The organism is Dickeya sp. CFBP 2040 (assembly GCF_012273755.1).
Classification (GTDB): Bacteria; Pseudomonadota; Gammaproteobacteria; order Enterobacterales; family Enterobacteriaceae; genus Dickeya; species Dickeya poaceiphila.
The window spans coordinates 1-56783 of sequence record NZ_JAAVXH010000043.1; the positions used below are offsets into that span (position 1 = coordinate 1).

Here is a 56783-nt window from a genome sequence, read left to right on the forward strand (position 1 = left end):
AGGGCTGCGCCTCACCGGCTGTACCGGGCTGACGGCGCTGCCGGATGGCCTGCAGGTTGGCGGAGGGCTGCGCCTCACCGGCTGTACCGGGCTGACGGCGCTGCCGGACAACTTCTCGTGCCAGTCGCTTTATTTGGACCCTGAACATATCAACAACATCGCCTACCGCCAGCGGTGCGGCTACCACGACAGAACAATTTTTGCCGTTTGGACGAAAAACAATTTCCAGATCGCTGCAGGTTGTTTTTTGGGTCCGATCGATGTGTTTGAGAGTCGCGTCGATGCGAAATATTCCTGTGATGCAGCAAAAGCGTATAAGCGCGCAGCGCAGGAATGTATCGCGGAGTTAACGGAAAAACTGAACAAATCGGGGATCTGACAATGGCCTGTAAGTGTTTTCAAGAAACCAAGAAGGCAATGGATAAAAAATTGCGCGATGCGGCAGCAAGCAACTGTGCCGAAGTAGATGAATCTGACTTCGATAACAGGGTAATCGTCCTCGAAAAGGGTGATTACTGCAATGTCATGCTTTCTTACCGCTTCCGCTACCGCAAGCGTAAGAAAAATGGCGATCTCGAACAACGTTGCACTAATGGTGACACAAGAATCGCCATCAATTTTTGCCCATTCTGCGGCACCAAATTCAAGGGTAAAGCAGATGGGTGATGTCGGCGACCATTTTAGGGATCTAAACCCATTTCTAAAAGAAAACCGCCGTAAAGCCCGTGATGGCACATACGAACGCATTAAGGCGTTTTTTATCCGAAACGGCATAGAGCTGGAGGAAGGGAATAACACGTTGATATTCCGCACACCGCAAGGAACAGTTGCGTACTACCCACCCAGCAAGCGTATGCAACACAAAAACGAATGGAAAACATGCAGTCCGACCTACTGCATGAACTATGTACGAAAACTAAGAGGACTCACCAATGACCATTAACATGACCCCCGTTAAATCATCACAGATCCACAGCATCGGCCACGACCCGGTAACCAACACGTTGGCCATTCGTTTTAATGGGCGCAACAACGTGCCAGGCAGCCTGTATCACTACAGCAATGTGAGTGCCGATGACTTCACCGCATTCAAAGATGCGGATTCTGTTGGCTCCCACTTCTTTAAGCACATCAAGCCCCACTCTGATCGCTTCCCCTATCAGCGTATCAATGAAGACAAGAAATAAGCGGCTTTTCCCCCTGCGTCCGCTCCGGCGGGCGCATGAGTAAGGCCACTTACAAGGAGGCACTGATGAACGATTACAACCATCAACGCATGATTGAAGAAATACTGGAGGAATACGAGAGCAGGCTGGAGCAAAGCCCGGAAGAACAGCAAATCCTGACCGAACGCATCACCAATATGCACCGCAACGCACGGCTTATCGGTGACATGAAGGCGTTGCTGAAAAATCGCTGCCACATTGCCGGCACCGATGATCGCCCTATCGGCACGCTAGTCGATCTGCCTCAGACAGAAAACTATCTACTCGATGTACAGGAAGAGATATTCCGCCGCGTAGCCATGATCGAACGGGCAATGGAATTGTCGGGGTTGAGTATTGCCGCCTGAAAAGAGAAAAGCCCCGGCGTCAGCCGGGGCTATCCCGGTTGTGCAGTGACCAAACCGCACAACCTTTGAGGACTGACCAATGACCACAAGGATCATCAGCAGTTGATCGGAGACCAATCCGATCACAAGGAGGATACCATGACCACCCGCTCCGTTAAACACATCCAATATCAGCACGGTATCGGTAGCCACAATATTCACCACCACCCGCAGCAAAAGAACGGTGTGATGTTCCCATTGATCATCGTACTTGCCGCGTTTTCTGCCTTGTCACTGATTCTGTAATTAAGGACTGACCATGACCACCAGCAACACTATCACCACGTCGGCGCTTCCGCTGTCGGTGGTAAATCTTGGTATCGATGAGCCTACCTGGAACGCGTTGAAAAACAGCATTTACCCAGGTGCCAAAGACGATTCCGTGATCATGGCAGTGAATTACTGCCGCGCACGCAATCTCGATCCGCTCATGAAGCCTGTTCACTTGGTTCCCATGAGTGTGAAAGACGCTCAGTCAGGCAGAAACGAATGGCGTGATGTCGTCATGCCAGGGATTGGCCTTTACCGCATCCAGGCTGATCGCTCTGGCAGCTATGCCGGTGCTAAAGAACCAGAGTTTGGACCGGATACCACGCAGACACTGGATAACGTTGAAATCACCTTCCCGGCCTGGTGCAAGTACACCGTTTATAAGCTGATGCCTGACGGGCATATCGTTGAATTCAGCGCACGCGAATACTGGCTGGAAAATTACGCTACCAGCAGTAAGGACACCAAAGCACCGAATGCCATGTGGAAACGCCGACCGTATGCGCAACTGGCCAAGTGCGCAGAAGCGCAGGCACTGCGCAAGGCATGGCCTGAAATCGGGCAGCAGCCCACGGCGGAGGAAATGGAAGGTAAAGACCTGGACTTCAACAATGCCAAGGATGTGACGCCGAAAACAACAGAAGTTGCCGCGCCAATAGCCATTGCTTATTACCCGCAAGAACGCTTCAACGCAAACCTGCCCGCCTGGCAGGAACTGATGGATAGCGGAAAAAAGACGGCACAGCAGATCATTGCCACCGCCAGCAGCAAATACACCCTATCCGAAGAACAAGTTGCCGCAATCATCGACCTGGAGCCTATCAATGCAAATCGTTAACGTCCAACAGGGAACCGACACCTGGCACGCACTGCGTGCCAAACATTTTACCGCCAGCGAGGCCCCCGTCATGATGGCCGCCTCCAGCAAAATGCGCCGCGATGAGTTGCTGAGCATGAAGGCCACCGGCACCGAGCGCGAGGTAAGCGATTGGGTGCAAACCCATCTGTTTGATAAAGGCCATGAATATGAGGCTGCAGCACGCGCTATCGTTGAAAACATGATTGATGATGAACTGTTTCCCGCCACGGCTATTTCTGATGATGGCCGCTTGCTGGCTTCGTTCGACGGCATCACAATGACCGAAGACACACTGTTTGAGCACAAGATGTGGAATGCTTCGCTGGCCGAGCATGTTCGTAATCACGAGCTGCCCCCGGAATATTACTGGCAATTGGAACAGCAGTTGCTGGTCAGCGGCGCCAGCCGCGCTATTTTTGTGGTATCCGACGGCACAGAAGAGAATTTCGCCTGGATGGAGTACAAACCAGTGGAGGGCCGGGCCAGTGCACTGATTGCCGGTTGGGATCAGTTCGAGGCTGACCTAAAAAACTACTCGGCCCCTGTGATTAACGAACTCCCCACAGGGAAAACCATTATGCGCCTCCCGGCGTTGCTGGTTGAGATTGAAGGAACAGTAAAGCAATCGAATCTTGCCGTGTATGAAGGTCAGGCACTGGCCTTTATCCGCTCTATCAACACCAACCTGACCACCGATCAAGACTTCGCCGACGCGGAGGAAACAGTCAAATTCTGCGAAAAAGCGGAAAAGGAACTGGATTTGATCAAGCAGCAGGCGCTATCCCAGACTGAACAGATTGACCGGCTGTTCCGTACCATCGACACGTTGCGCGAAGAAATGCGCGGTAAAAGGCTTGAGCTCACTCGTCTGGTTAAATCGCGCAAAGACGAGATCCGAGCCGATATCATCACAAAGGCGCGAAATAGCTTGGCAGCACACATTGATGAACTGAACGCAACGTTGAGTGTTGTCCGGCTGCCTACTATCCCAGTGGATTTTGTCAGTGCCATTAAAGGCAAAAAGACGCTGACATCGCTGCACAGCGCTGCTAATGATGAGCTGGCACGCGCAAAAATCGAAGCCAACCAGTTGGCGGCTCAGTATCAGCAAAACCTTAAACTGTTCGATACGGTTCCACCGGAATACAAAAATCTGTTTGCGGATCTAAACCAGATTATTGGCAATGACTGGGAGCACCTGCAGTTATTGATCGAGCAGCGTATTGGCAATCAGAAAAAAATAGATGAAAGCCGGTTAGCAGCGCAAGCGCAACATAGCCCAGCATCTGCAGCAACAATGCAGGCGTCATCACAGGCTCTAACTGCTTCTCATCCAGAGCATTTGGCAGAGACAGCACAAATCCCCACCACAGCATCACAACCAGATCTTAGCCGACTCCTGGAACTGCTGCTGGTAGATTTAGCCAGTGCCGAAATTAAGCTAACCAAGCCCACAGCCCAAAAATTACTGAATGCCGTAGCTAATAACCTCGTACGGCCATTCACGCTTCGCTATTAATTCTCTTCAGGAAATCTTTTATGACAACCACAGCAACCGTCGCCGACGTGTTGGAATCATCCCTGCGTCCTGTTCGGGCGCAGCTTGATCTGGCGACATCCCAAACCACCGGCATGGCGCAGCGTTCTGTAGAGAGCGCCACAGTTCTGCTGAATCAAGCACAGGCCCTGTGTATTGAGCAAATCAACCAGGAGACTGACGAATACAACGCCCTGCTTGATCGGCTGGAGACTGCAGACAGTGCTTTGACCACCAAAGAGTTGGCGCTGAAGCAGATTCAGGAACGCATCGAAACCGCCGAACTGAGTGCCGCTGAAGCGACTGCTGAACGTGACAGCATCACGGCCAAGTACAAGCTGGCGCTTACCGATAATGCCATGCTGGCAAACGAGCGGAATCAGTTGAAATCGCTCAATCCAGAACGCATGAAATCGCAACTTGTGCGCCTCAAAGAAGATCTGGCCGACAGCCGGAAAATGCGTGACCAACAACTGACGGAAATCCGCCGACTGAAAAAAGAATTGGCCGACAAGACCAGTAAGCTCTCAGGCATGGTTCAACTCAACGACGAGTTAAACCGGCATCTGGTCGATATTCAGGCGCGGTTACGGCGTACCGACGGCGACGTAGTGCCGCGTTACTGGCAGGCCAGCAATGGCGTGCAGTTTTATTTCTACACCTTCCAATGGGGGCTTGAGCTGTACTCTCCGGAATATGACGTAAAAATTCTGAATGATATCGACTGGCACCTGGAGATCCGAAGCACCATCGGCATTTGCATGATCGTGTCTGTAACGGATTGGGCTGTCCCTATGTATCCCACCATTGAGAGTTTTAAGGATGCCTGGCCGGAAGGGCTAAATGAAGCCGTCACGGCACGCATCCGCGAGCTACTTGAAGAAACCCACCCTCACCTGGTGCGCCGCGCTGAATGGGCCGAATCAGTGCTATCCGGCACGCTGCCGCTGAAAGAGCAGTATCTGGATCTACTCAGCGCCGCTGGCATCTATTCGCTATTCGACATTGTGCGCCGCACACCGGAAATGCTTGCGGATAAGGTGAAAGGGTTCGGGATCGCCACTGCGCGCCAGGTGCACGCCAAATGTATGGGGCTGGTGAAGGATTGGGAACTGGCACAAAAACATAGCGAGGCCGCCTGATATGGAAGAAATAAATTTAGGCGTCCTCTACAAACCAGAAGATGATCGCTGCAACTGGTTGAACGTCATTATCCATCGTATGCGTGCACGATTATCAATTCGACTGGGCGAACCGTATAAACCAGAACCTAAGCCAATCTATACCGGTGATACGTTCACCCGGATGCCTTCACCCATGCCACGCATCGGAGCGCGTCGCTACTACTCATCAACCATCATGCTGGCGGTTTACCAACTGCACCGCCGAGGCATCAATGAAAATTTGATAGCCAAAGACACCAGCATTCCGGTCGGTGATATCCGCAAGTTGCTGGCCCACAAAACCGAAACACAGCGTAAACAGTGGCAACTGGCCTATCAACTGCCGTTGCCATCGAAGGCTGTGATTTTGGGGCGACTGGGAAAGGAGGTTTGAGTGAAAGAAACCGGATTGATTTTTAACAGTGGGATGGTGCGGGCAATTCTCGATGGTCGAAAGACGCAGACTCGGCGGATTATGAAGCCACAGCCTGAACCGTGCCCACTACCCCGAGGCGGCCACTGGTGGCCCAGCAATGTATTCAAAACAATGCTTCATATCGAAGAAGAAATGCAGAACGGTAAAGGCGGCTGGGGTGGGCTAGTTGGCGATGCTTGCCCGTTCGGCGATGTCGGTGACAGGATTTGGGTGCGTGAGACGTGGGGGGTTGTCAGCCATGCGTTTGATGACTATGGCATGATGACCAAGTGGATCCCTGATCGGCCTGCGATAGCAATCAATGAAATGCCGTTCGGCAATGGATACTACTCCGGTCACGTCATTTATGCCGCTGACGGCAGTTTTACATGGGGTGATGATGACGGCCATGAGGATGGCCGGTCGTGCTGGAAACCATCAATTTTCATGCCTCGCGCTGCTAGTCGCATCACGCTTGAGATTACAAAGATACGCGTGGAGAGGTTGAACGATATCACTGAGCGTGACGCTGCGCATGAGGGATTGCATCAGCTTCCAGCGTCGGGCCGCTATTGCCTTACTCCGGGTGCCCAATATTTCGGGATGGCAAGCCATAGCGCAAAAGAAGTTTTCTCTTGGTTGTGGGAATCAATCTACGGCGAAGAGTCATGGCAGAAAAATCCATGGTGCTGGGTTATTGAATTTCAGCGCGTGAGTGCTGACTGATACCGATCAGCGAAATGTGAGGCGGTTATACCTGCCGCCAGTACCAGATTTACTCAGGAGAATGATGGATGAAAATCAGCAACAAAGAACTGGAAGAAGCTAAAGCTAAATTGCACGAGGCTCTTAACGGGCCGATCTACAACCACTGGTGTTACCGTCCTTACGTCCAGCTCATCCTTGCAGCGCTTGATAGCGCAGAAAGCGAGTTGGCAACAGTGCGTCAGGCGCAGCAAGAGCCGGTGGCGTTTAGATGGCGACAGCTGGCGGATGGTGAGTTTCCAGCAAGCAAATGGGAATATCTACCGGCAGACCGCGCCGAATACTTCATTGAGCAGGTGGGCCGCAATGACAGGGGTGTAGAGTATGGATACGTCTACGCCGCCCCTCCAGCACCATTTCCTCCATCTGGATTGAGCGTTATCAACCCGGATGAATGGACTCCATGCTCACCCGAATATCTGAAATCGCGCCGCCATGCCTGCAGTGAGGCGCCTCGCGTGTGGTGCGAAAAAGAGAAAAACCACTACCACCCCAAAAACTGGCCTACGGATAAGCCATCACCAGTGGTGCCTGATGGTTGGCGGTTGGTTCCGATTGAGCCGACAGAGTCCATGCTTATAGCTCTCCATCGAGATGTGATTATCGAAGCAATTCCGAGCAAGAAAGAAACCAACATACTGAATGAAAAGGCTGTATGGGCATCAATGCTTGCTGCCGCTCCGCATCCCGATCATTCTCGTGACACCACGATTTAGACCACAGAATTGCACATGACCAACAACATTTGACCGCTATATGCGGTTTTTTTATTTGAGGACCGACCAATGACTAATATTGCAGAAGCAACATCCACCGTTAACGCAACCAGTCTGGCAACCGCTATCAATGAGCATTGCCGTCAGTTTGAAGCGTCTGAAGAATTCCGTGACATGATCAATAAGCACGTCCGGGCACTTTACGAAAAGACCATTGAAGACACGTTCCGCTGGGGTAAGTTCCCAGATGCGGTGAAGAAGGCACTGGAAGAGGCGTTGCCTGGCAATGTCACCGAAATCGCTGACCTGCCGCGCTATAACCTGCTGCTGGCCCGTGCCCTTGATGAGCAGTGGAAAACTAATGCAGTCAGCGAGCGTGTGGTAACGCGGATGCAGGAGCTGGTGAAGGACTTTATCGAGCAAGACCAGTTGCCGAAGTTCATCAAGGCATCTGACCTGTGGCGGGCTTATGTTGAACAGTATCAGGAAGAAGCTGCACACGAAGGATGGGGACGCCCGCAGGTTGTTGTCAATAATGACGACCGCGACGGCTTTTTCTACATCGGGTTTGAAAAAGAACCCGCTTCCGAAAGCTCCTACAGTTACCTGAAAAAGGAGCAAAAAGAGAAAGCGTATCATTGTGAGGTCTATCTAGGCTTTCATCAGAAGACCGTTCGAGATGGGCGCAACAACAATCCCGTTATGCACGAAGGGAGTCCTGTTTATTCGCTTTTCAACGGTAAGCTCGAACTTAACGATGTGCTGGGTAAGAAGCCGGTTCAGTTCAGGAGCACCTTCGAGAAAATGGTAGGTGCATTGTATTACGGCGATAGCCTGCTGGTGCTCGATGACGAGGCTGACGACATCTACTACCCAAATGACTATTAATCCCAATATCACCGCATCCTCACAGTGATGCGGTGAATCCCCTGACTCAATGAAACCCGAAGGAGGCCGCCTTGTTCGGTCTATTTCTTTTTGTCTGTTACACGTTCCAGCCGTGCCAATACGAGCCGCAAGGCTGGGTATATCCGGATCGGAAAAATTGCGAAGCTGATATCAGGGCGCAGAAATTGCCCACTGAATACCAGTGCCTTCCCGTTGATGCCATCATGCCGGCATGGAGCGAAAACGATGAGTAAATCCCTGATAAAACGTTGCCAGCGGCGCTGGCGCATTCGCCTGAAACCATGGGGTGATTCAAAGGTTTCCCCTTACTGGTCTAAGGCTGACATCAAATCGTTTGCGCGGGAGAGTGGAAAGATCACCGCCGATTGTCTGGTAGCGGAAATGGCAGAAAGCAACGCCAAGGCCGATTTCGCTGGGCAAGGAAATGCATACGGCTGGTCACCGGAGTTTTCTCGTTATTTTGATGAAAACCGTGGGCGCTACACAAATGAAGCGCTCCACTTTCTGACAGGCGAGATCACAATTGAAGAGATTGACGACAGTATTGATACTGAAATTGATTGTTGGGGGGCGTAAATGCCTATGCCCTCCCACTCCCAACGCCCCATTCTTGATATGTGCTGCGGTTCAAGGATGTTTTGGTTTGATCACGACGATGACCGAGTAGTATTCGCAGACATTCGCCGGGAACAGCACACGCTTTGTGATGGCCGCAGCCTGGAGATAAATCCCGATATTGTGGCCGACTTCCGCGCCCTTCCCTTCAACAATGAGCAATTTGCTCTGGTCGTCTTTGATCCGTCCCACCTTCTGCGCGCTGGCGGGAGCAGCTGGCTGCGTAAAAAGTACGGCGCGTTAGACAAAGAGACATGGCAAGACGATTTGCGGGCCGGATTCACTGAAGCGTTCCGAGTGCTGAGGCCGCTCGGCGTGTTGGTGTTTAAGTGGAATGAAACGCAAATCCCCATCCGTGAAGTGCTGGCACTGACTGACCAAAAACCAGCGTTTGGCCACTTATCAGGTAAACGCAGCAATACGCACTGGGTTTGTTTTATCAAAGGAGAAAATGAGTGACCGATTTAACAAAGACAATAATCGTTACCCTGGAATTAGACATTCCAGCTTCAGCAACCGAAGAGGACATCTCTGATTTCGTCGATGTTGAATTTGCTCAGTGTAACAGCATGAAATTGGATAATCCGTGCAGAGATAATTTTGAAATCGTCGGCCATTCATGGATGGCTGAATAACATGATCCAAACAATAAAAATGAGTGGTGATTTATGATGCCAAAAGAAGGGGGGCCAGCGTTTCCTGTTGAAACACAATTTAACCCAATCAGTATGCAAGCAGGCATACGTCAGACTGGAGATAACTACCTTTACCAGTTCCCCGGCATGACGTTACGCGATTACTTTGCAGCAAAGGCGATGCAAGCTTGGCTTTCGCAGATAGCACCAGAAGAGATGGAAGATATGATGAACCGCTGGGCTGACAACAGTTATGAAATGGCTGATGCCATGTTAAATGCTCGGGGAGTTTAACAACATTTTCCATAGGATTAATAACCAAGCCGCCTAACCCGCGGCTTTTTTATATCCTACGGTTAGGAGAGACACATGCATGATGTATGGTTAGTTCCGTTCCCAGAATCGAAAACAGAACATAACGGATATCCTGTCTACTGGCGATATTTTGAAACCGTTCAGGCGGCGGGAATTGAAGTTATCGCCGAGCAGTATATTGCCTTCCACCAGACTAATAGCTATGCCTTTCTATGCCCTGCTCGCTGGGCTAAGGATTATGATATCGATCGGGATAAGGCGCGATGGCTCGACGGATGGAAAAAGAAAGATATGCGATACGCGATCAAGAAAGTCGCAAAATCAGCAGAGCGTTCTTTTGCCTTTCCATCACAACAATTGGCATTAGAAAGCCTGCTACGCCGAAAGAAATACCACCTGATGCGGCTAAAGCAGGACGTTGCCATTATCACCACCGTTGTTGAAGAAATGATAAAGCTGGATTTGTCATCCACACAAATCGAATACAACTTCGGCCATAATGCCGAAACAGAAAACTGGATTTTCTACTAACAACCACAGCCCCTTCCTTATCCAAATAGAACGACCAAAAATAAGGGCGTGTCATCGGCACGCCCATCTTTCGAGGCTTGACCAATGACAAAGCTAATAACATTAGAAGAATGGCGCGCAAGAAATTACTCAGATAAACCGCCAACCATCCAAACATTGCAGCGCTGGGCGCGAGCTGGGAAAATCTACCCCGCTCCAGAAAAGCATGGCCGGGAATATCGAGTTACAGAAGATGCCATTTTTATAAATCCTAAAAGTTTTTCACTGGCTAAAAAGATGGTGCAGGACAGCCCAGCTTTATCACCATTGATGGAGAAAATTATTCATGGCAAAACGTCCCAAAAGGTATGATACCAATTTACCGCGAAATCTCACCTACCGAAAAGCACGTAAGGCGTTTTACTGGAGAAATCCAGTATCCGGAGAAGAAATATCAATGGGTCAGATATCGCGGCGCGATGCAATATCCCAGGCGATAGAAGCCAACCATTATATTGAAAGCAATTTCACACCAGTCGCACTGATGCAACGCTTGATAAAAAATAAGGATGATAGCGAACCTACAATAACATTTTCCGACTGGATGAAAAGCTACGAATCCATATTAAAGCGGAGAGATTTAGCAGATAACACAATCAAAGCCAGAACAAAGCAGATAGGTTATCTATGTAACAGGTTTGGGGAAATGGATATTACGAAAATCACAACAAAGGATATCGCAGAATTTATTAACAGCTATATTGATTCTGGTAAAAATACGACAGCATCAACGATGAGATCGTTACTGGTTGATATATTCCGCGAGGCGATTTCAAATGGCATCACAACAAACAATCCGGCAGAAGTAACAAAAACACCATCCGTGCGTGTCAAACGCGAGCGCCTGAAACTGGATGAATATTGGCTGATTTGCGCCGCAGCTTGTGCAAATCAACCAGAATGGGTTGAGTTGGGCATACTGATGGGGCTGGTTACAGGCCAACGGCGTGAAGACATTTGCGAAATGAAGAAGAGCGATATCCGAGACGATAGGTTGTGGATCGTGCAGGGAAAAACGGGCGCTCAAATCTCGATCCCACTAGATTTAAAACTGAATGCCGCCAGCCTTACGTTAAGGCAAGTTGTAGAACGGTGCATGTCATCAAATAATAGCGAATATTTGATCGGTTCAGATAGTCGCAAAACGGGCCGGGTGCCTGGCGCGCTTCACCCAGATACGCTGACTAAAGCATTCGTTGCTGCAAGAAAAAATTGCGGACTGACATTCACAGATTCGCCACCGACATTTCATGAAATACGAAGTTTGGCAGGCCGGTTATATGAAAAAGAATATGGAAAAGCATTCGCTCAGAAATTACTCGGCCATAAATCAATGAAGATGACAGACAAGTACCTGGATACCAGAAAAAAAGAGTGGACGATGCTGTAAGTAAATAGCTTTGCGAAATGAAGTTAGTAGTTCTTATTTTTTATAATATCTCTATTATTGTATATAATGGATAATGATGATTATCTAATCTGTTACCAATTTACACCGGGTACGTATTTTCGGACGAATTTCGGACATTTTCGGATACGTGAAAATAAATAATTTAAAATCAATGAGATAAAAAAAGACCGAACACGATTCCTGTGCCCGGTCTAGGGAAATGGCTCTTGGGAGAGAGCCGTGCGCTAAAAGTTGGCATTTGTTGCGTGCTGCATCGCAGCCCACACTTTAAGCGTAGCCGACCCACTTTTGTTTTCCAGTCTGGCCCGTTTTTTGACGGTCAATTCCGAAACAATCTGTACACTTTGTGACAACCAACGCAAACCTGTCACCTGTCTATCCGTGCACACAGTTTTCTCTGGCGTGCTACGTGCGCTACTGACAGAGGCTCTGCGCCCGGTCAATAAAAGGCTGCAGACTCATTTTTTGCCCTGGATTCTGCGGATTATCCAGAAGGATGGTTTCCAGCGCACTCGCGTTCACCCTACCCGAACTCACCTGCTCACGTGCTACGTCATTAAGTGGATACTGTACCAATGTGCTGGGGTTAATCACGTACATGGCGTGATCCGGGCAACAAATCAACTGGACTTCCTCGCGGTTGAATGCCCAACGCGAACCGTATTCCAGTTTACTTAAATTAGCTAACTGCGGTGCGGCCAGCACCGGAGCTGACAGCATAAAGATAACAAGTGACGGTACTACTTTCTTCATCGTGATATTCCATGTAGATCACCCTGACAGGAAAGGGTTCCAAGCGTATCGTCTGGCACGGTGATTTGCTATTGCTGAGGTACGCAGGAATTTATCCTCGCCGAAATCCTGATCATAACGACCAGCACTGATGAAGTCGAGCTAACGGTACAGTCGTTGCAATCAGAGAAACATGTTAATGGTTAATATGCCGTTGATGTTGGGTCTGACATGATGTAATGGGAAATATTACAGATAGGATAATCAATAATGAGAAAATTTATTTTTGCCGTTGCTATATCGTTAGTATTGTCAGGGTGTGCGACACAGCAATCCCCAACACCGATACAGGTTGAAACCGCTGATTATGGAACGCTGCCAGCAGATTATAAAAAGCAAATATACGCGTATTGTAGCTTTGCACTTAAAGATCCTTACAGTGCCCGTTATACATTCATGTCGCCTTATAAGGGCTACCTGGAGGAGGGTTCAAAGTTATCATCAAAATACAAAGTCACATTCGGCTGGGTTGTTCCTGTATGGGTGAATGCGAAGAATGGCTATGGTGCCTATATGGGAAAACGCAAGGTGCTGTTTGTGTTCTCTGAGGGAAAAATCCGTAACTCTTCAATTAACAAATCGTTTGGTAAAGTGACACCGGTTATTTGACTCATTAGTCACACCATAGTAAGGTCTTGCTTCTGTGAGACCTTATTATATTTCTCAGTGTGTATGGCATATTTTAATCTGAAAGATATTAATATTCTGATCACCGCTCAGAGTTAAAAATGGCAGGTAAGATAGCGGCTATACTGAGCAATACAGCAATTAGGGAATATATGCCAACGCACCTGCAACTCGAATTATTTAGGGTATAGGCGAAAAAATAATAAACCGGGCAGCAGGATAACCCTGCTACCCAACGAATATCAGGCAGACGGTGAAACAGACGTCGCCATCTTTTTCAGATCCTGATCAATAAAGAACAAGCCACCTTCCTGAGCATTTACCATAGCCAACTTGTCGAGAATAGACTTGAACAACTTCTCCTCTTCATGTTGCTCCGCCACATACCATTGCAGGAAGTTGAAAGTAGAGTAATCCTGCAATGTCATAGCGGCATGAGCCAGCTCATTAATCTTTTGGGTAATCAATTGTTCGTGTTCATAGGTGATTTTAAACACATCCTGAAGCGAATTGAAATCAACAGGCGGCGCAGCAATCGCCCCCAGCACCGGCATACTGCCAGTATCGTCCAGATAATCAAACAGACGTTGCATGTGATCCATCTCTTCGCGGGAATGCGATTTCAGGAAAACAGATGCCCCCTCAAAACCTTTGTCGCCGCACCAGGCGCTCATCTGCAGGTATAAGTTGGCGGAATAAAATTCAAGATTAAGCTGCTCATTCAGTTTTTGAATCATTTCTTTTTTTAACATGGCCGTTCCTTATTTCTACTGGCAGGTGACTGATGGAGTAGCATTATGCCTGCAACTAGCAGATTTTAAAACATACCATTAACGAAATGATGAATTAATTTATTATAAATTCAACGCATTATCATTTGAGTATGATAATTGATTTCATTATTTAGACAATGTTCATATAGTGAATTTGATAATTATTTTCACTAAACAGGTTTTATTAAAAATAGGGGTAATGGTTTTATGTGAATTAAGGCGGCACGATACAATACATTCGCCTGCTCATCTGATTCAGGCCGGTGACAATGTGGCCCAAAAACTGACCAGCACAATCACCACAACCGACAACACCAGTTCAGCTGTAGTCAATCGTAAGAAATAGTGGTACGCAACGGTAGTGGCACCCCGAAAACGCGGCACCACCCAGTAGCGGTTGAATAACGCCAGCAATACCATCACCACGACCAGCAGAATTTTCACTGTCAGCAAGGTGCCATACAGCCCTGTCTGCGACAACGGCCAACCAACAATCAACCCCACATTCACCACCCCAGACAGGATAGTCAACGCAACGGCCAGGTGACCGTAACGGGAAAAACGCATCATCGTCAGGATGGCATCTGCGCGTGTCTGCACCTGTTGGGCATCCCGCAGCACCGGTAACAAAGGCGCAAGTCCGCCGCCCCAAAATGTCACTGCCAGCAAATGTACCGTCTGGTTAATACCATGCAGCACGCCCGGCCATCCCTCCAGCATTGCTGCATGTCCCACCCATGCCATACCACAGAGCTGCAATACACCAAGAGTCAACACCCCCGTATACCAGAAACGATGACGCCAGAACAACATGACACAAACGATCAACGCCAGCACCGGTTGCCAAACCCACAGCATCCCAAAACGGGTGCTCAGCACCGCCAGCCAGGTGTCAGCATCACTGATATTACGCCAGTCGCCACTCATCAACCCAGTCTGCGCCGCCAGTATGGCAATGGCAGTCAATAATGCCATCACGCTACTGATGCCCATCAATCCACGTAACTGCGACACCAGCCGCCCCCGGTATGAACAGGGAGACAAGAACCCGCAATAACATGTTGCGCCAACTAGCAACATGAGGCTGGAAAAATGTCCGATACGCAATAATGCGTATAATCCTTCCAGCATCATCAATTAGTTAACGCCAAAGCGATAGCTTCCTTTGGTTTTATGACCATCGACAGACAACACATGCCAGCTAACCTGATAGTTGCCGCTGGTCAGCGGCTTCTCTAGCGGCACCACCAAAACGTTATGATGAGCATTTTCTACTGTCGCCTTGCCTACAGGCACAGACTGTCCCGCCAGCGTCAGCTCAACGCCACTAAATGCGCCCTCAATATCTTCAGAAAAAAGCAGCGTCAGAGATGACGGTGCCGTTTGTGCCGCAATATTCGTATCTGCCGCCGGTGTCTGACTTTTGAGGTGTGCATGAGCCAGCGCCGCATGAGAGATAACCAGACCACTCACTAACAGCGCCACGTTCAGGGCCGGAAAAATTTTACGCTTCAACATGATATTATCCTTTCTGACGGTTCCCCATCACATTCAGGCAACTAATAAATCAGTGGCAAGGATACGGACCGCTGGATGCCTTGTCGAGAGGAAGGAAGGTAACAGTATTTGCCAATTCAACGCTTCTGATTTACTTTTGTGGCGCAAATAAGAGGAGGCAATTATGGGATACAATCTGGCCGACCTGCCTTATGAAGAAATGGAAAAGGTCAATGTAGATTTGGCAGCATCCGGCGTGGCGTTTCGAGAACGCTATAACATGCCGGTAATTTTGGACGAAATCGAGCAACAGCAGCCTGCACATCTGCGCATCTATTTTCGGGAAAGAGTGGGCTATTATCGGGAAATGTCCCACCAGTTTTCCACCTTGCCTTATGATCCTAACAGTAAATAACAATCACGCTATCCGAACCCCGTCGGGTAGCGCCTGTATTGCTTCCTGATTCCAGTTTTAGACTATTCTGCTACTCCTCCACTACCCCACGTGCAATGCTTCACTTGTCAAAAAAGCGTGTTTCCTCTTGCATCTTTGATCAAACAAGAGGTTAATAAACGGGCATACCAACCTTTTACCAAGCGAGGCACAAGATGAGTAAAGGAATGGACAGCAAGAAAAACGCCAAGAAAAAACCGCTGAAAACCGCTGCACAAAAACGAGCGGAAAAGCGGGCTAAACGGGATCAACCACAACCCGAAACCAACTGAAACCAACTACGTTGCCTGTCTTTTCACTGTTAACTGACATCATCGTCATTCAGGCAACATTCTGCGATCACCCTCTGCCTCCTGACACCCGGTGATCGCAGTTTCAACTCCCCGTTTCGCCTCTCTTTTTCCCCCATAAGCCGGTAAGAAATCGGCGATCATCCTCTTGTCCGCCATCTTGTCTGTCATACCTGAGTCACTGGCTCTATTTTGACAATGCCTGACGCTCCAGCACCATCAGCAAAAAGGTGAATTCCTGTGCGATGTCTTCAAACTGAGCCAGACGGCCAGATTTACCGCCATGTCCTGACTCCATATCGGTGTGCAACAGCAGCAGGTGATCATCGGTTTTCAATTCACGCAATTTTGCTACCCATTTGGCCGGTTCCCAATATTGAACCTGAGAATCGTGCAGACCCGTGGTCACCAGCAGATGGGGATACGCCTGCGCCGATACGCTGTCATAAGGACTATATTGTTTGATGTACTGATAATCCCCCATATTGTTGGGGTTGCCCCACTCATCATATTCACCAGTAGTGAGTGGAATAGACTCGTCCAGCATGGTGGTGAGCACATCGACAAACGGCACCTGTGCTACCACACCATGGAACAGTGACGGCGCCATATTGATGACAGCGCCCATCAGTAATCCGCCGGCACTGCCGCCCATCGCAAAGGTTTTTGCCGAATCGCCATAACCGCGTGCCAGCAGAGTCTGTGTGACATCGATGAAATCCGTAAAGGTGTTCATTTTGTTGAACAACCGCCCTTGATCATGCCATTGCTGCCCTAACTCGCCACCGCCGCGAATATGCGCCAGGGCATACACAAAACCGCGATCAAGCAGGCTAAGGCGGCTGCTGCTGAACTCCGGATCCATGCTACTGCCATAAGCACCATAGCCATAGACCAGCAGCGGACTTTGAGCCAGTTTGCAATCTTTCTGATATACCAACGATACTGGTACTGATTCACCATCACGGGCGGTTACCCACACACGTTCACTTCGGTAATTACCCGCATCAAAATTTTTCACTTCGGATTGTTTGAGCACCACCTGCACGCCGGTTGCCATATCCAACTCATAAATAGTCATTGGTGTGGTCATTGAGGAATAGCCGTAACGCAGTTGCGTACTTTCTGGCGTCGGGTTATAGCTCAGCCAGGTCACATAGGCCGGGTCGTTAAAGGTTATCTGGCGAGATTCCGCCGTCTGCCAGTGAACATAGCGAATATGAGTCAGTCCGCGCTCACGCTCTTCAACGACGTACCAGTCATCAAACAGCGAAAACCCTTCCAGCACACGTTCCGGACGCGGGGCAATCAACGCATCCCACGTTGACTCGCTGGCGTCGCTGGCACGATAAAAGCCGAAGGTTTTGCCATCCTTATTGGAGCGAACATAAAATGCATCGCGGAAATGGTCGATCACATATTCGTGATCCGGTCGGCGCGGCACAAACACACACGGTTTTGCCTGCGGGTCAGCGGCATCCAGCAACAGAATTTCTGTACTGGTAGTGCTGTCGAGATAAATCAGGATATAACGCTCAGATGTGGTTTTATCCAGACTAAGATAGAACGCATCATCCGTTTCTTCATACACCAGTTCATCCAGTTGCGGATCATCCCCTAAACGATGTCGATACACCTGATAAGGCAGCAAGGTCTGCGGATGTTTACGCACGTAATAGAAGGTACGAGAATCTGACGCCCACTCACTACCCGCAGAGACATTCTCCAGTCGATCTGCCAGCCACTCGCCAGTGGTGAGGTCCTGAAACGTCACCACATACTGCCGACGAGAGAGCAAATCTTCCGCCACGCTCATCAGACGGTTATCAGGGCTGACACCCAGCGCACCAAGATTATAGAATTCACTGCCTGCCGCCCGCTGATTACCATCCAGCAATACCTGCCAGGCGTCGTTCTCCGTTTCCTGTTCCTGCTGACGCTGATAGATAGCGTAATCTTTGCCGGATTCATAACGGCTCTGGTAACGATAGCCGCGTTTCACATAGGGCACGGAAACATCTTCACCGGGAATCCGCGCCACCATTTCCTCATACAAGGTCTGACGCAACGCCGCATGAGGTGCCATCGTCTGCTCGCAATAACGATTCTCTTCCTGCAGCCAACCCAGCACCTCTGGGTTATTGCGTTCATCATCTCGCAGCCAGTAGTAATTATCGATGCGGGTATCGCCATGCATCGTCATCACATGTGGGCGTCTTTCGGCTTGCGGCGCTTTCATCCACGTCACTCCTTTCCATCATTCGATCAGGTTCTGCCTTACATCACCTCTCGGTTTATGCTGGCGAACCAGCGGCAATGAGGCAGCAAATGCCCAAAGCCTGTCATGAATCGGCAGGGGAATCCAGCATGTGCCGAGATCTGCATGAATTTTCAATCGCTTTTGCGTACCGGTACGCGAATGATGCCAAACGCAAACGTTTTCGTTTATACTGCAGCCACGTTCGGGCCCCAGTCTGCCCGTTTTTACTACAACCTCTTTCTTACAACACCATCAGGTATCAGGTTATGTTAACAATGGGAACAGCCCTGCGTCCCGGAGCCACTCGCGTCATGCTGTTAGGTTCCGGCGAGTTGGGAAAAGAAGTGGCGATAGAGTGTCAGCGTCTGGGAATTGAAGTCATCGCGGTGGATCGCTACGCCGATGCCCCGGCAATGCAGGTTGCCCATCGTAGCCATGTCATCAATATGTTGGACTGCGACGCATTAAAACAGCTGGTATTGCAGGAACGCCCCGATTATATCGTGCCTGAAATCGAAGCTATCGCCACCGACATGCTGGTTGCTTTGGAACAGCAAGGGCAACGTGTAGTGCCGTGCGCTGAAGCCACCCGTCTTACCATGAACCGTGAAGGTATCCGCCGGCTGGCAGCGGAAACGCTGGGCTTGCCGACGTCCAGTTATCGTTTTGCCGCTGACGAAGTCGCGTTTCGTCAGGCCGCTCAGGAGTTAGGCTTTCCCTGTATCGTCAAACCGGTGATGAGTTCCTCAGGGAAAGGTCAGAGCCTGATCCGTTCTCCCGAACAGTTGGATCACGCCTGGCGCTATGCCCAGGAAGGGGGCCGGGCTGGCGGCGGAAAAGTGATTGTAGAAGGGCTGGTAAAATTCGATTTCGAAATCACACTGTTAACCATCCATGCCGTTGACGGCCTGCACTTCTGCGAACCGATTGGTCACCGTCAGGAAGACGGCGATTACCGCGAATCCTGGCAACCGCAACAGATGAGCGACCTGGCGTTAACGCGGGCTAAAGAGATCGCTGGTAACGTGGTAAAAGCGCTGGGAGGGTTCGGCCTGTTTGGCGTGGAGCTGTTTATCTACGGTGACGATGTCATTTTCAGTGAGGTTTCGCCGCGCCCACACGATACCGGCATGGTGACGCTCATTTCGCAGGATCTGTCCGAGTTTGCCTTACATGTTCGCGCGTTTCTCGGTTTGCCGATCGGTGCAATCCGCCAGTACGGTCCATCCGCTTCTGCGGTTATTCTACCGGAGCTAACCAGCAATAATGCACGTTATCAAGGGCTGGAACACGCGCTGCAACCCCATACACAGATTCGTCTGTTCGGCAAACCGGACATCAGCGGACGCCGTCGGATGGGTGTCGCACTGGCGACCGCCGACAGCACTGATGCGGCAGTACAACTGGCGAAAGCAAGTGCATCTGCCGTTAATGTCATCGGCTAACGTCAGGCACAAAACGCGATTAAACACAAAAAAGCCCGCAATTGCGGGCTTTTTGAATGAAAAAAGGGAAAAAACGATTAGGCTGTCGCACCTGCGACTGCTTCACGCGCCAGCATGGTGATGCGATCATAATCGCCGCTTTCCAATGCATCAGCAGGCACCAGCCAGGAACCACCGACGCACAGCACGCTTTTCAGCGCCAGATAGTCGCAGTAATTCTTCAGCGAAATGCCGCCAGTCGGGCAAAAACGGATCTTGCCGAACGGACCGGCTATCGCCTGAAGTGCCTTTACCCCACCGTTAGCCTCTGCCGGGAAGAATTTAAACTCACGCAAACCGTAATCCATCCCCAGCATCAGTTCGGATACCGTACTAATTCCAGGGATCAGCGGAATAGTGCCTTCTGTTGCGGCTTTCAACAACGGCTCAGTCAGACCGGGGCTGATGGCAAACTGCGCCCCTGCTGCGGTCACTTCCGCCAATTGCTGCGGGTTGATAACCGTGCCCGCACCGACGATGGCGTCCGGTACTTCCTGAGCGATGAGGCGAATTGCCTCTACCGCACAATCGGTACGCAGCGTCAGTTCCAGCACACGTACGCCACCCGCCACCAGTGCTTTCGCCATCGGCACCGCGTGTTCCAGTTTATTAATCACAATTACAGGAACAACCGGACCGGCTGTCAGAATGTGTTCCGCACTGGTTTTCCAGTTTTTCATCGAGGGTAATCTCCAGTCATGCCCAACGGGCATCGATTAATTATCTGGCGCGCCCCTGCCACAGGGATCTGCAGTGACCCACAGATGTCCGACCGCACCGTCAGCCAAAAAACGCTAACGGCTTCGCCCTGCTACAGACAGGGCAAAACCGCTTATTCCACCTCGTTCCAGGAACGCCCATCGCGGGTAATCATGGCGACAGAGGCTACCGGTCCCCAGGTCCCAGCCTGATAAGGCTTGGGAGAATCATTGTCCATTGCCCAGGCATCCATAATCGAATCCACCCATTTCCAGGCTTCTTCCACCTCGTCACGACGCACAAACAGCGCCTGAATACCGCGCATACTTTCCAGCAACAACCGTTCATAGGCGTCAGCCAGATGTTGCTGGTTAAAGGTTTCCGAGAAGCTCAGGTCAAGCTTGGTCGTCTGCAAGCGATGTTTATGGTCAAGCCCAGGGATCTTGTTGAGAATCTGGATTTCCACCCCTTCGTCTGGTTGCAGACGGATGATCAGCTTGTTTTGCGGCAACTGCTGATAGGAATCGTGGAATAAATTGAGCGCCGGGTTTTTAAAGTAGACCACCACTTCCGAGCATTTTGACGGCAAGCGCTTGCCGGTGCGCAGATAAAACGGTACACCGGACCAACGCCAGTCATCGATATCGACGCGAATCGCCACGAAGGTTTCGGTATTACTGGTTTTGTTGGCCCCTTCTTCTTCCAGATAACCCGGCACTTTCTTGCCCTGGACAAACCCGCTGGTGTACTGACCGCGCACCGTTACGTCATGCACGTTGGATCGATCAATACGGCGCAGTGACCGCAGGACTTTCACCTTCTCATCACGAATGCGATCAGTGCTTAGATCCGCCGGCGGCGACATGGCAATCATGGTCAAAATTTGCAACAGATGGTTCTGAATCATGTCGCGCATCTGGCCAGCTTTATCGAAATACCCCCAACGTCCTTCAATGCCGACCTCTTCCGCCACGGTAATCTGCACGTGGTCGATAGTGCGGTTATCCCAATTGTTGGCAAACAAGGAATTGGCGAAACGTAGCGCCAGCAAATTCAGCACGGTTTCTTTGCCGAGATAGTGGTCGATACGGTAGACCTGGCTTTCGTTGAAAAACTCCGCCACCTGATTATTGATCACCCGTGACGACGCCAGATCCGTGCCCAGCGGTTTTTCCATCACCACGCGCGCCGGTTCTTTATTCAGACCAGCCTGCCCCAGGCCGCGGCAGATCGCACCGAAAGTGCTCGGCGGCATGGCGAAATAATTGATAGTAGTGCGATTAGGCTGATCGAGCATCAATCCTAAGCGCTTAAAACCTTCAGTGTCTTCCACATCCAGATTACAGAAGTCAAGCCGATTGCTCAGTGTTGTCCATAATGCCGGGTCAAGCGGCTCCTTGAGAAAGGTTTCCAGCGCTTCATGCACCACGTTGGTATAGGCGTCGCGGTCCCATGCCGCCCTTCCTACACCGATAATGCGGGTTTCTGGATGAATATGGCCTGCTTTTTCCAGTTGATACAGTGAAGGCAGCAATTTACGGCGCGCAAGGTCGCCCTTCGCACCGAAAATAACCAGGTCACACGCCTGGGCTGTTGACGTTACCGCCATTTTCAATCTCCTCATTGCAGGACGCTGTAATTTTATTACATTAATAATGTACTATTTTTGACACAAACCAGTAAACCCGTGAGAAAACCACATTATCAACTGATTACTGTATCACAAGACCTCAGAACCTATTGTGCTGGTGAAAAAAATGAGTCTGGCATCTACTTAAAAGAGAAACTTTCCATCATTTTTGACAACCAATTACCATTCTGAAAGTTAGACACACATCATATTCTGACAAAAAAAGCTGATGCCTTGCTGTGTCGCCCTCTGCCAACCGTTACTGGCTCGTAGTATATTTCATAAAATCCGCATCGGTTTCACCTTTGGGTGAAATCCAAAATACCATAGATGGTCGTTGTCATATGAATATGCTGGAAAAAATCCAGGGTCATCTGGAGTTGTTAAGCAAATCGGAACGAAAGGTGGCGGAAGTTATTCTCGCCTCGCCTCAGACAGCCATCCACTCCAGTATCGCCACTCTCGCCGGCATGGCCGAGGTCAGTGAACCCACAGTCAATCGCTTCTGTCGCCGTCTGGATACCAAAGGCTTTCCCGATTTTAAACTGCATCTGGCGCAGAGCCTGGCCAACGGAACACCTTACGTGAACCGCAATGTGGAGGAAGACGACTCGGTTGAGTCTTACACCAGCAAGATTTTTGAATCAACCATGGCTGGGCTGGAACATGTGAAGTCCTGTCTGGATATACAGGCCATCAACCGCGCGGTGGATTTGCTCACTCAGGCGCGCAAGATTTCTTTCTTCGGGTTTGGCGCCTCGGCAGCGGTCGCCCACGATGCGATGAATAAGTTTTTTCGTTTCAATATTCCAGTGGTTTACTTTGACGACCTGGTCATGCAGCGCATGAGTTGTATGAACTCCAGCGAGGGCGACGTGGTAGTGCTGATTTCACATACTGGACGCACTAAAAGTCTGGTAGATATGGCGCGGCTGGCACGGGAAAACGACGCTACCGTCATCGCCATCACGTCGGACAGTTCCCCTCTTTCGCGGGAAGCTTCACTCACGTTGCAGGTTGAGGTGCCGGAAGATACTGATGTTTATATGCCGATGGTGTCACGCATCGCCCAGTTGACGCTGATAGATGTATTGGCTACGGGTTTTACTCTGCGACGCGGCGCAAAATTCCGCGATAACTTGAAGCGTGTCAAGGAAGCATTACGAGAATCACGATTTGATAAGGAAGAACGATTCAGCAATCCGTTTAATTAGTATGCTATAACATCGGGTGGCAAGGCGGGGAAGCCTCTCAGGAAGACATCCTGCCACCGAATCATAATTATAGGCGCGGCATCCGGACAGCGCAGAGCGGCGGCAGTGTCCCCTCTCCTGACGGCATTACCACATTACAGCAGCTTCACCAGTCAACGGAGTTATACATGTCCAGACGGCTCAGAAGAACCAAAATCGTTACCACGTTAGGACCGGCTACAGACCGCGACAATAATCTGGAAAAGATCATTGCTGCCGGCGCAAACGTAGTTCGCCTGAACTTTTCTCACGGTACGCTGGAAGACCATCTTCTGCGCGCCAACAAAGTTCGCGAAATTGCGGCTAAACTTGGCCGCCATGTTGCGATTCTGGGCGACCTTCAGGGACCTAAAATTCGTGTATCGACCTTTAAAGAAGGAAAAATCTTCCTCAACGTGGGCGATAAATTCCTGCTGGATGCCAACCTTGGCAAAGGCGAAGGCGATAAAGAAAAAGTGGGTATCGACTACAAAGGATTACCCGGTGACGTAGTTCCCGGCGATATTCTGCTGCTGGACGATGGGCGTGTGCAGTTAAAAGTTCTGACGGTAGATGACATGAAAGTGTACACCGAAGTCACCGTTGGCGGTCCGCTGTCTAACAATAAGGGCATCAACAAACTGGGTGGAGGCTTGTCCGCAGAAGCATTAACTGAAAAAGACAAAGCCGATATCATCACCGCCGCCAAAATCGACGTAGACTTCCTGGCGGTATCATTCCCACGTACTGGTGAAGATCTGCATTATGCTCGCCGTCTGGCACGCGAGGCCGGCAGTAACGCCAAAATCGTCTCCAAGGTAGAACGCGCAGAAGCCGTATCAACCGATGAGGCCATGGACGACATTATTCTTGCCTCTGACGTAGTAATGGTTGCTCGTGGCGATCTGGGCGTAGAAATTGGTGACCCGGAACTGGTTGGCATCCAGAAAAAACTGATTCGACGCGCTCGTCAGCTGAACCGTGCCGTCATTACGGCGACCCAAATGATGGAGTCGATGATCACCAATCCAATGCCGACCCGCGCTGAAGTGATGGACGTTGCCAACGCTGTACTGGACGGGACCGACGCGGTGATGCTCTCTGCAGAAACGGCTGCCGGCCAATACCCGGCGGAAACGGTCGCCGCCATGGCTAAGGTCTGTCTGGGTGCAGAAAAAATCCCCAGCATCAACGTATCCAAACACCGCCTTGATGTGCAGTTCGACAATGTGGAAGAGTCTATCGCCATGTCCGCGATGTACGCGGCCAACCACCTTAACGGCGTCACTGCGATTATCGCCATGACCGAATCTGGTCGTACCGCGCTGATGATGTCCCGCATCAGTTCGGGTCTGCCGATTTTCGCTATGTCTTGTCACGAGCACACACTGAATTTAACCGCCCTTTATCGTGGCGTCACCCCGGTAAAGTTCACCAGCTATACCGATGGTGTGGCGGCGGCTAACGACGCCGTACTGCTGCTGCGCGACAAAGGCTTCCTGATGTCGGGTGATCTGGTTATCGTCACCCAGGGTGATGTGATGGGTACGGTCGGCACCACCAATACGGTGCGAGTACTACGGGTGGAATAACCGCTTAGCAAAACTGAAGCCTTTTATTTATGACAAAAGCGGGGCGCTGTTATCGCCCCGCTTTATTTTTTAATATCGTCTGTCTTCGGGATGTTACCTGCTGGTTTACCTTACAGCATAACGAACTGACGCATGAGGTGGCAGCATGACTATGTTGTTGAAACGTGCTGGTGTTCAGTATGTTGCTCCAGCCCACCAAAGAGATTGGCACGGCTGATACTAAAGCGCCCGTCACTGTAGTAAACGTCATAGCCGCCGAATAGATTGGCACAGCTGGTACTATCTGAACCATCACTGTAGTGGGTATCCAACCCGCCTGAGCGATTCATACGGCTGATGCTACTGGTGCCGTCACTAAAATAAGTATCATATCCACCAGACAGGTTAACCAGGCTGATACTGGTTCGCCCATCACTGTAGCAGGTATCAAACCCGCCAGACTGATTGGCTCGGCTGGTAGATGTCGAACCGTCAGTATAACGGCAGTCCTGACCGCCGGAGAGATTGACACGGCAGCTCTCAGCCGAAGAAACAGGAGTCTGTGCGGTGAGTAAAGCGAGACATAAAAGCGGTTTATTCATAATAAAATAACCCAATCTTTCTCCAAAGAAATACGTCATATCTCCCCACTCAGGAATAACGCATTGGCTATTTCTCAATAACACCGAATATGATTATCTCCTGACCGGGGAATTTATTGCCATTCATAGGAACATTACGGTTTCTTTTATTGTCGCGCGATATTTACCGTGCCGTCCGTTAACTAACGGACAATTTTACCTGGCGTCATTATTATTGCTTTTCATCTCATCCATTTTCTCTGCACTGCTGGTTTTAGTTTTCTTTATGACATTGGTGCTATCGACATGTTACTTTTTCCTAAACCCATTACTGTGGTTTAAACAAGCCCTGACGACCAGAATCAGAGAATCAGGAACATATGCAACAAGGGAGAAACCGCTGGTCTCTCCCTTGTTGCATAGCATACCTGCTCGTATGTTCTTTATTTTTTGCGTGGATACAGATCATGACGCAGATAAGGTTCCGTTTCTCCTGGTTTACGGGTTTTCAGCAACTTCAAAATCCAGGTGTACTGCTCCGGATTCGGTGCCACTAAATGCTCAACCTCTTCATTCATACGACGGGCAATCGTATGATCATCAGCGCCATTAATATCGCTCATCGGCGGGCGAATATAGATATCCAGCTGTGAGGTTTTACCGTCATACACGGGAAATAAAGGTACGATTTCGGCACGGCAGACTTTCATCAACCGGCCAATAGCTGGCAATGTCGCTTTATAAGTCGCAAAAAAATCGACAAATTCGCTGTGTTCAGCGCCATGATCCTGATCCGGCAGATAATAGCCCCAATATCCTTCACGCACAGAGCTAATAAACGGTTTAATGCCGTCGTTGCGAGTATGAAGGCGGCCACCAAAATGACGCCGCAGCGTGTTCCACAAATAATCCTGCAATGGATTTTTCTGATTATGCATCATGGCAGCCATTTTCTGACCTTTCCAGCTCATCAGCATAGCGGGAATATCAACTCCCCAGCCATGCGGTACCATGAAAATAATATTACGCTGCTGTTCCTGCAACGCCTCGACAATTTCCATGCCATGCCAGCGAACACGGCGATCAGACCGGCTGGCAGGCAAAATCGCCAATTCCACCATCATCAGCATCGCTTGCGGTGCTGTCGCAAACATCTGATCGATAATGTGCTCGCGTTCAGCTTCCGACAGTTGCGGCATACATAGCAGCAAATTAATGCGGGCGCGCCGCCTTGCGCCTGTGGAAAATCGGCCCACCAACCGGCCTAATACTCCTAACACCGGATCACGTAGCCTGGCTGGAATACAGGCCAGCAACGCCGTTACTCCCACAATGAGCCAGATCCCCCAATAACGTGGGTGTAAGAAAGCCAGCGTAAACTGAGGGATGAATTCTGCGTTGGTTCTCTTCTCTTTTTTCTCTTGTTCCATGCAAGCACTCTTCATTACAAAATCGGATTTAATGATAATAGCTACCCGACGTTTTGCAATTGAACACACACTGGCCCGACATGAGCCCGTGCGATAAAAAAACAGCCGGTAGCGTTGCTACCGGCTGTCGCTTATCTGTGTCCTACAAATTAGTCCAGCTGCAACTGAGGCAGCACTTCACGCACATGCGCCAGATAATCGCGGCGCTCTTTGCCCATTAGACCTTCAGAACGCGGTAGCTTCGCGGTTAGTGGGTTGACTGCCTGCTGATTGACCCACAGTTCATAATGTAAATGTGGTCCGGTCGAACGCCCGGTATTACCAGACAAGCCGATACGATCGCCGCGCTTAACCTTCTGACCAGGTTTAACCAGTAACCGAGTCATATGCATATAGCGGGTGGTGTACTGACGCCCATGTCGCACCGCCACAAAATTGCCAGCTTCACTATCTCGTTCCGCAACCACTACTTCACCATCGCCAACAGCCAGAACCGGCGTTCCTACCGGCATTGAAAAATCAACGCCTCGGTGCGGTGCGATACGCCCAGTGACCGGATTCAGACGACGCGGATTGAAGTTGGAAGATACCTTGAACTGCTTCATGGTCGGAAAGCGCAGAAAGCCTCGCATCAGGCCAGAGCCTTCACGATCATAGAATTTGCCGTCTTCAGCGCGGAACGCATAGTAATTCTTGCCACCAGTACGCAACCTGACACCCTGAAGTTCACTTTGCTCGCTACGTCCATCCAGCATTTCGCGGGAAATCAGCACCACAAAACTGTCGTCTTTACGCAGCTTATGGAAATCCAATTGCCATTGAAGCGCACGGATCACTTCCCGCACTTCGCTGCTGGTTAACCCAGCAGCCTGCGCGCTGCTGGCGAAACTGCCATTCAAATGGCCGACCAACACTTTGTTCTGCCAGTCCCCTTCTACGTTTTCAATTTCTTCACGAAACGTATCACCGCTACGGGTGTAGGTACGAGTCTCGCGCCGGGAGACTTGCCAGGTCAGGGTTTGCAGTGTGCCATCGCTATCCAGCGTCCAGGTCAGTTGCTGACCGATCTTCAGATTCCGCAATGCCGCATTGCGATCCGCCAGAGCCGCAATATCCGACATATCAATACCGTATTGAGTCAGAATACTACTCAGCGTATCGCCAGTAGAGACGACATATTCATGCGTATCGTCAGACTCTTTATCGTCCAGTTCATCTTTGGCAATACCACTCGTGGTTGACGGTTGATCCAAAGGCTCGCTGTTCGCTTCGCTAATATCTGCCGACGGCGTCGAACCAGCCGCTTGCGTAGCGGCTAAAGGCGGCAATAGATTACTGTCCAGAGGTTCGCTGGCTGGAGGATTCAGAGCCTGGCTCTGAACCTGAGGTTGAGATCTTTCGCTTTCCGCATCTTTTACGATAACAGGTGCATCATTGACTGGTGGATATGTCATTGGCCGCCAGACGGCGGCGGCTAGAGTAACGACAGTCAGTGACCCCAGCATCACACGGTGAGGCCGGGGCAGGCTGTTATACGCCAGAGCGATAGTTCGGGCTATCTGCTGCACGTGTTCCTATCCTCATGATTTTTCCTTCAGGCAGCGTAAATACTGTTCCGACAGTTGCATCAGGAAACGCGCATAACTGTCTTGATCCAATGCGATGTCACTCCCCAACGGGTCCAGCACGCCAATGCGCACGTCAGTTCCCTTGGCGACAGCATGAATGACCGCTGGCCTGAATTGTGGTTCAGCAAAAACGCAAACCGCTTTATGCTCAACCAACTGTGTTCGTATTTGATTTAAACGCTGTGCGCCGGGCGCGATAGCGGGGTTGATGGTAAAGTGCCCCAGCGGGGTCAACCCGTAGTGCTGTTCGAAGTAGCCATAGGCATCGTGGAACACGAAATACCCTTTGCCTCGCACAGGCGTCAGCATATTAACAACATTTTTATCTGTCTGCGCAAGTTTCTCAGTGAATTTACGCAGGTTTGCATCCAGTTTGTCTTTATTCTGCGGCATAAGTTCCACTAAACTTGCATGAATCGCAACGGCAGACACCTGCGCCATTTCCGGCGACAGCCAGATATGCATATTGAACTCACCATGATGATGCCCGTCATCATCGTTATCCTGATGATTTTCAGGCTCATTGCGGTGATCATGCTCGCTATCGGTCTGGCTATCATGATCAGCGTCATGATACGCACCATTTTCTGCCACTGCCTGTGTAGGATGTGATTCCCGTAACAATAGCGTTTTGACGGCTGGTTGCTGGCTTAATGCAATTTGCCGCGCCGCTGACAGCGGCTGCAGGGCCTTGGGCAGAAACGCTTCCATTTCCGGCCCGACCCAAATAACCAGTTCCGCTGAGTTAAGCCGCTGTACATCAGACGGACGCAGGGCATAATCATGTGGCGACGCACCGTCCGGCAGCAACACCTCGGTGGGCGTCACGCCATCCGTGATCGCCGCAGCGATAAATGCCAACGGGCGAATGGATGTGACTACCGCGGCAAAGGCAACCGGCGTGGCAAACAATGTGGCCAGCAATGTACCGCCAGCAAGTACAGTATTTAGCCATTTATAATGAGTCACTCGCAACATCCCCAATCATCCGTCGATTTATCAATAAAAACGCGTTATATTATAACGTCACACACCCTCTGCAAACAGAATTCTATGTCAACGCTGGTTTCACTGGAAAATATTGGCGTGCAGTTTGGCAACAAAGCTGTACTCAGTGATATTTCGCTTACATTACGGACTGGACGCATTCTGACGCTGCTTGGGCCAAATGGCGCTGGGAAATCCACGCTGGTCCGGGTTGTGTTAGGGTTACAGCCCCCTACCTGCGGTACGCTGACGCGATCAACGGATCTCCGCATCGGCTACGTACCGCAGAAACTGCATCTGGACCCAACCCTGCCATTGACCGTCAAACGCTTTATGCAGTTGCGCCCTGGGGTGAATAAGCAGGACATCATGCCAGCGTTAAAGCGTGTGCAGGCAGGCCATTTGCTTGAGCAACCGATGCAAAAACTCTCCGGTGGTGAAACCCAGCGTGTTCTGCTGGCACGCGCTATTCTTGCCCGCCCACAATTGCTGGTACTGGACGAGCCGACTCAGGGGGTAGACGTCAACGGTCAACTGGCGCTGTATGAATTGATTAATCAGTTGCGACAGGAATATCAATGCGGCGTGCTGATGGTATCCCACGATCTCCATCTGGTGATGGCGAAAACCGATGAGGTATTGTGCCTCAATCAACATATCTGTTGCTCTGGTACGCCAGAAGTGGTGTCGCTACACCCGGAATTTTTAGCCATGTTCGGCCATCGCGGTGCCGGGCAGTTGGCAATTTACCGCCACCATCACAATCACCGTCACGATCTGAACGGAAAAATCATTTTAAAACGACAGGATGGTAATCACGCATGATTGAGTTGTTGTTGCCCGGCTGGCTGGCAGGGGTGTGTCTGGCAGTAGCGGCAGGGCCGCTCGGTTCCTTCGTGGTTTGGCGCCGTATGTCTTATTTTGGCGATACCCTTGCCCACGCTTCATTACTGGGTGTAGCACTGGGTTTGCTGTTGGACATCAACCTGTTTTATGCGGTGATCACCATTACCCTGCTGCTGGCCGTAGGATTGGTTTGGCTGGAGCGTCGTCCTGGGCTGGCTATCGATACGTTACTAGGCATCATGGCGCACAGCTCGCTGTCGCTGGGCCTGGTGGTAGTTAGCCTGATGAACAATGTCCGCGTCGATTTGATGGCTTACCTGTTTGGCGACCTGCTCGCCGTCACCAGTGAAGATTTGTGGCTGATCGGCCCCGGCGCACTAGTGGTACTTGGGGTACTGTGGTGGCAATGGCGCGCCCTGCTTTCCATGACCGTTAGCCCGGAACTGGCCGCAGTCGACGGTGTTCCGATTGCCCGCACCAAACTGGTATTGATGCTGATCACCGCCTTGACTATCGGCCTGGCAATGAAATTTGTCGGTGCACTGATCATCACTTCATTACTGATTATTCCTGCCGCCACCGCACGCCGATTTGCCCGCACACCAGAACAGATGGCCGTCTGTGCGATAGGAGTTGGTATTCTGGCCGTCACTGGCGGTCTGGCATTTTCAGCACAAGCCAACACACCTGCCGGTCCTTCGGTTGTACTGTCCGCGTCGCTATTGTTCATGCTCAGTCTGCTGAAAAGGCAAACTGCCTGATACCACGATAGGTTGGCAACAGAGAAAAGCCAGGCAGTCTACCGCTATTCTCTGTTTTCCTACTCTTCGCGTTCGCGGGTCAGGCCGAAATGGCGATAGGCGTGCTGCGTCGCAATGCGACCACGTGGTGTGCGTTGCAGGAAACCCTGCTGAATCAGATAGGGTTCCAGCACATCTTCAATGGTTTCACGTTCTTCACCAATCGCCGCCGCCAGATTATCCAACCCAACCGGGCCACCCATAAATTTATCGATAACCGCCAGCAGCAGCTTGCGGTCCATATAATCGAACCCTTCGGAATCAACCGCCAGCATATCCAACGCCTGAACAGCCACGTCTGCAGAGATCGCACCATCTGATTTCACTTCAGAGAAATCCCGCACCCGGCGCAACAACCGGTTGGCGATACGCGGCGTACCGCGCGACCGACGTGCTACTTCCAGTGCACCGTCAGCCGTCATATCCAGTCCCAGGCATTGGGCACTGCGTTGCACGATATATTGCAGATCAGCAACCTGATAGAATTCGAGCCGCTGCACGATGCCAAAACGGTCACGTAGCGGTGAAGTCAACGAACCGGCGCGGGTTGTGGCACCAACCAGCGTGAAAGGCGGCAAATCCAGCTTGATGGAGCGCGCTGCCGGCCCTTCGCCGATCATGATATCCAACTGATAATCTTCCATCGCCGGATAGAGCACTTCCTCCACTACTGGCGACAATCGATGAATTTCGTCGATGAACAGCACATCGTGCGGTTCAAGGTTGGTAAGCAGCGCCGCCAAATCTCCTGCTTTTTCCAGCACCGGCCCGGAGGTTGTACGCAGATTCACCCCCATTTCGTTAGCGACGATATTGGCCAGCGTAGTCTTACCCAACCCCGGAGGGCCGAAAATCAATAGATGATCAAGCGCATCGCCACGCTTGCGGGCCGCCTCGATAAAAATCTCCATCTGTTCGCGTACCACCGGCTGCCCAACATACTCCGACAACAGCTTAGGCCGAATGGCACGATCCAGTATTTCTTCATCGGACACTGCGCCGGGAGAAATCAGACGATCAGCTTCAATCATACATACCTCACAGCGCAGCGCGCAGCGCATCCCTGATCAGGGTTTCGCAGTCAGCGCCCGGTCGAGACACTTTATTCACCATCCGGCTGGCCTCCTGCGGTTTATAGCCAAGAGCAACCAGCGCCGCTTCAGCCTCAGCCTGTGGTTCCGCTTCCGGCTCCACATTGCCAGCCGTGGCGGGTAAGGTAATATCACTGGCAGCGTTGAACAAATCGCCATTCAGGCCTTTAAAGCGGTCTTTCATTTCAACGACCAGCCGTTCTGCGGTTTTCTTGCCCACCCCCGGCAATTTTACCAGCGCGTTAATTTCCTGACGCTCCACCGCGCTGACGAACTGCTGGGCCGACATGCCGGACAAAATCGCCAGTGCCAGTTTCGGCCCCACGCCATTCACTTTGATCAGTTCACGAAACAGAGAACGCTCTTGTTTATTATTAAAGCCAAACAGTAGCTGTGCGTCTTCACGCACCACAAAATGAGTAAAAATCACCGCTTCCTGGCCAAGGTCCGGCAACTCGTAAAAGCAGGTCATCGGCATATGCACTTCATATCCGACGCCGCTGGCTTCAATCAGTACCAGTGGCGGTTGTTTTTCCAATACGATGCCTCTGAGACGACCTATCACGTGGTGTTTTCCTTAATCTGGCTGACGTAAACGTGGCGTATAGCTTATAACACAAAAAAAGAGGCGGATACAGAAAAGCTGGATGCATATCCAGATATAGAGCAGAACGGAGGATGATCTCCGGCAGCGGTATGAACACCATAAAATGCCGGAGAATCTTGTGGAGTGACGCGATTACGCGACCGGGCTATTCATCGCATCGTAATTTCGCCAGCGATAATTACATAACGAGACCACCCAACAGGTGATAAACAGTGCCACAACATAGAACCCCGCATCGCCAAGTTGCTCATTGAATGCATCAACGACGCGCCATAATCCGGTATGCAGATCCAGTTTATCGGCCAGTAATCCGAGCGCTTCCATCCCACCGATAAACATTGCCACCACTACCGATGTCGCCGTAATCGTCAGGTTATAGTAGAGCTTGCGCTGCGGTTTGCTGAATGCCCAACCGTATGCGCCCACCATCAGCACATTATCCAGTGTGTCCACCAACGCCATGCCACAGGTAAACAACGCCGGGAAAATCATGATCGACCAGATAGACATCCCCTGTGAAGCACCCGCAGCCGAAATACCTAATACGCCGATCTCAGTGGCAGTATCAAACCCCAGCCCAAACAGCAGGCCGACCAGATACATATGCCAGCTTTTGTTCACCAGCCGAAATGTAGAGCGAAATAACCACCCCATTACACCGGTCGTCGGCACACTGTCAACCTGACTAGCCGCACTCCAGCCACCCTGCTTAAACTGCTGAAAACGTTTCCAGACACCGCGCAAAATCACCAGATTCACCAGAGCCATCAACAGTAAAAATCCCGCAGAAACGGATGTACCGATAACACCGCCAACCTCATGAAACCAGACCATGTCTTCCTGTAACGCGGCGGCTGTCGCCGCCAACCCCAGCGATGCCAGAATCACAATAGAAGAATGACCCAACGAAAACCAGGCGCCAACGCCTAACGGCATCTTTCCTTCCTGCATCATTTTTCGGGTGACGTTATCGATAGCGGCGATATGGTCTGCATCCACTGCATGACGCAAGCCGTAACACCACGCCAACAGGCTGGTGGCCATCAGGGCCGTATTATTGTGAAACATGCTCCACGCCAACAGCCACACCAGCATATTAACCACCACCAAACAACTCAGTATTGCCACTGCACGCGGATTATTCTTGAGAATCGAAGACAGCATACAAATATCTCTGTATCAATCCGGCGGGTCATCACCGTCGGGAAAATTGTGGGTATGAGATTTTATAAATTGTTCATACGCCATCGTGTTATCACAGATCAAAACAGGGAGTGTTTATGGCAACAGAAAAAATTTACGCTCAGAGGCATAACGGCAAACGCAATACATCGGGGACAGGAAGAAAGAGAAGATAAATCAGGCTGCTATCTGGCGAACATCGTGATTCGGTCAGACCGCAGCCAGGATTAAAATACGACGCTTATCACAGCACCACGAGATCTAAAACACGATGCTCGTCAGCGAATGCGCCCACGCGCCAGCGTCAGTTTGTCATGACTAATGCGTGAGAGATTCTGACTGAAATGACAATGTGTAATCGCAATCGCCAGTGCGTCGGCAGCATCAGCCTGTGGGCTGGCAGGCAGTTTGAGCAGTGTTTTCACCATGTGTTGCACCTGGCTTTTTTCTGCCGCACCGGTACCCACCACCGTTTGTTTTACCTGACGCGCCGCATATTCAAACACCGGCAGTGACTGGTTTACCGCTGCAACAATCGCCGCGCCGCGGGCCTGCCCCAGCTTCAGTGCAGAGTCAGCATTGCGAGCCATAAACACCTGCTCGATAGCGAAATAATCGGGCTGGAATTGGGTGATGATTTCACTGACGCCAGCATAAATCAGCTTAAGACGCGTTGGCAGATCGTCCACCGTAGTGCGAATGCATCCACTGCCCAGATAGCTGATCTGCCGCCCCTGCTGACGGACAATACCGTAGCCGGTAACGCGGGAACCGGGGTCGATGCCAAGAATAATGCTCACCGATGCCCCCCGGTTACCAGTTGAAAAGGAAGGTCTGCCATTACAGCAGTGCCGCTACCTCGTCGGAGATCTCACCATTGTGATAAACCTCCTGCACGTCATCGCAGTCTTCCAACATATCGATCAAACGCATCAGCTTCGGTGCAGTTTCAGCGTCCATGTCTGCTTTAGTGGACGGAATCATCGACACTTCGGCAGACTCAGACACCAGACCGGCGGCATCCAGCGCGTCTTTTACCTGACCGAAGATTTCCCACGGCGTGAACACGTCGATGGCACCATCATCATAGGACACCACGTCATCAGCGCCAGCTTCCAGCGCTGCATCCATCACCGTATCTTCATCCAGACCCGGTGCATAAGAAATCACACCTTTTTTGGCGAACAGATAGGACACGGAACCGTCAGTTCCCAGGTTACCGCCGCATTTGGTGAAAGCGTGACGGACTTCGGACACAGTACGGTTACGGTTGTCACTCAAACACTCCACCATTACAGCGGTACCGCCGGGGCCGTAGCCTTCATAAATGATGGTTTCCATGTTGGTGTCTTCATCGCCGCCCACACCACGCGCAATCGCCCGGTTCAGGGTATCGCGCGTCATGTTGTTGGACAGCGCCTTATCGATGGCAGCACGCAGGCGGGGGTTGGAGCCGGGATCGCCGCCGCCCAAACGGGCTGCGGTAACCAGTTCGCGGATGATTTTGGTAAAAATCTTGCCGCGTTTAGCGTCCTGTGCTGCTTTGCGATGCTTAGTGTTGGCCCACTTACTATGACCTGCCATAAAAATCTCCGAAAAAAGCCTGTTATCCCATTAAAATTCCGAGTCGCCGCGTTGCGGCAATATGAAACCTATCAGGGCCTGGCTGGACAAATAACAAATTCTTCAATCGCCTGCCGGTTGCTCCAGGATTTGGTCAACCGCGCCGCATCGGGCGCATCCAGCCATTGGTAAGCCAGATGTTCACTGATTTCCACCGGGCGTTCATCAGGCAACGCCAGACAGAACCAGTGCTCCAGATTATGCGTCACGCCTGGGGCATAGCGACGTCTCAAATGAGCAAAAAGCTCAAACTCCACACTGCGTTGACAGTCAACCAGCGTCAACGCCTCAGCGGCGATGTCGATGTTGACTTCTTCTTTCACTTCACGCAGTGCGGCACATCGCGCGCTTTCATCCGCTTCCAGACTGCCGGTAACCGACTGCCAGAAATCCGGATCATCGCGTCGCTGAAGCATCAGCACCCGTCCGGTATTCCGGGCGTAAATCACCACCAGTACCGAAACGGGTCGCTTATAGTTCATCTTACTGATTCTCTGCATCCTGCGCGGCTTTGCCCTTACCCACCACCGCAATGGATAACTCTTCCAGCGCAGCCGGGTTGGCGAAGCTCGGCGCTTCGGTCATCAGGCAGGCGGCAGCGGTGGTTTTCGGGAAGGCAATCACATCGCGGATATTATCGGTGCCAGTCAGCAACATCACCAGACGATCAAGGCCAAACGCCAGACCGGCGTGCGGCGGAGTGCCAAATTTCAATGCGTCCAGCAGGAAGCCGAACTTCTCGCGTTGTTGCTGCTCATCAATGCCGAGAATACGGAACACTGTCTGCTGCATCTCACTATTGTGGATACGCACCGAACCGCCGCCGACTTCGTAACCGTTCAGCACCATGTCGTAAGCGTTGGCGATAGCGGCTGTCGGGTTGGCTTCCAGCTCAGTCGGAGACAGATCGCGCGGTGCAGTGAACGGATGGTGCATCGCCGCCAGACCGCCTTCGCCGTCGTCTTCAAACATCGGGAAGTCAACGACCCACAGCGGCTGCCAGCTGTTTTCATTGGTGATTTTCAGATCACGGCCCAGCTTCAGGCGCAGCGCACCCAATGCGTCAGTGACCACTTTCGCGCTATCGGCACCAAAGAACAGAATATCGCCGTCATCAGCAGCAGTAAGCTCCAGCAAGGCGGCCAGAATACCGTCGTTCAGGAACTTGGCGACCGGGCTCTGGATACCGTCCAGTCCTTTAGCCTTCTCGTTAACTTTGATGTAAGCCAACCCTTTAGCGCCGTAGATTTCAATAAATTTGGCGTATTCATCTATTTGCTTACGGCTCAGCTGTGCGCCGCCCGGTACGCGAATAGCAGCAACGCGACCTTTCGGATCGTTGGCCGGGGCGGAAAACACCTTGAAGTCCACATCTTTAAGCAGGTCGGCTACGTCCACCAGTTCAAGCGGGTTACGCAAGTCTGGTTTGTCGGAACCGAAACGCCGCATGGCTTCAGCGAAGGTCATGATCGGGAAATCGCCCAGATCCACGCCTTTTACTTCCAGCCACAACTCACGCACCATTTTTTCCATGACTTCACGCACTTGCGGCGCAGTCATGAACGATGTCTCCACATCGATCTGGGTAAATTCCGGCTGACGGTCGGCACGCAGGTCTTCGTCACGGAAGCATTTGACTATCTGATAGTAGCGATCAAACCCGGACATCATCAGCAGCTGTTTAAACAACTGCGGCGACTGCGGCAACGCGTAAAATTTGCCTTTGTGCACGCGGCTCGGCACCAGATAATCACGAGCGCCTTCCGGTGTCGCTTTGGTCAGCATCGGCGTTTCGATATCGAGGAACCCGTGGCTGTCCATAAAGCGGCGTACAAAGCTGGTAATGCGGGCGCGGGTTTTCAGGCGCTGAGCCATCTCAGGGCGGCGCAGGTCAAGGTAGCGGTATTTCAGGCGCGCTTCTTCGGTATTGTTCTGATTAGAGTCAAGCGGCAGCGGTTCAGCACGGTTGATGATGGTCAGCGCCGTCGCCAGCACTTCGACTTCGCCAGTCGCCATGTCTTTGTTGATTTGATTGTCTGGGCGAGCGCGCACCACACCGGTCAGTTGAATGCAAAATTCGTTGCGCAGTTCGGAAGCCAGTTTGAAAGCATCCTGACGGTCCGGGTCGAAGAACACCTGAACCAGACCTTCGCGGTCACGCATATCAATAAAAATCAGCCCACCCAGATCGCGGCGGCGATTGACCCAGCCACACAACGTCACTTCCTGACCCACATGGGACGAATTCAACAGCCCGCAATATTCAGTACGCATTACGATGTCCTTTTACACCGCCGCCGGTACGCTGTGCCGCTCGCCAGTTGGCGACGATACAGAATCGGTAAACCGGTCGGCATGGTTTTTCTGGATTACAGTCCAATGAAAAAAGGGGAGCATTATAAAGGAATTTCCCCATAACGATAAGTACGATGGTAGCGGTCTGCGGGCCGCCCCGCATACTCTTTTTTGCTTTTTGCCATGCTTTTGCCTGTCGGTTACACAATTGCAGCGTGTTATGCTAAAAACCTGTTACATCAGCTATTATCAAGACCGGCTGTTGCAGGACATTTACTCGCAGAGAAACCTATCGGGACAAGGGCTTATGTATATTGGTTTACCGCAGTGGCAGCACCCAGGCTGGACTCGGCTGGGCCTGCGCGATCTGGCAGACTATGCCCGCTGCTTCAACTGTGTGGAGGGAAACACGACTTTTTATGCGCTTCCGTCGGCAGAATCGGTATTACGCTGGCGTGATATGACGCATGACGATTTCCGTTTCTGTTTCAAATTCCCTTCCGCCATCAGCCATCAGGCCGGTTTACGCCATTGCCAGCAACAGGTAGCAGAGTTTTTCCGCTGTCTTGAGCCGCTCCACCCTCGCCTGGGGCAACTGTGGCTACAGTTACCGTCTGCTTTTGGTCCAGAGCAGAGCGATACTCTGTGGCAATTTCTGGATACGTTGCCGACAGGATTCTGTTATGGCGTAGAGGTGCGTCATCCACTGTTTTTCGCCAAGGGCGATGATGAGCGCCACCTTAACCAAGGCTTGCATCAACGCGGACTGAACCGGGTCATCATGGATAGTCGGCCTGTGCATCACGCCGCGCCTACCAGTGAAGCGGTGCGAGATGCCCAGCGGAAAAAACCCAAAGTGCCGCTGCATGTCGTGCGTACCGCCGGCGAACCGTTGGTCCGCTTTATTGGTAATGAAGATTCCGACGATAACCTGCGCTGGTTTATGCCCTGGGTCGCCAAACTGGCAGAGTGGCAAGCACATTCGCCTTATCTATTTATTCACACGGCAGGTACTGCCAGTGCGCCGGAACTGGCACAGCGGCTGTGGCCGCATCTGAGCACAGTGATTTCCAACCTGCCGCCCAGCCCCGACTGGCCACAGCAGAGCTCACTGTTTTAATGCCCGCTCCTGATTAATCAGACAACATAATAACGCTCGTCGCTATTATCACAATTTCTTACTAACGGCATTGGATATCCAACAGTTTCACCTACAATATCTTGGTGTTATGCCGGTGACAGACAAGCTATGATAGTCGCTGTCGCTGCGGATCAGGCAATTGGAGTGAAAAATGGTAAGCGCGCTTTATGTAGTGCTCAGCGCATTGTTGTTAGTCAAATTGTCGATTGATGTGGTGAAACTGCGAATGCAGTACCAGGTAGCTTATGGCGACGGCGGTTTTTACGAGTTGCAGACCGCCATTCGCGTTCATGGCAACGCAGTCGAGTACATTCCTATCGGCGGCCTGCTGCTGGTGCTGATGGAGATGAATGGTGCCATGAATGCGATGATACATTTATGTGGCATCATGTTGTTGCTCGGTCGCTTGTGCCATTACTATGGCCTGCGGCACCGCGAGTTGAACTGGCGACGCTCCGGCATGGCAGCGACTTATGTGTCACTGTTGCTGATGATCCTGTTCAATCTCTACTACCTGCCTTGGGAATTGATATTAACCCTGCGTTAATCACATCCGGCACTCACGGTAAGGCATAACTGCGCCTTACCGCCTTTCTCTCATACATCTTTGTGTCATCTTTCTGTTAGAATGCGCCCCTGTTCTTCCCTGTATGTATTTTTCCTGCTATGACAAACCGCGATATGCTTTTTTCCGCGCCCATCGCCAATCTGGGTGACTGGACGTTTGATGAACGCGTCGCTGAAGTGTTTCCGGACATGATTCAGCGCTCCGTTCCTGGTTACTCGAATATTATTTCCATGATCGGCATGTTGGCGGAGCGCTTTGTTCAGGCGGACACTCACGTCTACGACCTTGGCTGTTCTTTGGGGGCAGCCACCTTGTCGATGCGTCGTAACATCCGTGTACCCGGCTGTCGTATCATCGCTGTTGACAACTCGTCAGCGATGGTGGCCCGCTGTCGCCGCCATATTGAAGCTTTTCGCGCCGAGACGCCTGTTGAGGTTCGTGAGGCGGACATTATGGACACCGAGATTGAAAACGCCTCGTTGGTGGTACTCAATTTTACGTTGCAGTTTGTTCCGCCAGAATATCGTCTGACGCTGCTGAAACGAATCTGGCAAGGGTTGCGTCCCGGCGGCGCGCTGGTGCTATCGGAAAAATTCAGCTTTGAGGATGCTTCGATAGGCGAACTGCTGTTTAACATGCACCTGGACTTTAAACGCGCCAATGGCTATAGCGAACTGGAAATCAGCCAGAAGCGCAGCATGTTGGAAAACGTTATGCTCACAGACTCGGTCGAAACGCACAAAGCCCGGCTGCACGAAGCGGGCTTTAGTCACTGTGAAATGTGGTTCCAGTGCTTTAACTTCGGTTCTCTGCTGGCTCTCAAGCCGGAGCATCACCAATGATCGATTTCAGCAATTTCTATCAGTTGATTGCTAAAGGGCCGCTTAGCCACTGGCTCAATACGTTACCAGCCCAGCTCAGTCAATGGCAGCAGGAATCGTTGCATGGTGAATTCAAACTCTGGTTTAATTCCGTAGCGCATTTGCCGGTATTGACACCCGATCAACTTGATCTCACCCATAGCGTTACAGCCAACCTGAATACGCCGTTGTCAGCCCGACATCAGGCAGGAATTGAACGCCTGCTGCGCAACCTGATGCCCTGGCGTAAAGGCCCGTTTTCGCTCTATGGCGTCAATATTGATACTGAATGGCGTTCCGACTGGAAATGGGACCGGGTCTTGCCGCACATCAGCCCGCTACAGGACAGATTAATTCTGGATGTAGGGTGCGGCAGCGGTTACCACCTGTGGCGGATGATCGGTGCCGGTGCTCGTCTGGCTGTCGGTATCGATCCCATGCAATTGTTCCTGTGCCAGTTTGAGGCGGTGCGCAAGTTGCTGAGCGATGACCAGCGAGCTCACCTGTTACCGCTTGGCATTGAACAACTGCCGGCACTAGCCGCATTTGATACCGTGTTTTCGATGGGCGTACTGTATCACCGACGTTCTCCACTCGACCATCTGTGGCAACTCCGCAATCAGTTGGTTGCTGGCGGGGAACTGGTGCTGGAAACGCTGGTAGTTGAAGGTGATGAGCACAACGTGCTGTTACCGGGCGAACGTTATGCCCAGATGCGCAACGTCTATTTCTTGCCGTCAGCCGCCGCCCTGGCACGCTGGTTGGAAAAATGTGGTTTTGTTGATATTCGTATTGTCGATCAATGCACTACGACACTGGAAGAGCAACGCCGTACCGACTGGATGACTACCGGTTCGCTGGCGGATTTCCTTGACCCGAATGATCGCAGCAAAACCATTGAAGGCTACCCAGCTCCTTTGCGGGCGGTACTGGTCGCACGAAAACCCTAACCCCCAAAGCCCTGCAGACAGCATCAGGGCGGCGCTATGTGTTGGTCACACTCGACCGACAGACGCCGCCCCGTAATACACGCGATTTAGTGACGATTGTTGACGATCAGTTCAATGGCCGCATCTTCAGTCATGTCGGTACTTTGAATCTCGACCTGAATGTCCTGATTGCTGGTTTCATTAAAAAGCGTTGTCTTGCCGACGGTATGAAAATCACCGGTTATCGCGTCCCCCCTTTCCACCTCATAAATATCCAACAACTTGGCAACGATGAACCTTTCTTCAGGATCGCGAATAACGATGAAACCAATGCGGTGCTCATGATGCACAACGATTCCACGCATAACAGAGGATTCCTTTTTAACGGTTGGGATGACAAGAAGCATATCACCAGCTTAGGACGATAAAAGATAAGCGCATAACAGTTCAGTGAATTTTTCAGGGCTAATCACGTTCAATCCATCAATTTTTTGCGCTGTTGCTTATACGTTGACGATTGCAGGACCACTCCATAAAAAAAGCCCCGACAAAGCCGTCGGGGCCTGGTACTCGCAAGCAGACCGATAATAGGGAATGCTGCGCGGCAAAGGGCATTGAAGGATAGCTAAGATTATGCCTGGCAGCACGGTCCAGGATCTAGAAAGCTGAAGTCGTAGAGGAAGCCGCCTCAGGGCTTAAGGCGCTTTTCATGGCCGCCACGACATCACCATCAACGCAGTAGTGCTGAAACTCATCCATTTCAATTTCGGAACAGAGCGTCACGCCTAATTTGCGATAACGCATCGGTGAAGGCCGCCACTGACCTGCCGATGTATGCAACTCCTGAATGCCACAAGCGCGAAACTTGTGCAAATTAGTCAATCGCACACCCGCTCCAGCCATGATAATTGGACCACAACTGGTTTCATTAAGTTCCCGCAACAATGTTAACCCATTTTCGGCACTTTGCTGCTGACCAGAAGTCAGAACACGGGCGACGCCCAAATCTGCCAATTGATTCAACGCCAGACGCGGGTTCAGGCACATATCAAACGCACGATGAAACGTTACTGCTACCCCCTCGCATCGGGCCATAATCTGCCGCATTCGCGTGATGTCGATATGCCCTTCCTCATTCAAAACGCCGACTACCAGCCCAGGAAACCCCATCGATTTGATCTGATCGATGTCATACAACATCGAAATAAATTCCTGACTGCTGTAACAAAAATCACCTCCACGCGGTCGCACCATCGGGTGCACCGGAATGGTCAGCGTTTCCCGCGCCTGTCGCAATACACCGTATCCAGGCGTCAGGCCGCCTTCACGTTGCGAAGCACAAAGCTCAATCCGATCCGCACCCGCTTGCTGTGCCGTCAATGCGCAATCCAGGCTGTAGCAACAGACTTCCAACATCGGCATACCCCCTCCTTCGAAAAAGACCGAAACCGGCAAAGCAACCCATTTTCCCAATAATTATCCAATCATGTCGGGATAACAGTGTGATAACGGCCTAATACTGGCATCCTGCCACCCGCAGCGAAGAGAAGCCTGTCACACTGGCCGCAGGATTTGCACGTGGAATATGACATGTCACACAATTTACATAACGAGGCATTACCCTATGCGTGTTCAGGTTGATTGCTCGCTGGCAATAATGTCCTGAATACGATGGGGATGAAATTTTAGCGTGACGCGACCATTAGTTACCGCCAGCGTCGGATTGGGCAGGCGCTCATGCTCACCCTGAGGATGGCTGAATTTCAGTTTAATGCCGGGAGTAGTCAGAGCCGTATCCGACAAGCAGGATAACGCGCGGGAGTGCAATGTCGTCGGGTCGCCGGGCAGCAGCAGTTCCACGTGCTCCCACCCTTCATGTGGATAATGCCGGTTGCCAGGCCATGGCAACTCCACACAGTCAATCTGCCATGGACCGACAGTTAACGGTTGATGCAAGGTAAACAGACAAATTATCCGGCCATTGATCAGGTTTTCCGACAACAACGAGCCGCAAGCCAACAATGCTGTGCGCCATTGTTCCGCCGTGCTGTTTTGGTGACAACGCAGGGATATATGGTCTGCATCAAAAACGGCAAGGTTTAACTCAAGCTGCAATGCGAGTTGCTGAAGCTCAGTTACAAACCGGGAAAGATCATCTATTAGCGAAGGGGGAAGCGTTGCTGATAACGGAGTAGTCATTATTTCCTCATTAACCGGAACAAATAGTTTATACGACCTAATTTAACACAGACAAAAACAACCTCCATTTTTTTACATATTCATCATCATATGATGCCAGATTTGACCAAATTCTCTTATTTTTTATGCCAACTCCTGAATGATAGGCGCACACCAATTCAATCCAAAAAAAATAATACTGATAAACGATATTAACAAAATGAAAAAAATATAATGAGAATTACAATTCATTGATTTTAAATAAATTCAAAAACCAGGTGAGAGTATTCTTAAATCTTCTCTGTAACATTGAGAAATAAACCAAAAGCAGATAACTTCAAATCTTCCCAACCTCCACCAAATGGCTAAAGGGCATTTACCATGTTGCTAATAACGTTCTCTATGCTTGTTGTTATTGCTGGCTATTCAATGTTCCGTCATGTCAAAACGATACAGAGCACACGCTTAAGTACGGATCGCCGGAACAGACGACGCTAAGTTTTTTTCATTAATATTTTCCCTCTGGTATTCAGGCTTATCGCTAAGCCGTATCTTTAATATTGTATTTATTATCGATAATCGCAGCAGCTATCTTGCCGCATTATCCGCCGCATTATTTTATTTTTCTTGTCGCCCCGTTATGGGGCGCTTGTTACGGTGTTCTGCTGACTGTGCCCCCCAAATATGGTATAAAGGAAGGCTTGATTCGTCATTTAGGGCAAACCGGTGAATATTCAGGCTCTTCTTTCAGAAAAAATCCATCAGGCAATGATTACGGCGGGCGCGCCCGCTGACAGCGAAGCAATGGTTCGCCAGTCAGCAAAAGCGCAATTTGGTGATTATCAGGCAAATGGCATCATGGCAGTTGCCAAGAAACTGGGCGTGCCGCCACGCCAGTTGGCCGAAAAAGTGGTACAAACGCTGGAATTGAATGACATTGCAGCCAAGACAGAAATTGCCGGCCCCGGTTTCATCAATATATTCCTCGATCCCCAATGGCTGTCATCCCAGTTGGAACAAGCACTGGCTGCACCCAAACTGGGTGTTTCCCCCGTTGAGCCGCAAACTATCGTTATTGATTATTCCGCCCCTAACGTCGCCAAGGAGATGCATGTCGGTAACCTGCGATCGACCATCATTGGCGATGCTGCGGTACGTACGCTGGAATTTCTCGGTCATAAGGTTATTCGCGCCAACCATGTCGGTGACTGGGGTACCCAATTCGGTATGCTGATTGCCCATCTGGAAGATGTGCAAAATGCTAATACTCACGATCTGGAACTGGCCGATCTGGAAGCTTTCTACCGCGAAGCGAAAAAGCATTACGACGATGATGCCGTCTTCGCTGAACGCGCCCGTGGTTATGTAGTGAAACTACAAAGCGGCGATGAATATTGTCGCTCCATGTGGCGTAAGCTGGTGGATATCACCATGGTGCAGAACCAGCACAGCTATGACCGCCTGAATGTATCGCTGAGCGCAAATGACGTAATGGGTGAAAGCCTCTACAACGCCATGCTGCCGGAAATCGTAGCAGACCTAAAGGCCAAAGGGCTGGCGGTAGAAAGCGAAGGCGCTATTGTGGTCTATCTGGATGAGTATAAAAACAAAGAAGGCGAAGCGATGGGCGTCATCATCCAGAAAAAGGATGGCGGCTATCTTTACACTACAACCGATATCGCCTGCGCTAAATACCGCTATGAAAAACTGGGGGCCAACCGAGTTCTGTACTATATCGACTCCCGTCAGCATCAACATCTGATGCAAGCCTGGAGCATCGTGCGTAAAGCCGGTTATGTTCCAGAATCCGTCAGTCTGGAACACCACATGTTCGGTATGATGTTGGGTAAAGATGGTAAACCGTTTAAAACCCGCGCCGGTGGCACGATCAAGTTATCCGAACTGCTGGATGAAGCGTACGAACGCGCACTGGCGCTGATTGCAGGCAAAAATCCGGAGATGGAGCGCGCAGAGTTGGAACAACTGGCGCAAGTCGTCTCAGTGGGTGCAGTCAAATATGCCGACCTGTCGAAAAACCGTACCACTGACTATATATTCGATTGGGATAACATGCTGGCGTTCGAAGGCAACACAGCACCCTACATGCAATACGCTTACACTCGCGTCTCGTCGATTTTTAAGCGTGCTGGCGTGGAAGAAAGCAGCCTGATCCAACCGATAACCCTGAGTGCCGAGCATGAACAGGCGCTGGCTACTCGCCTGCTGCAATTCGAAGAGACCGTTACCACAGTCGCCCGTGACGGCACACCACATGTCATGTGCGCTTACCTGTACGATCTGGCTGGGTTGTTCTCCGGCTTTTACGAAAACTGCCCCATTCTCAACGCCGATAATGACAGCACGCGTCAAAGCCGCCTCAAACTGGCACTACTGACTGCCAGAACGCTGAAAACCGGCCTGGAGACGCTGGGCATCCAAACGGTCGAAAAAATGTAAACCGCATTCGGGCCGATAATCTGAAAACAGATGTCGGTCCGCTATTCTTCCTGCTAGTCTCATCCCCGAACCATTACTTACCCGCGTGATGTCTTATTTACGTGGTTTCTTATCGATGAGGGCTCCCCCCCTCAGCGAAATTCTGGTTCTGACTCAGGTCAGCGAGACAGCGGCTACCCCATTGATATGTAGCAGCCGCTGGCGATTACTTATTACTTCACCCCTAAAGACAGGGTATGTCTCGGTGCATCATCAAGATGTTGGTAACCTCCCGCCTTCAGACGGAAAATCTCTACCAGTTGACGCAGTTTTGCAGCCTGATCATTGAGTGACTCTGCAGCCGATGAGGCCTGCTCCACCATAGCCGCGTTCTGCTGAGTGACAGACTCCATCTGGTTGATCGCTATATTGATCTGGCTAATACCGCGGTTCTGCTCTTCCGACGCCAGAGACATTTCACCCACCAGCGATGACGCATTGGTTATCAACGTCTTGACGTTGCTGATAGCATCACGCACATCATCAGCCTGTTGCGAACCGTTTCTCACTGCGGCAATCGCATTGTCTATCAGAGTTTTAATTTCTCTGGCTGCGGAAGAAGAACGCTGCGACAGCGTGCGCACTTCGCCTGCCACCACGGCAAAACCGCGACCATGCTCGCCAGCGCGCGCCGCTTCCACGGCGGCGTTAAGCGCCAGAATATTGGTCTGAAAAGCAATGCCCTCGATCAGGTTGGTGATCTCCGCGACTTTTTCTGAACCAGAGGCAATCGCCTTCATCGCCTGCATCATGCGCTCAACGGACTCATCCCCATGGCTTACCGCATCTGCCGCCTGCTGTCCCAGGCTATTAGCCTGTCGGGCATTATCGACGTTACTTTCTACGGTGGAGGAAATTTCATGCATACTGGCGGCGGTTTGCGCCAGAGACGACGCCTGCTCTTCGGTACGCGCCGAGAGATCAATATTCGCCGCAGCGATTTCACTGGATGCGGTAGACACACTCTCGCTGGCCATACGCACATCCGCCAATACGGTGGCGAAACGCTCAGTCAGGCTATTCAGTGCCTGAGCAGTTTTACCCACTTCATCATTACGGCTATCATCCGCACGCAAGGTCAGGTCCAGATTATCACTGATACTCAACAGAGTATGCTGCAAGTGATTCAGGCTGCGACGGACATAGCGTAGGATCACCATTGCCAGCGTACCGGCAACAGCAACGGATGCAATGATAAGACTGATAAACGTATACAACGCCGTGTTATAGCTGTCGGTATTGGCTTTTTCCTGATTGCTGGCCAGTACCAGATTGTATTCACGCTGCTCCTGCAAGGCTTTAATCAATGCCTGCTCAGTCTGCTTTTTCGTGTTTTCCGCATCCGCATTCTTCTGAGCAGCACCACTGTTATGGATGCTATCGATGGACTGACGGTAAGACGCCAATAGCTGAATGATATTATTGGTCATCTGCGCGTCACGATCATCAGAGACATATTTCTGCTTATAATCAGCCATAAACTTATCCACAGTATTCAACCTGTCCTGAATGGATTTTAACTGCGTAGCGCGTTGCGTCTGATCATCAACTCCCGCCAGAGTAACAAGCGAGACTCTTACTTCACGTATATTAATGTTTGCGTTAGACAACAACGTGAGGCTGGGTAACGTATTGCCAGTAAATGACTCAACCCGATCTTTCGAATCTCCTAGTGCTTTAATGCCAAACCCGCCTACTCCGACGAGCGCCAGTACAAAAATCATTATAACTATTGTTAACTTTTGGAGGATTGTCATTTTATTTCTCTTTATTTACAAAAGGTTATTGCATTTTCTTTAAAAGAACCCGTAACGTATTTTCTGATAACTTCGTATCTTTAAAATTGATATCCCATCAATTAAATTGGTCCATGATACAGTAATATACATTTTTTTATTCATTTAAAGAGGTTCGAGTTTTGGTCTACATTGAGCGATTGATTCTCACTCTCTGGTGTACGACTGATCAGAAATATTAAACAAATTAATATCAATTAGGGATTATATCGTTTTTTGAAAAAATATGAGCATAAAAACGAAATTCAGTAACTGCAAAAAAAATCAGCCCCCGCAGACAGCTGGTAGGCCGACTGCAGGACAGAAGGAAGAAAAAATAAAAGGTAAGCAACAAGGATCAGATGCTACGGCGAGAGAAATCCTTCGGTCGGAAACCCAGCAAAGCCAGCATGGCGAAATAACTGCCGGCACCAGCGATCACCACCACCGACAAGCGCAGCAAACGCAGCGTCATGCTGCCCTGCTCCCAGGCAGGCATCCACATGCATAACGCGATCAATACCAACGACATGATCACTACCGCCATTACCAGTTTAACCAGAAACGCCGTCCAACCCGGTTGAGGTTGAAAGATGCGCTGGCACCGCAACTGCCAGAACAATAGGCCAGCGTTAATGCAAGATGCCAGGCCAATCGATAGCGACAATCCGGCATGTTGCAGCGGGCCGATAAATATCAGGTTCATCAGTTGGGTCATCACCAGGGTTGCCACACCAATTTTTACTGGCGTTTTAATATCCTGCCGTGCGTAAAACCCCGGCACCAGCACTTTTACCAGGATTAGCCCCATCAGCCCGATGGAGTAAGCCACTAACGCACGCTGAGTCATCATGGCATCAAACGCACTAAATTTACCGTATTGAAACAACACCACGGTCAATGGCTTAGCCAGCAGCCCCAGCGCGACTGTCGCCGGCAACGCCAGCAAAAAGCAGAGTCGCAACCCCCAGTCCAGCAACCGGGAATACTCCTGCTGATTACCGCTGGCAACACTTTTCGACAGCGACGGCAGCAGAATGGTCCCCAACGCCACGCCCAACACGCCGGACGGAAACTCCATCAACCGATCAGCATAATACATCCAGGACACGGCACCCTGGCTGAGAAACGATGCAAAGATGGTGTTGATGATCAAGGAAATCTGGCTAACCGACACGCCAAGAATCGCAGGTGCCATCAGCTTCATCACCCGGCTAACACTGGAGTCACGAAATTTGATGCGCGGCAGCACCAACATGCCGATTTTTTTCAGATGCGGCAGTTGGTAGCCCAGTTGCAGTATCCCGCCAGCCACTACAGCCCACCCCAGCGCCATCACCGGCGGGTCAAACCAACGAACACCCAGCAACGCAAAACCAATCATGCTGATGTTCAATAACGTAGGGGCAAACGCGGGTACCGAAAAACGGTTCCAAGTGTTGAGAACCGATCCTACCATCGACGTCAGCGAAATCAGCAAAATATAAGGAAAGGTCACTCGCAACAGCGCCGATGTCAGTTCAAAGCGCTCTGGCGTCGAGGCAAACCCTGGCGCAGTCACCATGATCACCCACGGAGCCGCGACCATGCCGGCAGCCGTCACCAGCGCCAGTATCAACGTCAGCATCCCGGCGACATACGCCAGAAAGGTCCGTGTCGCCTCCTCGCCTTGTTGACTTTTATACTCTGCGAGAATCGGCACAAACGCCTGAGAAAATGCGCCTTCGGCAAAAATACGCCGCAACAGATTCGGTAATTTGAACGCCACAAAAAACGCATCAGTCGCCATGCCTGCGCCAAATACACGAGCGACGATAGCATCGCGCGCAAAACCCAGCACACGAGAAAGCAAGGTCATGGAACTGACCGCAGCCAGTGATTTCAGTAAATTCATTCAGTTATTCTGACTATGGAATAGAGAGAGGCATGGCGGGGAAAATAGGCTCAGCCGCCATTCTGGCTATCGCGGCACACAGCCTAGTCGATTGCACCGCCAATAGCCACTATGGATATCTGATGCATCTGATGGTCGCTGTTTTTTTCAGCATTCTCTTAATAACATCTCAATCAGACGTTGCGCGTACAGTGCCTGATCACCGGAAGTCAACGGCGGCGAGTGCGAGACTACCGCATCAATGAAATGCCGAACAGCCCCCACAAAACCACGCTGTTCCAGCGTGCTCTGCCAGGATGGCATCGGATGCAACAGCACCATGCCGTTGCGCTCCTCACGCCATTCCCGCAAATTGTCCACCTGATACCAACCGCCATCATTAACCAGTTGTACACTTTCACGCTGACTACCTGCCTGGCGATGCATACTGGTTGTAATCACCCCATGCGAAGTCCGGAACTGGTGTTCGGCATAAACCAGTTGCCCTTGAAGATTACAACGTATCCGTCCACCACATAGCGCAGTTGGCAAATCCGGCGTTTGCGCCAGCCACAACGCGGTGTCCACCACATGCAGATAGTCATCCAGCAAGGTAAACGCCAGCGGCTGAGGCCCGATGTTATCGACACGATGCTTTTCCATGCGCAGGCTATCCGCAGAGGGCTGCACTTGCCGGAGTCGCTGATAAAGCGGCGCAAAGCGACGGTTGAAGCCCACCATCAGCAGTAAATCATGACGAGCCGCCAGCGCCACCAGTTCTTCCGCCTGCGTCAACGTTTCCGCCAGCGGCTTATCCACATAGACGTGTTTACCGGCCAACAACAGCGTTTTGACCACTTCATAATGGCTGGCGGTACTGCTGTGCACAAACACAGCATCACACTGGCTGCTCAACGTCTCCAGAGAGGAAAAACAAGTCATACGATACTGCTGACACAGTTGCCGGGCACGCTCTTGCCCCGGCGACCAGGCACCTGCCAGTTGCCAATATTCCGCCTGTGATAAAATCGGCAAATAGGCCTTACGGGCAATATCCCCCAGACCCACCACACCAATGCGCACGAGTTTCATGCTGTTGCTCCTGAACGATGCTATGCGGACAGCCGTCAAGCAAGACGCGCCTGTAATGCGGCAAGTTGCGCTCGCAATTCGGCCACGTCACTTTCCAGTACGGAAACCCGTGCGGCCAGTTCACCATCAACCGATTCATCGCTCAGCGCCGGCGGCACAATATCCGCCACCTCGCCGCTAAACAAATGCATAAAACGGCTCTCGCGCTTGCCTGGCTCCCGTGCCAACCGCACCACAAACGGCCCATCTTCACGCTGTTGCAAGCACTGCAACACGTTCTCAACCTCTTCCATATCGGCAAATTCGTACAAGCGAGCTGCTCTGGTGCGAAGCTCGCCCGGCGTCTGTGCGCCACGCAGCAACAAGATGGTCACCAGCGCCACTTCAGCTGGAGAAAACTTCAGGTCGCCAAATTCGGAATTGCAGAAGCGGTGTTCATATTTCATCACCCGGTTGCCAAAGCCGCTAACAGTACGTAGAAAATGCCGCCTGACCAGCAGGTCCAGCGTTTGTTGTACCTCGCTTTCGGTCAATTCCATGACCGGCTCGCGGTTGGTTTTCTGATTACAGGCCGCGGTCAGCCCATTCAACGACATCGGGTATTGCTCCGGCGTGGTAACCTGCTTTTCCAGCAAGCATCCGATTATCCGCGCCTCACGTGGCGTCAATTGGTATTTCATGGCACGTCCTCATTCAGCCGCGCTCAACGCATCGGCGTCCATTCATTATTAGTCAGGGCGGTCAGCACGTGATCCTGCCATTTGCCGTCAATCAGCAAGTAATTTTTGGCGTAACCTTCTTTTTCGAACCCAAGCCTGGCCAGCAGGTCACCGCTGCGCTGATTGTGCGGCATATAGTTAGCCATAATGCGATGCATATGCTGCTGACGTTGCATGTAACGCAGCGCCGACTGCAACGCCTCGTACATCATCCCTTGCCCCTGCCATTTTTCACCCAGTGAATAACCAAGGTAACAGGCATGAAAGGAGCCGCGCAGCACATTGCTGAAATTGGCTACGCCGCGTACCTCGGTTTCATCCGGGTCCAGCAGCAAAAAATAGTAGGCGCTACCCTGTTTGTGCATATCGCAGATCACGCTCAGCCGCGCCTGCCAACCAGAAGGATAACAGTGGCTGGCATCGCGCACCGGTTCCCAGGGTTTCAAAAAATCACGGTTTTCCGCGTAATACTCAGCCAGACGCCAGGCATCGCGTTCGTGCGCCAGCCGGACCACCAGTCGATCCGTGGTCAGACGGACCCTGGGTGTCGTTGAGCGATAGCCAAACATGCCTTCCCCCTCAGGTGACGAATTATCGATGAATAAATTTTATTAATGCGCTCAACACCAACACGGCGAGCGCCATAACAGGGTAAATAACCAATAGCACTTACTATAACCACATAAATTCCATAGCGTAAAATCATGACCGCTGAGTTATTGCACAATCGACACGCTACACTGACTTTTTTTCGTAAATTGTTCGTCAGATAACAGTTGAACGATAAAAAAATTTATTAGCAGGATCCTCTATCGTAATAATCCAATCGACGAGAGAATAGACAAGCTATATCGCTTTCTTTAATTTCCTCTTTCCTCGTGGTGAAACATGTCATTAATGACGCAGGCTCGTAGCCTGGGCAAATATTTTCTGCTACTGGATAACATGCTGGTAATCCTGGGTTTCTTTGTGGTATTCCCGCTGATTTCTATCCGTTTTATCGATCAAATGGGCTGGGCGGCGCTCACGGTCGGGTTCGCGCTCGGTCTGCGTCAACTCACCCAGCAGGGACTCGGCATTTTCGGTGGCGCCATTGCCGACCAGTTTGGCGCCAAACCGATGATCGTTACCGGTATGTTGCTGCGCGCCTCCGGTTTCGTATTTATGGCGCTGGCTACTACGCCACTGATGCTGATGCTCTCCTGCGTGCTGTCGGCGTTGGGCGGTACGCTGTTCGAACCGCCGCGCACAGCCATGGTCATCAAACTCACGCGTCCGCACGAGCGCAGTCGTTTTTTCTCACTATTAATGATGCAGGACAACGCCGGTGCGGTGCTCGGCGCACTGATCGGCAGTTGGCTGATGCAATATAATTTTTCGGTGGTGTGCTGGGCAGGTGCGGCCGTTTTCGTACTGGCCGCCGTACTGAACGCTCTGCTGCTGCCCGCCTATCGCATTTCTACCATTCGCACCCCCATTCTCGAAGGCATGATGCGGGTAATGCGTGACAGACGTTTTGTCGTCTATGTACTGACGCTGACCGGTTATTTCATGCTGGGCGTACAGGTACTGTTGATGATGCCTATCATGGTTAACGAGCTGGCGGGCACGCCATCTGCCGTCAAGTGGATGTACGCCATTGAAGCAGCGCTATCGTTAACGTTGCTTTACCCTATCGCCCGCTGGAGCGAAAAACGCTTTCGTCTGGAACAACGGCTCTTATTCGGGCTGTTCATTATGACCCTGAGCCTGATTCCGATGGGCATGGTCACCAGCCTGCCGTGGTTGCTGGGTTTGATCGGCTTGTTTTATATCGGTTCCATCATCGCCGAACCGGCACGGGAAACGTTAGGTGCGTCACTGTCGGATGCACGCGCCCGCGGCAGCTATATGGGGTTTAGCCGAATGGGGCTGGCACTGGGCGGTGCATTCGGTTACAGCGGGGGCGGCTGGTTGTTTGATACCGGAAAAGCGCTCGGTCAACCCGCCTTACCCTGGTGTATGCTGGGTATCATCGGCATGTTGACCATGGCCGCCCTATACTGGCAATTCCACATGAAGCGTATCGAACCGGCCATGCTGCGCGAGCATTGATCAAATACGATTAGCCTGCATATCGTCTGGGGGCATCATGTCCCCCCTTTTACCTTCACTTTCCAGATGTTACGGCACAGATTGTTCATGGACGAACCCGTGCTGACGGTGGATAATCCCGCTCGACATCATCATCACGGCAGCGCCTGATCAGGCGCAGTTCAACCTAAGGAGTTCCAGTATGAAACTGTTTGTCTATGAACATTGTCCTTTCTGCGTAAAAGCACGCATGATTTTCGGCCTGAAACAGTTGCCGGTGGAGCTGCATGTGTTGTCCAACGATGACGAAACCACGCCCATCTCGATGGTCGGTCAGAAAATGGTGCCGATTCTGCAAAAAGAGGATGGCAGCTACATGCCGGAAAGTCTGGATATCGTGAAATACGTTGACGAACTGGACGGAAAACCGGTACTGACCGGCGCAACCAACCCAGCTATCGAGACCTGGATTCGTCGCGTATATGAATATGCACCGCGACTGCTGATTCCCCGTTTCTCTCGTGCCGACTTCAAAGAGTTCGCCACCGAAGCGGGTCGTAATTACTTTATCCACAAAAAAGAAGGGCAAATCGGTAGCTTCGACACTCACTTCAGCCAGACGGCAGAGTTGATAAGTCAGTTAGAAAGTGACTTGCAAGCGCTGGCGCCGCTGATTGTCTCGCCGCAGGCGTGCAACGGTGCGTTGTCACTCGATGACATTAACCTGTTCGCCCTGCTGCGCTCACTGACTATCGTGGCTGATGTCAATGTCCCGTCGGCTATCGCGGCCTACTGCAACACCCTGTCTCAGAACGCCAACGTTGATCTGCTGATCGAACAGGCGCAATAACCGCTTGTTGCCGCCGCCCGACGGCGGCGTTTAGGTCTATTCTGATTGGCGATATCAGCGGAATAGCGCACCCTGCCGGCATTCCTCGCCCGGCGAGGTAATCACATAAAACAAGAGGTTATAATAATGAGAAAATCGGGACTGGCCGTTCTGGCGCTACTGGGCACATTACTGGTGAGCGGTTGCAATCAACTGGCGCAATACAGCCTGAGTGAGCAACAAATCAATCAGTATTTGCAACAGCATAATGACTACCAGAAGCAGTTAGGCGTTCCCGGCGTGGTGGATGCGCAGATTACACTGACCGAACTGAGCAGCCAGATTGGTCGCGCAGAACCCGGCAAAGTGACGCTGAGTGGTAACGCCAAAGTCGATATCAGCTCACTGCTAGGTAAACAGCAGGCAGACATGAAGTTGACGCTCAAAGCGCAGCCGATATTCAGCAAAGACGAGGGTGCCATCTACCTGAAAGACATGGAACTGGTGAATTACAGCGTTCAGCCGGAGAAACTACAAACGGTGCTGCAAACGCTGGCACCCTACCTTAATCAGTCGTTGAAAAGCTACTTCGATCAGAAACCCGCCTACGTGCTAAATCCGGAGCACAGCAGCAAAGAAGCTCTGGCGAAAAAACTGGCCAAGGGGATTGAAGTGAAACCCGGTCAACTGGTTATTATGCTGACCGATTAAAAAGAAACGGGTGGCGTTCGCCTAATGCCAGTCACTTAAGGTGACTGGCATTGTTTTTAAAAGGGTATTTGGGCTTTTTTTGCCTCACTTCTCTTTCATACTCCCGCTCCCGTCTCGGCGGCAGTTTCAGCATCGCGGCATTGCTGTAGAAGTGCTTCAGGTGTCCCGGCACTGCTCCCGGTGAGGACCATGGCAGCCCGATTAACAGCCGCATGATTTCTGCCACCGAACCGCTGAAGCTCAGCTGATACGGCAGATAATCTCCTTTCAGGCTGAACGCCATTTTCACCATCTGATACCGCACCAGGTTGTATGTCAGCAGTATCCCCCACAGCTCCTGTCTCACCATCTCCGGTAATTTACTTCTCAGCGTCCAGCGGTTGCCGCACAGCAACTGCTTCGCCTCACGATACCCCAGTTCGATTTCCCACCGGTGTTTGTAGAGTTCTGCTATGTCTGCCGCCGGGTAACGCATCGCGTCCGTCATCGATGTGACAACCTGACGTTCCACACCGTTAACCTTCCTGCTGATTAACCGGACAGTGAGCTCATCCGGCAGACCTTCCCACTGTTTTCTTGCCTGTGGCGAGGTCTTCAGCGTTATCAGTTCATCCTGCCTGCCCAGTCTGCGTATCACCTCATACTGCGTGCCCTTTTTCAGCGGCAACAACCAGTGGCGGTTCTCACCTGCCCTGTGCCAGTCATGCAGCAGGCCTGTTGACCAGAAGCCCCTGTCGAACAACGTCACGCTATTATCCGGTGCCTGCTTTGCCAGTCCTGCCGCCAGCCGCATCTCATTAACGTCATACCGGCCCATCACGCTGGCGCGCAGCAGGTGACTGCTCAGTTCCATCAGACACACCATGCGGATCTGCGGGAAGCCTTTTTCACCGTACTGATTTTCCGCTTTCGCGAAGGCAGCGGCATTTTCCGGTGTGTCGGGCGTTCGCCAGACCACGCCATCAACGGCGTTCAGCGTCAGCCCGTTCCAGAGCGGATGCCGGGATTCTTCATGCCAGTGCTGTTGTGTCAGTTCGAACAGCACTCTAATGGCATCCTCACCCAGCGTTTTGCGGCGGGCAATGACGGAGCTGGGTGCGGTAAAAGGTCTGCCAGTCCGGTCAGCGATGTCCATCAGATTGACGATATGGGACACAGGCTTGTTGTTGAAAATAGCCATACCTATAACCAGCCAGACCATGGATTCGAGGGGAAGCTTACGCTTACGTAGCGTCACGGTATCCGTGAGGGTAAAGGCCTGCTGAATAAGGTCGGGGGAAAGGAGGTCGGCAAGACTCTGAACTTCATCGGGAGCGGTAAGATTGATAATGCCGAGGGCCTGTGAAAGTTCCATTAAAAAGGGTCCAT

At 51.2% G+C, this 56783-nt stretch carries 61 protein-coding genes; 34 read left to right on the top strand and 27 right to left on the bottom strand.

Annotation, left to right across the window (positions count from 1 at the left end; translation table 11 throughout):
- The 19 genes from Dpoa2040_RS06240 to Dpoa2040_RS06330 form a co-directional block, all read left to right on the top strand.
- The coding region (locus Dpoa2040_RS06240) for a hypothetical protein (RefSeq protein ID WP_168640666.1) at positions 1–379 on the top strand (379 nt) is incomplete at its 5' end.
- 38 nt (positions 380–417) lie between these two features.
- Positions 418–666, top strand: a complete 249-nt coding sequence (locus Dpoa2040_RS06245; RefSeq protein WP_168640667.1) for a hypothetical protein — start codon at positions 418–420, stop codon at positions 664–666.
- Positions 667–932: 266 nt separating this feature from the next.
- Complete coding sequence (locus Dpoa2040_RS06250) at positions 933–1187, top strand: KTSC domain-containing protein (RefSeq protein ID WP_168640668.1); 255 nt, start codon at positions 933–935, stop codon at positions 1185–1187.
- A 35-nt stretch (positions 1188–1222) separates the two neighbouring features.
- A complete protein-coding gene (locus tag Dpoa2040_RS06255) occupies positions 1223–1573 on the top strand; it encodes a hypothetical protein (protein ID WP_168640669.1) in 351 nt (116 codons plus the stop codon).
- A gap of 138 nt (positions 1574–1711) precedes the next feature.
- Entirely contained in the window at positions 1712–1858 is a 147-nt protein-coding gene (locus Dpoa2040_RS06260) for a hypothetical protein (RefSeq protein WP_168640670.1), read from the top strand.
- Positions 1859–1871: 13 nt separating this feature from the next.
- On the top strand, positions 1872–2720 hold the full coding sequence (bet, locus tag Dpoa2040_RS06265; RefSeq protein WP_168640671.1) for a phage recombination protein Bet: 849 nt from the start codon (positions 1872–1874) through the stop codon (positions 2718–2720).
- Complete coding sequence (locus Dpoa2040_RS06270) at positions 2707–4260, top strand: YqaJ viral recombinase family protein (protein ID WP_168640672.1); 1554 nt, start codon at positions 2707–2709, stop codon at positions 4258–4260. The genes bet and Dpoa2040_RS06270 overlap by 14 nt, the downstream gene beginning before the upstream one ends.
- A 20-nt stretch (positions 4261–4280) precedes the next feature.
- The gene (locus tag Dpoa2040_RS06275; RefSeq protein WP_168640673.1) at positions 4281–5420 is read left to right on the top strand and encodes a hypothetical protein; all 1140 of its coding nucleotides are present in this window, start codon (positions 4281–4283) and stop codon (positions 5418–5420) included.
- 1 nt (position 5421) lies between these two features.
- Positions 5422–5835, top strand: a complete 414-nt coding sequence (locus tag Dpoa2040_RS06280) for a hypothetical protein (protein WP_168640674.1) — start codon at positions 5422–5424, stop codon at positions 5833–5835.
- A 33-nt stretch (positions 5836–5868) separates the two neighbouring features.
- Complete coding sequence (locus tag Dpoa2040_RS06285; RefSeq protein WP_210423847.1) at positions 5869–6582, top strand: hypothetical protein; 714 nt, start codon at positions 5869–5871, stop codon at positions 6580–6582.
- 68 nt (positions 6583–6650) lie between these two features.
- Positions 6651–7337 carry a hypothetical protein gene (locus Dpoa2040_RS06290; protein ID WP_168640676.1) on the top strand — a complete coding sequence of 229 codons (687 nt, stop codon included), beginning with the start codon at positions 6651–6653 and terminating at the stop codon, positions 7335–7337.
- Between the two features lie 69 nt (positions 7338–7406).
- Positions 7407–8225, top strand: a complete 819-nt coding sequence (locus tag Dpoa2040_RS06295) for a hypothetical protein (protein ID WP_168640677.1) — start codon at positions 7407–7409, stop codon at positions 8223–8225.
- Positions 8226–8471: 246 nt separating this feature from the next.
- Positions 8472–8822: a hypothetical protein gene (locus Dpoa2040_RS06300; RefSeq protein WP_168640678.1), complete on the top strand. Its 351-nt coding sequence runs from the start codon at positions 8472–8474 to the stop codon at positions 8820–8822.
- 57 nt (positions 8823–8879) lie between these two features.
- Positions 8880–9320, top strand: a complete 441-nt coding sequence (locus Dpoa2040_RS06305) for a class I SAM-dependent methyltransferase (protein ID WP_246867258.1) — start codon at positions 8880–8882, stop codon at positions 9318–9320.
- Positions 9317–9496 carry a hypothetical protein gene (locus Dpoa2040_RS06310; protein WP_168640679.1) on the top strand — a complete coding sequence of 60 codons (180 nt, stop codon included), beginning with the start codon at positions 9317–9319 and terminating at the stop codon, positions 9494–9496. The genes Dpoa2040_RS06305 and Dpoa2040_RS06310 overlap by 4 nt, the downstream gene beginning before the upstream one ends.
- A gap of 33 nt (positions 9497–9529) precedes the next feature.
- Positions 9530–9790 (top strand): hypothetical protein, encoded by a 261-nt coding sequence (locus tag Dpoa2040_RS06315; protein ID WP_210423851.1) that lies wholly within the window; start codon positions 9530–9532, stop codon positions 9788–9790.
- A gap of 75 nt (positions 9791–9865) precedes the next feature.
- Positions 9866–10342, top strand: coding sequence for a hypothetical protein (locus Dpoa2040_RS06320; RefSeq protein WP_168640680.1), 477 nt, complete (start codon positions 9866–9868; stop codon positions 10340–10342).
- An 84-nt stretch (positions 10343–10426) separates the two neighbouring features.
- Positions 10427–10693, top strand: a complete 267-nt coding sequence (locus tag Dpoa2040_RS06325; protein ID WP_168640681.1) for an excisionase — start codon at positions 10427–10429, stop codon at positions 10691–10693.
- On the top strand, positions 10668–11771 hold the full coding sequence (locus Dpoa2040_RS06330; protein ID WP_168640682.1) for a site-specific integrase: 1104 nt from the start codon (positions 10668–10670) through the stop codon (positions 11769–11771). The genes Dpoa2040_RS06325 and Dpoa2040_RS06330 overlap by 26 nt, the downstream gene beginning before the upstream one ends.
- 435 nt (positions 11772–12206) lie before the next feature.
- On the opposite strand, the gene Dpoa2040_RS06335 is transcribed toward Dpoa2040_RS06330, so the two are convergent.
- Positions 12207–12545 carry a YebY family protein gene (locus Dpoa2040_RS06335; RefSeq protein ID WP_168640683.1) on the bottom strand — a complete coding sequence of 113 codons (339 nt, stop codon included), beginning with the start codon at positions 12543–12545 and terminating at the stop codon, positions 12207–12209.
- A gap of 249 nt (positions 12546–12794) precedes the next feature.
- On the opposite strand from Dpoa2040_RS06335, the gene Dpoa2040_RS06340 reads away from it, so the two are divergent.
- Positions 12795–13193, top strand: a complete 399-nt coding sequence (locus Dpoa2040_RS06340) for a hypothetical protein (protein WP_168640684.1) — start codon at positions 12795–12797, stop codon at positions 13191–13193.
- Between the two features lie 260 nt (positions 13194–13453).
- On the opposite strand, the gene ftnA is transcribed toward Dpoa2040_RS06340, so the two are convergent.
- The 3 genes from ftnA to copC all read right to left on the bottom strand — a co-directional run bounded on the left by ftnA (position 13454) and on the right by copC (position 15502).
- The gene (ftnA, locus tag Dpoa2040_RS06345; RefSeq protein ID WP_042870399.1) at positions 13454–13963 is read right to left on the bottom strand and encodes a non-heme ferritin; all 510 of its coding nucleotides are present in this window, start codon (positions 13961–13963) and stop codon (positions 13454–13456) included.
- A gap of 276 nt (positions 13964–14239) precedes the next feature.
- Positions 14240–15118, bottom strand: coding sequence for a copper homeostasis membrane protein CopD (gene copD / locus Dpoa2040_RS06350; protein WP_168640685.1), 879 nt, complete (start codon positions 15116–15118; stop codon positions 14240–14242).
- A gap of 3 nt (positions 15119–15121) precedes the next feature.
- Positions 15122–15502: a copper homeostasis periplasmic binding protein CopC gene (gene copC, locus Dpoa2040_RS06355; RefSeq protein ID WP_168640686.1), complete on the bottom strand. Its 381-nt coding sequence runs from the start codon at positions 15500–15502 to the stop codon at positions 15122–15124.
- 163 nt (positions 15503–15665) lie between these two features.
- On the opposite strand from copC, the gene Dpoa2040_RS06360 reads away from it, so the two are divergent.
- Entirely contained in the window at positions 15666–15896 is a 231-nt protein-coding gene (locus Dpoa2040_RS06360; RefSeq protein ID WP_042870395.1) for a DNA polymerase III subunit theta, read from the top strand.
- A 516-nt stretch (positions 15897–16412) separates the two neighbouring features.
- Here the strand turns inward: Dpoa2040_RS06360 and Dpoa2040_RS06365 are convergent.
- On the bottom strand, positions 16413–18464 hold the full coding sequence (locus Dpoa2040_RS06365; protein ID WP_168640687.1) for a S9 family peptidase: 2052 nt from the start codon (positions 18462–18464) through the stop codon (positions 16413–16415).
- Between the two features lie 287 nt (positions 18465–18751).
- Between Dpoa2040_RS06365 and purT the strand changes: the two genes are divergently transcribed.
- A complete protein-coding gene (gene purT, locus Dpoa2040_RS06370) occupies positions 18752–19930 on the top strand; it encodes a formate-dependent phosphoribosylglycinamide formyltransferase (RefSeq protein ID WP_168640688.1) in 1179 nt (392 codons plus the stop codon).
- Between the two features lie 77 nt (positions 19931–20007).
- Here the strand turns inward: purT and Dpoa2040_RS06375 are convergent, their stop codons facing one another.
- Together Dpoa2040_RS06375 and zwf are read right to left on the bottom strand one after the other, a co-directional pair.
- Positions 20008–20649, bottom strand: coding sequence for a bifunctional 4-hydroxy-2-oxoglutarate aldolase/2-dehydro-3-deoxy-phosphogluconate aldolase (locus tag Dpoa2040_RS06375; RefSeq protein WP_168640690.1), 642 nt, complete (start codon positions 20647–20649; stop codon positions 20008–20010).
- 152 nt (positions 20650–20801) lie between these two features.
- Positions 20802–22277, bottom strand: a complete 1476-nt coding sequence (gene zwf / locus Dpoa2040_RS06380) for a glucose-6-phosphate dehydrogenase (protein ID WP_042870388.1) — start codon at positions 22275–22277, stop codon at positions 20802–20804.
- A 365-nt stretch (positions 22278–22642) separates the two neighbouring features.
- Here zwf and Dpoa2040_RS06385 point away from each other — a divergent pair, with 365 nt between their 5' ends.
- Both Dpoa2040_RS06385 and pyk read left to right on the top strand, forming a co-directional pair.
- The gene (locus Dpoa2040_RS06385) at positions 22643–23512 is read left to right on the top strand and encodes a MurR/RpiR family transcriptional regulator (RefSeq protein WP_042870385.1); all 870 of its coding nucleotides are present in this window, start codon (positions 22643–22645) and stop codon (positions 23510–23512) included.
- A gap of 167 nt (positions 23513–23679) precedes the next feature.
- A complete protein-coding gene (gene pyk, locus Dpoa2040_RS06390) occupies positions 23680–25122 on the top strand; it encodes a pyruvate kinase (RefSeq protein ID WP_168640692.1) in 1443 nt (480 codons plus the stop codon).
- A 149-nt stretch (positions 25123–25271) separates the two neighbouring features.
- Here pyk and Dpoa2040_RS06395 read toward each other — a convergent pair whose 3' ends face one another.
- The 4 genes from Dpoa2040_RS06395 to znuA all read right to left on the bottom strand — a co-directional run bounded on the left by Dpoa2040_RS06395 (position 25272) and on the right by znuA (position 29718).
- Positions 25272–25703, bottom strand: a complete 432-nt coding sequence (locus Dpoa2040_RS06395) for a hypothetical protein (RefSeq protein ID WP_042873897.1) — start codon at positions 25701–25703, stop codon at positions 25272–25274.
- A 422-nt stretch (positions 25704–26125) separates the two neighbouring features.
- The gene (gene lpxM / locus Dpoa2040_RS06400; protein WP_168640693.1) at positions 26126–27112 is read right to left on the bottom strand and encodes a lauroyl-Kdo(2)-lipid IV(A) myristoyltransferase; all 987 of its coding nucleotides are present in this window, start codon (positions 27110–27112) and stop codon (positions 26126–26128) included.
- Between the two features lie 149 nt (positions 27113–27261).
- Positions 27262–28680 carry a murein DD-endopeptidase MepM gene (gene mepM, locus Dpoa2040_RS06405; protein WP_168640694.1) on the bottom strand — a complete coding sequence of 473 codons (1419 nt, stop codon included), beginning with the start codon at positions 28678–28680 and terminating at the stop codon, positions 27262–27264.
- A 12-nt stretch (positions 28681–28692) separates the two neighbouring features.
- Positions 28693–29718, bottom strand: coding sequence for a zinc ABC transporter substrate-binding protein ZnuA (gene znuA, locus Dpoa2040_RS06410; protein ID WP_168640696.1), 1026 nt, complete (start codon positions 29716–29718; stop codon positions 28693–28695).
- 75 nt (positions 29719–29793) lie between these two features.
- Here znuA and znuC point away from each other — a divergent pair, with 75 nt between their 5' ends.
- The gene (gene znuC, locus Dpoa2040_RS06415) at positions 29794–30552 is read left to right on the top strand and encodes a zinc ABC transporter ATP-binding protein ZnuC (protein WP_168640697.1); all 759 of its coding nucleotides are present in this window, start codon (positions 29794–29796) and stop codon (positions 30550–30552) included.
- Complete coding sequence (znuB, locus tag Dpoa2040_RS06420) at positions 30549–31334, top strand: zinc ABC transporter permease subunit ZnuB (RefSeq protein ID WP_168640698.1); 786 nt, start codon at positions 30549–30551, stop codon at positions 31332–31334. Before znuC ends, znuB begins: the two co-directional genes overlap by 4 nt.
- A 59-nt stretch (positions 31335–31393) precedes the next feature.
- Here the strand turns inward: znuB and ruvB are convergent, their stop codons facing one another.
- From ruvB to aspS, 7 genes are all read right to left on the bottom strand, one after another.
- The gene (ruvB, locus tag Dpoa2040_RS06425; RefSeq protein ID WP_042873896.1) at positions 31394–32404 is read right to left on the bottom strand and encodes a Holliday junction branch migration DNA helicase RuvB; all 1011 of its coding nucleotides are present in this window, start codon (positions 32402–32404) and stop codon (positions 31394–31396) included.
- A 7-nt stretch (positions 32405–32411) separates the two neighbouring features.
- Positions 32412–33029 carry a Holliday junction branch migration protein RuvA gene (gene ruvA / locus Dpoa2040_RS06430; protein WP_168640700.1) on the bottom strand — a complete coding sequence of 206 codons (618 nt, stop codon included), beginning with the start codon at positions 33027–33029 and terminating at the stop codon, positions 32412–32414.
- 174 nt (positions 33030–33203) lie between these two features.
- A complete protein-coding gene (locus Dpoa2040_RS06435) occupies positions 33204–34235 on the bottom strand; it encodes a HoxN/HupN/NixA family nickel/cobalt transporter (RefSeq protein ID WP_168640702.1) in 1032 nt (343 codons plus the stop codon).
- Positions 34236–34531: 296 nt separating this feature from the next.
- Positions 34532–35053, bottom strand: a complete 522-nt coding sequence (ruvC, locus tag Dpoa2040_RS06440; RefSeq protein ID WP_168640703.1) for a crossover junction endodeoxyribonuclease RuvC — start codon at positions 35051–35053, stop codon at positions 34532–34534.
- Between the two features lie 40 nt (positions 35054–35093).
- Positions 35094–35837, bottom strand: a complete 744-nt coding sequence (locus tag Dpoa2040_RS06445) for a YebC/PmpR family DNA-binding transcriptional regulator (RefSeq protein ID WP_042870361.1) — start codon at positions 35835–35837, stop codon at positions 35094–35096.
- Positions 35838–35908: 71 nt separating this feature from the next.
- A complete protein-coding gene (gene nudB / locus Dpoa2040_RS06450) occupies positions 35909–36358 on the bottom strand; it encodes a dihydroneopterin triphosphate diphosphatase (RefSeq protein ID WP_042870359.1) in 450 nt (149 codons plus the stop codon).
- 1 nt (position 36359) lies between these two features.
- Entirely contained in the window at positions 36360–38150 is a 1791-nt protein-coding gene (aspS, locus tag Dpoa2040_RS06455; protein WP_168640705.1) for an aspartate--tRNA ligase, read from the bottom strand.
- 328 nt (positions 38151–38478) lie between these two features.
- Between aspS and Dpoa2040_RS06460 the strand changes: the two genes are divergently transcribed.
- From Dpoa2040_RS06460 to cmoB, 4 genes are all read left to right on the top strand, one after another.
- Complete coding sequence (locus Dpoa2040_RS06460; RefSeq protein ID WP_168640707.1) at positions 38479–39291, top strand: DUF72 domain-containing protein; 813 nt, start codon at positions 38479–38481, stop codon at positions 39289–39291.
- A 172-nt stretch (positions 39292–39463) separates the two neighbouring features.
- A complete protein-coding gene (locus tag Dpoa2040_RS06465) occupies positions 39464–39859 on the top strand; it encodes an MAPEG family protein (RefSeq protein ID WP_168640708.1) in 396 nt (131 codons plus the stop codon).
- 119 nt (positions 39860–39978) lie between these two features.
- Positions 39979–40722: a carboxy-S-adenosyl-L-methionine synthase CmoA gene (gene cmoA / locus Dpoa2040_RS06470; RefSeq protein ID WP_168640710.1), complete on the top strand. Its 744-nt coding sequence runs from the start codon at positions 39979–39981 to the stop codon at positions 40720–40722.
- Complete coding sequence (gene cmoB, locus Dpoa2040_RS06475; protein WP_168640711.1) at positions 40719–41690, top strand: tRNA 5-methoxyuridine(34)/uridine 5-oxyacetic acid(34) synthase CmoB; 972 nt, start codon at positions 40719–40721, stop codon at positions 41688–41690. Before cmoA ends, cmoB begins: the two co-directional genes overlap by 4 nt.
- Positions 41691–41776: 86 nt before the next feature.
- Here cmoB and Dpoa2040_RS06480 read toward each other — a convergent pair whose 3' ends face one another.
- The 3 genes from Dpoa2040_RS06480 to Dpoa2040_RS06490 form a co-directional block, all read right to left on the bottom strand.
- Positions 41777–42076, bottom strand: a complete 300-nt coding sequence (locus tag Dpoa2040_RS06480) for a hypothetical protein (protein ID WP_042870350.1) — start codon at positions 42074–42076, stop codon at positions 41777–41779.
- 250 nt (positions 42077–42326) lie between these two features.
- Positions 42327–43091 (bottom strand): copper homeostasis protein CutC, encoded by a 765-nt coding sequence (gene cutC / locus Dpoa2040_RS06485; protein ID WP_042870348.1) that lies wholly within the window; start codon positions 43089–43091, stop codon positions 42327–42329.
- A 210-nt stretch (positions 43092–43301) separates the two neighbouring features.
- Entirely contained in the window at positions 43302–43868 is a 567-nt protein-coding gene (locus Dpoa2040_RS06490; protein WP_168640713.1) for a VOC family protein, read from the bottom strand.
- Between the two features lie 705 nt (positions 43869–44573).
- On the opposite strand from Dpoa2040_RS06490, the gene argS reads away from it, so the two are divergent.
- Positions 44574–46304, top strand: a complete 1731-nt coding sequence (gene argS, locus Dpoa2040_RS06495; RefSeq protein WP_168640714.1) for an arginine--tRNA ligase — start codon at positions 44574–44576, stop codon at positions 46302–46304.
- 212 nt (positions 46305–46516) lie between these two features.
- Here the strand turns inward: argS and Dpoa2040_RS06500 are convergent, their stop codons facing one another.
- The 5 genes from Dpoa2040_RS06500 to rimJ form a co-directional block, all read right to left on the bottom strand.
- Positions 46517–48100: a methyl-accepting chemotaxis protein gene (locus Dpoa2040_RS06500; protein WP_168640716.1), complete on the bottom strand. Its 1584-nt coding sequence runs from the start codon at positions 48098–48100 to the stop codon at positions 46517–46519.
- Between the two features lie 376 nt (positions 48101–48476).
- Complete coding sequence (murJ, locus tag Dpoa2040_RS06505; protein ID WP_168640717.1) at positions 48477–50012, bottom strand: murein biosynthesis integral membrane protein MurJ; 1536 nt, start codon at positions 50010–50012, stop codon at positions 48477–48479.
- 147 nt (positions 50013–50159) lie between these two features.
- Positions 50160–51083 (bottom strand): Gfo/Idh/MocA family protein, encoded by a 924-nt coding sequence (locus Dpoa2040_RS06510; RefSeq protein WP_168640719.1) that lies wholly within the window; start codon positions 51081–51083, stop codon positions 50160–50162.
- 35 nt (positions 51084–51118) lie between these two features.
- A complete protein-coding gene (locus Dpoa2040_RS06515; protein WP_168640721.1) occupies positions 51119–51763 on the bottom strand; it encodes a YceH family protein in 645 nt (214 codons plus the stop codon).
- 23 nt (positions 51764–51786) lie between these two features.
- Positions 51787–52371, bottom strand: coding sequence for a ribosomal protein S5-alanine N-acetyltransferase (gene rimJ / locus Dpoa2040_RS06520; protein ID WP_042870332.1), 585 nt, complete (start codon positions 52369–52371; stop codon positions 51787–51789).
- 319 nt (positions 52372–52690) lie between these two features.
- On the opposite strand from rimJ, the gene mdtH reads away from it, so the two are divergent.
- The 3 genes from mdtH to Dpoa2040_RS06535 all read left to right on the top strand — a co-directional run bounded on the left by mdtH (position 52691) and on the right by Dpoa2040_RS06535 (position 55415).
- On the top strand, positions 52691–53896 hold the full coding sequence (mdtH, locus tag Dpoa2040_RS06525; protein WP_168640723.1) for a multidrug efflux MFS transporter MdtH: 1206 nt from the start codon (positions 52691–52693) through the stop codon (positions 53894–53896).
- 181 nt (positions 53897–54077) lie between these two features.
- A complete protein-coding gene (grxB, locus tag Dpoa2040_RS06530; protein WP_042870328.1) occupies positions 54078–54725 on the top strand; it encodes a glutaredoxin 2 in 648 nt (215 codons plus the stop codon).
- 126 nt (positions 54726–54851) lie between these two features.
- Positions 54852–55415, top strand: a complete 564-nt coding sequence (locus Dpoa2040_RS06535) for a lipoprotein (RefSeq protein WP_042870326.1) — start codon at positions 54852–54854, stop codon at positions 55413–55415.
- Between the two features lie 31 nt (positions 55416–55446).
- On the opposite strand, the gene Dpoa2040_RS06540 is transcribed toward Dpoa2040_RS06535, so the two are convergent.
- Positions 55447–56769 carry an IS4 family transposase gene (locus Dpoa2040_RS06540; RefSeq protein ID WP_168640725.1) on the bottom strand — a complete coding sequence of 441 codons (1323 nt, stop codon included), beginning with the start codon at positions 56767–56769 and terminating at the stop codon, positions 55447–55449.
- Positions 56770–56783 lie beyond the last annotated feature (14 nt).

What these genes read in the sequence shown, in the direction of transcription:
- Dpoa2040_RS06465 (WP_168640708.1), top strand. Translation starts at nt 39,464, where the DNA reads ATGGTAAGCGCGCTTTATGTAGTGCTCAGCGCATTGTTGTTAGTCAAA.
- cutC (WP_042870348.1), bottom strand. Translation starts at nt 43,091, where the DNA reads ATGCCGATGTTGGAAGTCTGTTGCTACAGCCTGGATTGCGCATTGACG.
- Dpoa2040_RS06340 (WP_168640684.1), top strand. Translation starts at nt 12,795, where the DNA reads ATGAGAAAATTTATTTTTGCCGTTGCTATATCGTTAGTATTGTCAGGG.
- Dpoa2040_RS06385 (WP_042870385.1), top strand. Translation starts at nt 22,643, where the DNA reads ATGAATATGCTGGAAAAAATCCAGGGTCATCTGGAGTTGTTAAGCAAA.
- Dpoa2040_RS06330 (WP_168640682.1), top strand. Translation starts at nt 10,668, where the DNA reads ATGGCAAAACGTCCCAAAAGGTATGATACCAATTTACCGCGAAATCTC.
- Dpoa2040_RS06535 (WP_042870326.1), top strand. Translation starts at nt 54,852, where the DNA reads ATGAGAAAATCGGGACTGGCCGTTCTGGCGCTACTGGGCACATTACTG.
- Dpoa2040_RS06320 (WP_168640680.1), top strand. Translation starts at nt 9,866, where the DNA reads ATGCATGATGTATGGTTAGTTCCGTTCCCAGAATCGAAAACAGAACAT.
- Dpoa2040_RS06305 (WP_246867258.1), top strand. Translation starts at nt 8,880, where the DNA reads ATGTTTTGGTTTGATCACGACGATGACCGAGTAGTATTCGCAGACATT.
- Dpoa2040_RS06445 (WP_042870361.1), bottom strand. Translation starts at nt 35,837, where the DNA reads ATGGCAGGTCATAGTAAGTGGGCCAACACTAAGCATCGCAAAGCAGCA.
- znuB (WP_168640698.1), top strand. Translation starts at nt 30,549, where the DNA reads ATGATTGAGTTGTTGTTGCCCGGCTGGCTGGCAGGGGTGTGTCTGGCA.
- pyk (WP_168640692.1), top strand. Translation starts at nt 23,680, where the DNA reads ATGTCCAGACGGCTCAGAAGAACCAAAATCGTTACCACGTTAGGACCG.
- Dpoa2040_RS06260 (WP_168640670.1), top strand. Translation starts at nt 1,712, where the DNA reads ATGACCACCCGCTCCGTTAAACACATCCAATATCAGCACGGTATCGGT.
- Dpoa2040_RS06255 (WP_168640669.1), top strand. Translation starts at nt 1,223, where the DNA reads ATGAGTAAGGCCACTTACAAGGAGGCACTGATGAACGATTACAACCAT.
- Dpoa2040_RS06270 (WP_168640672.1), top strand. Translation starts at nt 2,707, where the DNA reads ATGCAAATCGTTAACGTCCAACAGGGAACCGACACCTGGCACGCACTG.
- Dpoa2040_RS06290 (WP_168640676.1), top strand. Translation starts at nt 6,651, where the DNA reads ATGAAAATCAGCAACAAAGAACTGGAAGAAGCTAAAGCTAAATTGCAC.
- murJ (WP_168640717.1), bottom strand. Translation starts at nt 50,012, where the DNA reads ATGAATTTACTGAAATCACTGGCTGCGGTCAGTTCCATGACCTTGCTT.
- Dpoa2040_RS06490 (WP_168640713.1), bottom strand. Translation starts at nt 43,868, where the DNA reads ATGACTACTCCGTTATCAGCAACGCTTCCCCCTTCGCTAATAGATGAT.
- aspS (WP_168640705.1), bottom strand. Translation starts at nt 38,150, where the DNA reads ATGCGTACTGAATATTGCGGGCTGTTGAATTCGTCCCATGTGGGTCAG.
- cmoA (WP_168640710.1), top strand. Translation starts at nt 39,979, where the DNA reads ATGACAAACCGCGATATGCTTTTTTCCGCGCCCATCGCCAATCTGGGT.
- zwf (WP_042870388.1), bottom strand. Translation starts at nt 22,277, where the DNA reads ATGGCGGTAACGTCAACAGCCCAGGCGTGTGACCTGGTTATTTTCGGT.
- cmoB (WP_168640711.1), top strand. Translation starts at nt 40,719, where the DNA reads ATGATCGATTTCAGCAATTTCTATCAGTTGATTGCTAAAGGGCCGCTT.
- Dpoa2040_RS06460 (WP_168640707.1), top strand. Translation starts at nt 38,479, where the DNA reads ATGTATATTGGTTTACCGCAGTGGCAGCACCCAGGCTGGACTCGGCTG.
- nudB (WP_042870359.1), bottom strand. Translation starts at nt 36,358, where the DNA reads ATGAACTATAAGCGACCCGTTTCGGTACTGGTGGTGATTTACGCCCGG.
- mdtH (WP_168640723.1), top strand. Translation starts at nt 52,691, where the DNA reads ATGTCATTAATGACGCAGGCTCGTAGCCTGGGCAAATATTTTCTGCTA.
- Dpoa2040_RS06515 (WP_168640721.1), bottom strand. Translation starts at nt 51,763, where the DNA reads ATGAAATACCAATTGACGCCACGTGAGGCGCGGATAATCGGATGCTTG.
- Dpoa2040_RS06245 (WP_168640667.1), top strand. Translation starts at nt 418, where the DNA reads ATGGATAAAAAATTGCGCGATGCGGCAGCAAGCAACTGTGCCGAAGTA.
- Dpoa2040_RS06300 (WP_168640678.1), top strand. Translation starts at nt 8,472, where the DNA reads ATGAGTAAATCCCTGATAAAACGTTGCCAGCGGCGCTGGCGCATTCGC.
- ftnA (WP_042870399.1), bottom strand. Translation starts at nt 13,963, where the DNA reads ATGTTAAAAAAAGAAATGATTCAAAAACTGAATGAGCAGCTTAATCTT.
- Dpoa2040_RS06335 (WP_168640683.1), bottom strand. Translation starts at nt 12,545, where the DNA reads ATGAAGAAAGTAGTACCGTCACTTGTTATCTTTATGCTGTCAGCTCCG.
- Dpoa2040_RS06360 (WP_042870395.1), top strand. Translation starts at nt 15,666, where the DNA reads ATGGGATACAATCTGGCCGACCTGCCTTATGAAGAAATGGAAAAGGTC.
- Dpoa2040_RS06435 (WP_168640702.1), bottom strand. Translation starts at nt 34,235, where the DNA reads ATGCTGTCTTCGATTCTCAAGAATAATCCGCGTGCAGTGGCAATACTG.
- copC (WP_168640686.1), bottom strand. Translation starts at nt 15,502, where the DNA reads ATGTTGAAGCGTAAAATTTTTCCGGCCCTGAACGTGGCGCTGTTAGTG.
- Dpoa2040_RS06295 (WP_168640677.1), top strand. Translation starts at nt 7,407, where the DNA reads ATGACTAATATTGCAGAAGCAACATCCACCGTTAACGCAACCAGTCTG.
- Dpoa2040_RS06275 (WP_168640673.1), top strand. Translation starts at nt 4,281, where the DNA reads ATGACAACCACAGCAACCGTCGCCGACGTGTTGGAATCATCCCTGCGT.
- purT (WP_168640688.1), top strand. Translation starts at nt 18,752, where the DNA reads ATGTTAACAATGGGAACAGCCCTGCGTCCCGGAGCCACTCGCGTCATG.
- Dpoa2040_RS06315 (WP_210423851.1), top strand. Translation starts at nt 9,530, where the DNA reads ATGATGCCAAAAGAAGGGGGGCCAGCGTTTCCTGTTGAAACACAATTT.
- Dpoa2040_RS06480 (WP_042870350.1), bottom strand. Translation starts at nt 42,076, where the DNA reads ATGCTTCTTGTCATCCCAACCGTTAAAAAGGAATCCTCTGTTATGCGT.
- grxB (WP_042870328.1), top strand. Translation starts at nt 54,078, where the DNA reads ATGAAACTGTTTGTCTATGAACATTGTCCTTTCTGCGTAAAAGCACGC.
- Dpoa2040_RS06250 (WP_168640668.1), top strand. Translation starts at nt 933, where the DNA reads ATGACCATTAACATGACCCCCGTTAAATCATCACAGATCCACAGCATC.
- znuA (WP_168640696.1), bottom strand. Translation starts at nt 29,718, where the DNA reads ATGTTGCGAGTGACTCATTATAAATGGCTAAATACTGTACTTGCTGGC.
- znuC (WP_168640697.1), top strand. Translation starts at nt 29,794, where the DNA reads ATGTCAACGCTGGTTTCACTGGAAAATATTGGCGTGCAGTTTGGCAAC.
- rimJ (WP_042870332.1), bottom strand. Translation starts at nt 52,371, where the DNA reads ATGTTTGGCTATCGCTCAACGACACCCAGGGTCCGTCTGACCACGGAT.
- Dpoa2040_RS06395 (WP_042873897.1), bottom strand. Translation starts at nt 25,703, where the DNA reads ATGAATAAACCGCTTTTATGTCTCGCTTTACTCACCGCACAGACTCCT.
- Dpoa2040_RS06510 (WP_168640719.1), bottom strand. Translation starts at nt 51,083, where the DNA reads ATGAAACTCGTGCGCATTGGTGTGGTGGGTCTGGGGGATATTGCCCGT.
- Dpoa2040_RS06540 (WP_168640725.1), bottom strand. Translation starts at nt 56,769, where the DNA reads ATGGAACTTTCACAGGCCCTCGGCATTATCAATCTTACCGCTCCCGAT.
- Dpoa2040_RS06285 (WP_210423847.1), top strand. Translation starts at nt 5,869, where the DNA reads ATGGTGCGGGCAATTCTCGATGGTCGAAAGACGCAGACTCGGCGGATT.
- Dpoa2040_RS06325 (WP_168640681.1), top strand. Translation starts at nt 10,427, where the DNA reads ATGACAAAGCTAATAACATTAGAAGAATGGCGCGCAAGAAATTACTCA.
- Dpoa2040_RS06375 (WP_168640690.1), bottom strand. Translation starts at nt 20,649, where the DNA reads ATGAAAAACTGGAAAACCAGTGCGGAACACATTCTGACAGCCGGTCCG.
- Dpoa2040_RS06500 (WP_168640716.1), bottom strand. Translation starts at nt 48,100, where the DNA reads ATGACAATCCTCCAAAAGTTAACAATAGTTATAATGATTTTTGTACTG.
- Dpoa2040_RS06365 (WP_168640687.1), bottom strand. Translation starts at nt 18,464, where the DNA reads ATGAAAGCGCCGCAAGCCGAAAGACGCCCACATGTGATGACGATGCAT.
- bet (WP_168640671.1), top strand. Translation starts at nt 1,872, where the DNA reads ATGACCACCAGCAACACTATCACCACGTCGGCGCTTCCGCTGTCGGTG.
- ruvB (WP_042873896.1), bottom strand. Translation starts at nt 32,404, where the DNA reads ATGATTGAAGCTGATCGTCTGATTTCTCCCGGCGCAGTGTCCGATGAA.
- Dpoa2040_RS06280 (WP_168640674.1), top strand. Translation starts at nt 5,422, where the DNA reads ATGGAAGAAATAAATTTAGGCGTCCTCTACAAACCAGAAGATGATCGC.
- lpxM (WP_168640693.1), bottom strand. Translation starts at nt 27,112, where the DNA reads ATGGAACAAGAGAAAAAAGAGAAGAGAACCAACGCAGAATTCATCCCT.
- copD (WP_168640685.1), bottom strand. Translation starts at nt 15,118, where the DNA reads ATGATGCTGGAAGGATTATACGCATTATTGCGTATCGGACATTTTTCC.